Here is a 57,671-nt window from a genome sequence, read left to right on the forward strand (position 1 = left end):
TGGATGCTGTGCCGGGTATGGTTGATGCATTGGCAGATAGTGTGCTGCATAAGGGCAGGCCGTTTCTGGGTATTTGCGTTGGTATGCAATTACTCTCAACACGCGGGTTGGAAAAAACCGTGACAGATGGCCTTAACTGGGTTGAAGGCGATGTGCGTGAGATGAAACCTTCTGATCCGGCTTTGAAAATCCCGCAAATTGGCTGGAATACGATTGAACTGAAACATGATCATCCGGTTTTTAAAAATATTGTGACGGGTGAACATGGTTTGCACGCCTATTTTGTCCATTCTTATATGTTTGATGTCAAACATGGTGCTGACTTGCTGGCAACCACCAGCTATGGCGGGATTGTGACGGCGGCAATTGCACGCGATAATATTGTTGGCACACAGTTCCATCCGGAAAAAAGCCAGCGCCTCGGTCTTAAACTGATTACCAATTTCCTGAAGTGGAAGCCATGATACTTTTTCCGGCAATTGATCTGAAAGACGGTGAATGTGTGCGTCTGAAACTGGGCGATATGAACCAGTCTACAGTCTATAATACTGATCCCGCAGCACAGGCAAAAGCCTTTGAGGATCAGGGCTTTGAATGGCTTCATGTGGTTGATTTGAATGGCGCTTTTGCAGGAGAAAGCGTCAATGGCGCAGCCGTTGAGGCTATCCTCAGGGCAACCGGAAATCCGGTTCAGCTCGGCGGCGGCATCCGCACGCTTGAACATATTGAAGCCTGGCTTTCCAGGGGGCTTTCCCGCGTTATTCTCGGCACCGTTGCGGTGCGTGATCCGCAATTGGTGATTGAGGCCTGCAAAAAATTTCCGGGCAAGGTGGCCGTTGGTATTGATGCCAAGGGCGGCAAGGTTGCGGTTGAGGGCTGGGCAGAGGCTTCAGAACTTGGCGTGATTGAACTGGCGCAGAAATTTGAAGGGGCAGGGGTTGCGGCCATTATCTATACGGATATTGACCGTGACGGTATTCTTGCTGGCATAAACTGGCCTTCAACCCTGGCGCTGGCTGAGGCTGTCTCCATTCCGGTGATTGCTTCAGGCGGACTGGCTTCTATGGATGATATTCATCGCATGACAAAGCCTGATGCGCGCAAGCTGGAAGGTGCGATTTCCGGCCGCGCGCTTTATGATGGCCGTATTGATCCGGCTGAGGCGCTGGCGCTTTTACGTGCTGCAAAGGAGGGTGCGCAATGACTTTGAAAGCACGTATTATTCCCTGCCTGGATGTTAAAGACGGCAGGGTGGTAAAGGGCGTCAATTTTGTTGACCTTATTGATGCCGGTGATCCGGTGGAAGCTGCAAAAGCCTATGATGCTGCCGGAGCGGATGAATTGTGTTTTCTTGATATCACAGCATCTTCTGATAATCGTGAAACAATTTTTGATGTGGTTGCGCGAACTGCCGAACAATGTTTCATGCCGCTGACAGTTGGTGGCGGTGTGCGCAGTGTGGCTGATATTCGCAGGCTTTTGCTTGCCGGTGCCGATAAAGTCTCAATTAATACGGCAGCTGTGCAAAATCCTGATTTTATCGCTGAAGCGGCCGATAAATTTGGCAATCAATGCATTGTTGTTGCAGTGGATGCCAAAAAAATATCAGCTGCCGGCGAGGCTGAACGCTGGGAAATCTTTACACATGGCGGGCGCAATGCCACCGGATTGGATGCGATTGAATTTGCGCGCAAAATGGTTGATCTCGGCGCGGGCGAAATTCTTCTGACATCAATGGATCGTGATGGTACCAAGGCCGGCTATGATCTGGCGCTGACGCGCGCAGTGGCTGATGCTGTAAGCGTGCCGGTGATTGCGTCCGGCGGTGTTGGCTCGCTGGATGATTTGGTTGCGGGTGTCAGGCAGGGTCATGCCAGCGCGGTTCTTGCAGCCTCAATTTTCCATTTCGGAACCTATACGATTGAGGAAGCCAAACGATATATGGCAAGCCACGGTATTGCCGTGCGGCTGGAGGATGCACAAAATTAAATAGTTTAAAACGGCTATTTTACAAACAACTTTGATTTTTTGGTAAAATTAACTTGTTTTCTGTCATGAGGGGTGCTTTTCATCCCTCATTTGTTTTAAAGAGCATTATTATTTATTGCGTGAGATTCTCAAGGGCAGCCTTTTAAATCACGCATTCCATAAATTGCACTGAAACGGGAGTGCAGCATGACAGATTTCACCCTTGCCGAGCTTGAGCAGATTGTTGCAAAGCGCGCCACAGCCACAGACGGCTCTTCTTATACAGCCGCATTAATTGCCAAAGGTCAGCATAAGGCTGCCCAGAAACTGGGCGAAGAGGCGGTAGAAACTGTGATTGCTGCAATGATGAAAGACGAAAAATCTGTCATTTCTGAAAGTGCGGATTTGCTTTATCATCTTTTGGTCGTGTGGAAAATAGCAGGCGTTTCCCTGCAGTCTGTGATGCAGGAGCTGGAGCGCCGCACCGCACAGAGCGGTCTTGAAGAAAAAGCCGGACGAAAACCGCAATAAGCTGATTAAACGCCGGTTTTTACAAAGAGATCGAAATGTGTTCCATGGATCTTTTCAAGAATAAGCATTATTCGCCTTATCAGGTTTTTACCGCAGCCGAATGGGCTGAATTTCGTGCTGATACGCCCTTGACCCTGACACAGGATGAGGTCAAGCGTTTGCGTTCACTCAATGATCCGGTTGATCTGGATGAGGTGCGCCGTATTTACCTGTCTTTGTCGCGCCTGCTTTCAACCCATGTGGAAGCATTGCAAACTTTATACAGGCAGCGCAAACAATTTCTTATGAAGGACGATACCGTCAAAACGCCGTTTATTATCGGCATTGCCGGTTCTGTTGCGGTTGGCAAATCAACCACGGCACGTATTTTGAAAGAATTGATGCGCCGCTGGCCATCCAGCCCTAAGGTTGAACTGGTAACCACAGACGGTTTTCTCTATCCCAACGCGGTATTGCGTGCTGAAGGGCGGATGGAGCGCAAAGGTTTTCCGGACAGCTATGATGGCGGCGCTATTCTCGGCTTTTTGTCTTCAATAAAGGCAGGGATGAGCCATGTGCGCGCTCCGGTTTATTCGCATCTGACTTATGATGTGGTGGCTGGTGAATATGTGACGATTGACCGGCCGGATATTCTCATTTTTGAAGGTATTAATGTTTTGCAGGTGCGTGATTTGCCCGCAGATGGCAAGGCTGTGCCATTCGTATCGGATTTTTTTGATTTTTCGATTTATATTGATGCCGATCCGGTGCTGATCCACAAATGGTATATCAACCGTTTTATGAAATTGCGTGAAACGGCTTTTCGTGATCCGCAGAGCTTCTTCCACCGTTATTCACAATTGTCGGAAGAGGCGGCATTATCGATAGCTGAAGGTTTGTGGACGAATATCAATCTTAAAAATCTGTTTGAGAATATTTTGCCGACACGCCCGCGCGCTGATTTAATTTTGCGCAAAGGGGATAATCACATGATTGAAGAGGTTGCACTGCGCAAAATCTGAAGAACCTCCCCCTGCATGAAGTTTTCACGCAAGGGGAGTGTTATACTTTATGCCAGCGGCGGAATACGCAGCACCTGACCCGGATAGATTTTATCCGGTGAAGTGAGCATTGGCTTATTAGCTTCAAAAATCAGCGGATTTTTATCACCATGCCCTTTACCATAATGGGCTTCGGCGATTTTCCAGAGATTGTCGCCTTTTTTTACTGTATAAAATACAGGTGTGTCGCCTTCGGCAGCGCCATTAACTGTGAGTTCGGATGCTTCCACCTTGGAAACGCCAAGTGAATTACCTACCGCAATAATGGCTTTTTCAAATGTAGACTGATCTTTCACATTGCCGGTCAGTACAGCCTTGTCGCCCTCTACAGTAACCTTCACATCTCCTGTGCCGAGATTGTGAGAATCCAGCTCTTTTTTCAAATCTTCCGCATTAGGCTCATTATCGCCGAAACCGAGTTTGGTGCCGACAGATTTCACAAAATCAAAAATACCCATTCCGTATCTCCTTTTATCATTTCTTTCTGCTGTAATGTTGCTTCATAACAGAAAGAAGAATTTGTTTTAGATCATAGGACAGATCAGCGATAAATTCTGCGCCGGCATATCCGTAATGAAAGTATAAACAGACAAATGGATTAGAGCATTTCCAGAAAAACTGTGCAACGGTTTTACATGCCTATAATGCGGTAAAACAAATACTTAGAGCGGTCATGGCGATTTCTGTTTTAACCGAACCGCTTAAGGTAAGATTCTTGTATAAAATAACAGGTTTAATCATCCCTGACGCGCCGGCGCATTTTTTTAACATCAGAACGGCCGGATTTAGCCTTTAGGCGCCGCTCGATTGAAGCTTTGGTCGGGCGGGTCTTTTTGCGCGGCGGCGGTGGCGGTTTGGCTGCTTCGGCAATCAGCGCAAAGAGGCGGCTACGGGCATCTTCGCGGTTTTTTTCCTGTGTGCGAAAACGGCTTGCCTCAATCATGATTGTGCCGTCCTTGCTGGCACGCTGGCCGGCAAGGCTGATGAGCCTGTCATAAACATCTTCCGGTAAACCGGCCTGATTTGCCGCAAAGCGCAATTGCACCGCGGTTGATACTTTATTGACATTTTGTCCGCCCGGGCCGGATGAGCGGATAAAACTCTCTTCCAGCAAATTTTCATGAATGCTGATCCGGCCGGTAATGCGGATGAGATGTTTATTTTGCTCTGTCATGGCTCTTTATAACGAATTTATATTTATCAGCGGAAGAGCAGAAAATAAAAACGGCGCTTTTCAGCGCCGTTTAATTAAAAATATAGCCGGCTTTATTCAGCGGCAGTTGCCAGAGACGGTGCTGCCGAACGCACTTCAGCATCCACATGTTTTTCAAATTTTTCAAAATTTGTAATAAACATGCCGGCAAGTTTAGCCGCCTGTGCGTCATAGGCCTGTTTATCGGCCCAGGTAGAGCGCGGATCAAGAATCTTGCTATCGACCCCGGGAACCGCAACCGGCACTTCAAAACCAAAATTCGGATCGGTGCGGAACGCAACATTGTTAAGCGAGCCGTCAAGTGCCGCTGCAAGCAGGGCGCGGGTTGCCTTGATCGGCATACGGCTGCCTGTGCCATAGGCGCCACCTGTCCAGCCGGTATTAACCAGCCAGCAATCCACTTTATGCTCTGCAATCAGCTTGCGTAAAAGATCGCCATAAACAGAAGGGTGACGCGGCATAAACGGCGCACCAAAACAGGTGGAGAAGGTGGCTTCCGGTTCCGTCACGCCTTTTTCTGTGCCGGCAACCTTGGCAGTATAGCCGGAAAGGAAGTGATACATCGCCTGTGCCGGTGTCAGACGGGCAATCGGCGGCATAACACCAAAAGCATCAGCGGTGAGCATGATCACATTTTTAGGCTGCCTTGCAGTGCCGGTGGCACTGGCATTCGGAATAAAATTCAGCGGATAGGCGCAGCGGGTATTCTCAGTCAGCGAACCGTCATTAAAATCAGGATTACGATTGGCATCCAGTACCACATTTTCCAGAACCGTGCCAAAACGCTGGGTTGTGGCATAAATTTCCGGTTCGGCTTCCGCAGACAAACGAATGGTTTTGGCATAGCAGCCGCCTTCAAAATTGAAGACGCCGTTTTCGCTCCAGCCATGTTCATCATCACCGATCAGGGTGCGGGTCGGATCGGCAGAAAGTGTGGTCTTGCCGGTGCCCGACAAGCCGAAGAAAATGGCTGTATCACCTTCCGGCCCCTCATTGGCCGAGCAATGCATTGGCATAATACCTTTGGAAGGCAAAATATAATTAAGAGCGGTAAAGACCGATTTTTTCATTTCACCGGCATAGGAAGTACCGCCAATAAGAACGATCTTGTTGACCAGATCGCAAGCGATCACGGTTTCAGAACGGCAGCCGTATTTTTCAGGATCTGCACGGAAAGACGGCAGATCGATGATTGTCATTTCCGGCAGGAAATTTTCCAGCGCAGCCAGTTCCGGACGAATCAAAAGATTACGAATAAACAGCGAGTGCCAGGCAAATTCCGTAATAACACGTACTTTGAGATTATGGGCGCTATCTGCACCGCCGATCAGATCCTGAACAAAAAGCTCCCTGCCCTTGCAATGCGCGATAAAATCGGCATGCAGCCTGGCAAAATTTTCAGGGCTCATCGGCTTGTTATTGTCCCACCATATCTGGTCTTCGGTGGTTGCATCGCGCACAATAAATTTATCTTTAGGGCTGCGGCCGGTATGCTGCCCGGTCGTGGCCATTAATGCGCCCTGTGCAGTCAGTGTTGACTCACCACGGCGGATTGATTCCTCATAGAGCTGAGCCGGTCCTAAATTATAATAAACCGCAGCGAGGTCTTTCAGACCAGCTGTTGCAATGGAAGCGGCCGCATTGTGAATGCCAGTCTCTTTCATAATCTCTTCTCGCAGTTTTCACAGGTTGCAATTAAGCGCGTATTTTCCAGATACGCTTCAGAGATTGTCCCAATCAGATTAAGAAGGAAAATTCAAATCTTTAATCGTTTTAAAAAATTTAAAAAATTTTTAAATCGTTTAGATGGTAATTTTCCGCAGACTATCCACATATGGAAAACCGATTTTGAATATGTAAATAACAGCATCACCCTATAAAAAAGTGCCTTTGCCTTACTTTGTACTTAATTTGTGCTGCTTAAAAGACATGATATAGATAATGACCTGGCTGATACTTGAGGAGAAATGCCCTTATGCGGGAAGTTCCGGTAACACAGACCATTGCGCTTGTTGATGATGACCGCAATATCCTGACTTCTGTTTCTATCGCTCTTGAGGCGGAAGGCTATCGGGTCGAAACTTATACGGATGGCGCATCGGCGCTTGACGGTTTGATGGCCCGGCCACCTAATCTTGCAATTTTTGATATTAAAATGCCGCGTATGGACGGAATGGAGCTTTTGCGCCGCCTGCGCCAGAAATCAGATCTTCCGGTCATTTTTCTGACCTCAAAGGATGATGAGATTGACGAATTATTCGGCCTGAAAATGGGTGCGGATGATTTTATTACCAAGCCATTTTCCCAGCGATTGCTGGTTGAGCGCGTCAAGGCTGTGTTGCGCCGCGTGGCAGCACGCGAAGGCGCGTTAAAAAATCCGGGGCAGCCCTCCAAATCATTGCAGCGCGGCCAGCTGGAAATGGATCAGGAGCGCCACACCTGCACATGGAAGGGTGAGCCTGTAACATTGACGGTAACGGAATTTTTGATTTTGCATTCATTGGCACAGCGCCCCGGTGTGGTTAAAAGCCGTGATGCCTTGATGGATGCAGCCTATGATGAACAGGTCTATGTGGATGATCGCACGATTGACAGCCATATCAAGCGCCTGCGCAAAAAATTCAAGGCTGTTGACGATGAATTTGAAATGATTGAGACGCTTTATGGTGTTGGTTATCGCTTCCGTGAAGCGTAAATTGGCATTTTAGTGTTATTTTATATAGATATTATCCGGATTTTTCCGGATAATATAACAGCACAGGGCGGGTTTTATGGCTGATAAAAGCCGCTCTTTTCCCGTTTTATAAAACGGTTTTGACAGGACTGATTGTCTGGAATGGTTGCGGAAGCAGAAAACAGAGAGAGATTGCAGCGCAGGGAGCGCCTTGCACGCCGCCAGCGTTCGCTGATCTGGCGGCGCTTGTTTTCACCTATACGCAAGGCATTGGGAAACTATATGTTTTCCAGCCTGACCAAACGCATATTGTTTCTCAACCTTGCGGCATTGGCGGTTCTTGTTTCAGGTATTATGTATCTTAACCAGTTCCGTGACGGGCTGGTGGATGCCAAGATTGAAAGCCTGCTGACACAGGGTAAAATTATTGCCGCCTCCATTGCCTCTTCAGCAACGGTTGATACCAATTCGATCATGATTGATCCGGATAAGTTACTGGAATTACAGGCAGGGCAGAGCATCACCCCGTCGCCGGATTCACCCGATAACTGGGAATTTCCGATCAATCCCGAAAAAGTTGCACCTTTGTTGCGCAGCCTGATCACCCCGATCAATACCCGTGCGCGTATCTATGATAATAACGCCAATATTCTGCTGGATTCACGCCATCTTTATTCACGCGGGCAGGTGCTAAGCTATAATCTTCCGGAGCTTGATGAGGAAAATCAGGGTATTATTGAACGTATCAGCACATGGTTCAATAATCTGATCAACCGCAACAGCCTGCCGCTTTATCAGGAAGCGCCGGGTGGTAACGGTGCGGTTTATCCGGAAGTGATCAAGGCACTTACCGGCTCTGCCGGCACCGCACAGCGCCGCAATGAAGAAGGGGAGCTGGTGGTTTCCGTGGCTGTGCCCATTCAGCGCTACCGTGCCGTGCTTGGTGTGTTGCTGATGTCCACCGAAGGCGGTGATATTGACAAGATCGTTCGTGGTGAACGCAATGCGATCCTGCGCGTTTTTGTGGTTGTCTCTCTTGTTATGGTGATTTTATCGCTGTTTCTTGCATCGACAATTGCCAATCCGCTGCGCAAATTATCAGAAGCCGCAGACCGGGTGCGCCATGGCATCAAAGGCCGTGTGGAAATACCGGATTTTTCTGATCGTCAGGATGAGGTTGGCCATCTTTCCACATCCATCCGCGATATGACAAATGCGCTTTATGCACGGATTGAAGCGATTGAAAGTTTTGCCGCTGATGTCAGCCATGAATTAAAAAACCCGCTGACATCCTTGCGCAGTGCGGTAGAGACATTGCCGCTTGCCAAAACAGAAAGCGCCAAGGCGCGTCTTCTTGATGTAATTCAGCATGATGTGCGCCGCCTTGACCGGCTGATCACCGATATTTCCGATGCTTCAAGGCTTGATGCGGAACTGGCACGAGAACATACGGATCGTGTGGATATGCAAGCCCTGCTGAACAATATTGTTGCAGCGGCACGGGAAGTACGCCGCAATAAAATCGGCACGGAAATCTTGCTGGATATTGGCGCTTTGCCTGCCGGTGTAAAAGGCTTTTATTTGCCGGGGCATGATTTGCGGCTCGGGCAGGTTGTCTCCAATCTTATTGAAAATGCCCGCACTTTTGTGCCTGAGGATAAAGGCGAGATAAGAATTTATCTAAGGCACAAGGGCGCAAAAATTCAGGTTATTGTTGAGGATAACGGTCCGGGCATCGGCGCGGAAAATATTGAACGTATTTTTGAACGTTTTTATACAGATCGTCCGGCTTCCGAGGCCTTTGGCCAGAATTCCGGACTTGGCCTTTCTATCAGCCGCCAGATTATTGAAGCTCATGGCGGCACGTTAACAGCATCCAATATTCCGGATCCCAAAGATCCGGAAAAGCGTCTTGGTGCGCGTTTTGTCATTGATCTGCCGGCAGAATTACCGGAGACTACCGGCAAGCGCCAACGGGCGCAGTCATCACATAATACTGAGAGCTGATCCGCTTGCCACAGAGACATCAAAGTTATGAAAAATTCTGAGCGTTTTGTTTTTCATGCGACTTCGCTGGTAATCGGTTCTTATGGTGTATTGCTGAGCGGGCCTTCCGGTTCGGGTAAATCTTCACTGGCCTTAACGCTGATTGAGCGCGCCCTGCAATTCGGGCGCTCTGCAATTTTAATATCAGATGACCAGACATTGCTTGCAGCAGAAAAAGGCAGGCTGATGGCCTATACACCGCCTGCAATTGCGGGCGCGATTGAAATCCGCGGTGCCGGCCTGTTTGAAGTTCCCTATCAGGACAGGGCGCCGGTTCATCTTTTGGTTGAACTTGTGGAGGCGGATAAAGCGCCGCGTTATCCCCATGATAAAAAGCGGATTCTTGCCGGTATTGAGATTGCGTCCCTGATTCTGCCGGATCTGGCAAGCGCCTGCGATTCGCTGCAATGCGCCCGTGCGATTGAGGCCAGTCTGTTTATGAAACGCTGGGGCGAGACAAAAACGCCTTGAAAATATGGGTTTTTAATATCTGATTTATAATAAAATCACTTATTATAGTGCGGCATAACCGACGAAAGCAGCCCTGAGCTTTATTTTTTGCTTGCACTGATTATTCTCAGTGCCAACATAGAGCATTTCCGGCCAAAAGCGTGAAGTGGCTTTTGCGTGCGCATAATGCGAGAAATAAAGGATCAGAGCATTTCACCGCATATCACCGCATATGTGAAAACTGAAATGCTCTGGAGGCTTAAATAGTTTCATATTGCCAGAGGGCATGTGAGGCGACCGGCGGGAGCAGTTTAAGAATGATCGGACTCGTGCTTGTTACGCACGGAAGACTGGCCGAAGAGTTTCATCATGCGGTTGAGCATGTTGTCGGCCCTCAGGAAAATTTCGAAACCGTTTGTATCGGTGCCGATGATGATATGGAAAAACGCCGCGAGGATATTGTTGCGGCTGTTAAAAAGGCTGACCTGGGGCAGGGGGTTATCATACTGACAGATATGTTTGGCGGCACACCTTCCAATCTGGCAATCTCGGTGCTTGATGCCGGTAAGATTGAGGTGATTGCAGGTGTTAACCTGCCTATGCTGATCAAGCTGACAAGCATCCGTCAATCGGGCGATATGGAGGCATCTTTGCGTGAAGCACAGGATGCAGGCCGCAAATATATTAATGTTGCCAGTCAGGTACTGACGGGAAAATAGAAAAGTCAGGTACTGACGGAAGAGTAAAAAAGCCGGATATTGGCGGTTTTTAAAAATCGGGTCAAAACAGGAAAGCAAATCATGCCTCAGATTGCAGTCAGCGGATGTTATGAGCCTGATCGCGCCCATAAGCGTGAACTTACCATTATCAACAAGCGCGGTCTGCACGCGCGGGCATCTGCAAAATTTGTACAGCTTGTAGACAGTTTCAATGCGCATGTGCGGGTTGAAAAGGATGGCATGTGTGTGGGCGGCACATCAATTATGGGGCTGATGATGCTGGCGGCTTCTCCGGGCTGCTGCATTCAGGTCAGCGCCTGCGGGGTTGAGGCGCTTGCGGTGCTGGATGCACTTGAAGAACTGGTCAATGACAAATTCGGCGAGGATTGCTGATTATCCTGAACCTTGAATTTTCGGCACCGGTTTTACGGTGCTTTTTTATGACCTGAATTCAAGCAACATAAAGATATAAAGATTGCCTTATGTTTTTGTTTGAGCGCTGTTGTTTGATCTGCTACAGATAATGTCCACCTTGATTGAAACAGCAGGAAAGCGGAGCTCAAATGTCTGTAGGGCAGGAATATATCATCAAAGATATCGGTCTGGCTGACTGGGGACGCAAGGAAATTATCATTGCGGAAACGGAAATGCCGGGCTTGATGGCATCACGCGAGGAATTCGGGCCGCAGAAAATTCTCAAAGGTGCACGGATCTCCGGCTCCCTGCATATGACTATCCAGACTGCCGTGCTGATTGAGACATTGCAGGCTTTGGGGGCGCAGGTGCGCTGGGCATCATGCAATATTTTCTCCACGCAGGACCATGCGGCGGCCGCCATAGCCGCACAGGGAACACCGGTTTTTGCCGTTAAGGGAGAAACGCTGGAAGAATATTGGAGTTATACAGACAGGATATTCCAGTGGCCGGATGGGGAGCCTTCCAATCTCATTCTTGATGATGGCGGTGATGCCACCATGTATATTCTGCTTGGCGCACGGGCAGAGGCGGGTGAGGATGTTTTGTCAAATCCCGGCAATGAGGAGGAGGAAATCCTCTTTGCGCAGATTAAGAAGCGCATGGCTGAAACGCCGGGTTTCTTCACCCGTCAGCGCGATGCGCTCAAAGGTGTGACAGAAGAAACCACCACGGGCGTAAACCGCCTTTATCAGTTGCAGCGCGCAGGTCAGCTGCCTTTTCCCGCAATCAATGTCAATGATAGTGTAACCAAGTCGAAATTTGACAATAAATATGGCTGCAAGGAATCGCTGGTTGATGGCATTCGCCGCGCAACAGATGTGATGATGGCCGGTAAGGTTGCGGTTGTCTGCGGCTATGGCGATGTGGGCAAGGGCTCTGCACAATCACTGCTTGGCGCAGGCGCACGTGTCAAGGTAACAGAAGTTGACCCGATTTGTGCCCTGCAGGCGGCAATGGATGGTTTTGAGGTTGTAACGCTGGATGATGCCGCCGCGGAAGCGGATATTGTTATCACCACCACCGGCAATAAGGATGTGATCACCATCGACCATATGCGCAAGATGAAGGATATGGTGATTGTCGGCAATATCGGCCATTTTGATAATGAAATTCAGGTGCATGCCTTGCGCAACCTGAAATGGACGAATATCAAGCCGCAGGTGGATATGATCACCTTTCCGGATAATAAACGTCTTATCCTGTTGTCTGAAGGGCGTTTGCTCAATCTAGGCAATGCAACCGGCCATCCAAGCTTTGTAATGTCTGCCTCCTTCACCAATCAGGTGCTGGGTCAGATTGAACTTTTCACACGCAGTGAACATTACCAAAATCAGGTCTATGTTCTTCCGAAACATCTTGATGAGAAGGTTGCGCGGCTGCATCTGGCCAAACTTGGCGTCAAACTCACCGTGCTTTCTGAGGAACAGGCGGCCTATATTGGTGTTACGCCGCAAGGGCCGTTTAAATCAGACCACTACAGATATTAATAAAAACAGCTAAACATACTATATATTGTGGTCGGAGAGCTTGACAAATCTCCGGCCATTATTTTTGCGCAAGCAGTGCTTCAAAGTGATTTCCTGTGCTTGTATTGTGTTATGATTCGATTGGCTTACAATTATCGGAATTTGATGCAGCTTATTATAAATCAGCCTGTTTTATGCCGCTGCGGCGGGTATAAGTGAACGCCACAGCTATTCCTGAAACATTGATAAGCATATTCAGACTGCAGCGGAGATTATTCAGGCATGTCAGATGTCAGTGCATTACGAAATATCGGATCGTTCATCAGCCGCAATTTTCGCAAGGTTCTGGCCGCAACAACTTCCGTTTCTGCAGCTTTCAGCACAGGTCATGCCGCTGCGCAGGGCTATGATATCGGCCGGATACCGCTGCCAAACGGCGGCGCACTTGGCCCTAATGAAGTTGTGCAATTTGCAATTGTTGTCGGGGTAACAGGCGCAGCCTTGCTGTCGGTGAGCTGGATCATCCGCAGCCGTAACCGTGTGAGCCGTGAAAATAACGCTTTGCGCGCGCGTCTGGCTGATCTTAACCATGCTGTATTGCGCAGTGAAACACTGCTCAATCTTAAAGATCAGCGCATCATTGTCTGGGCGGGTCATGAAACGGCAAAGCGCGGTGCAGCGCGCAATACTATGCCGCACAGGCAGACAGAAGTTTTAGGACAATTGCCTGTTGCCAGCGGTGTTCCGCAGGATGTAGCGACATTTTTAAGCTTTGACCGCTGGTTGCGCAGTGATTGTGCCGCGGCACTGGAGCGTGCGGTTTTATCCTTGCGTGAAAATGGCCGCCCGTTTGATTTTCTGGTTGAGAGCAATAATGGCGCCATGCTTGAGGTGCAGGGGCAGACAACCGGCGCCTATGCCATAACCCGTTTTATTCATGTGGATGGCGTACAGGCCAGGGCAGCGCAATTACAGGCGCAGAATAATGAATTATCTGACAGGCTGACCATGCTTTATGCTTTGCTCAACCGCCTGGATCAGACCGTATGGATGCGTGATACTGACGGGCGGCTGACCTGGGCAAATAATGCCTATGTGCAGGCGGTTGGTGCCGGTGATCTGGATCAGGTTTTGCAGGAAAACCGTGAATTACTGGGAGAACAGGCGCGCCAGAAGATTGAACGCGAGCGGGTTTTGGCAAAAGAGCAGGCTGCAACAGCGCATAATTCTCAGGCAAAAGATCAGCATATTGCAGAACAGAATATGGCTGTTGCCACTTTCCGTGACCGGCTGGCTACGGTTATTGCCGGCGACCGGCATATGCTGGATGTGGCTGAGGTTTCTTGTTCTGCCGGCAGTGCGGGATTTGCTGCAAATATGAGCGATCTGGAACATGTGAAAGCTGAGTTGCAGCGCACTTTGCGCAGCCATGCGGAAACACTTGATCAGCTTTCAACCGCTGTTGCCATTTTTGATCCGGAAATGAAGCTGCAGTTCTTCAATCAGGCTTTTGCCAAATTGTGGTCACTGGATATTGCCTATCTTGAAAGCCGTCCGAGCAATGCCATGTTGCTGGATGGTTTGCGCAGTGACGGCAAATTGCCGGAACAGCCGGAATGGCGCCGCTGGAAAGAATCCATGCTGTCGGCCTATCGTGCTGTTGACCCGCAGGAACACTGGTGGCACCTGCCTGATGGCCGCATTTTGCGTGTGGTGGCCAATCCGCATCCCCAAGGCGGGGTAACATGGTTTTTCGAGAATATGACAGAGAAGTTTGATCTTGAAAGCCGTTATAACACGCTGATGAAAGTACAGGGTGAAACGCTGGATCATCTGGCGGAAGGTGTGGCGGTGTTTGGTGCCGATGGCCGCATCCGCCTGTCCAATCCGGCGTTTGCCGAGCTCTGGTCGCTGCCCCCGGCCATTGCCGTGGAAGGCACGCATATTTCTGTTATCCGCAAACAATGCGCAAAACTTGCCGATGATCACCACTGGGACGGATTTGTCTCGGCTGTTACCGGTGTTGCCGATAAGCGTGAAGCCACACAGGGGCAGGCAGAACTGAATAATGGCATAATCCTGTCTTATGCCGTGGTGCCGCTGCCAAAGGGGCAGATGATGCTGACCTTTGTGGATGTGACAGATACGGTGCATGTGGAACGGGCGCTTAAGGATAAAAACGAGGCGCTGGAACTGGCAGACCAGATCAAGAATGATTTTGTGCAGCATGTTTCCTATGAATTACGCTCGCCGCTTACCAATATTATCGGCTTTACAGAGCTTCTGCAGACACCAGGATTTGGTGAATTGAGCAGCCGTCAGCGCGAATATGTTGAACATATCAGCAGCTCATCCCTGACCCTGCTTACAATCGTCAATGATATTCTGGATCTGGCAACAGTCGATGCCGGTATTATGGAGCTTGATGTCAGCGATGTGCCGATACGTGAAGCGGTGACTGCGGCCGGTGAACGCGTGGCAGAGCGGATGCGTGAGCATAATATCCGGCTCAATGTGAATATTGACAGTGATATTGTCAGTTTCCGTGCTGATGCCGGCCGGGTGCATCAGGTTCTTTTCAATCTTTTGAGCAATGCGGTAAATTACGCGCCGGAAGGCTCTGAGATCCGTCTTGATGCGCGCCTTGATGGCGATCACATCCTGTTCAGTGTGCATGATAACGGCCCGGGAATGCCCAAAGATGTGCTGGATACTGTCTTTAAACGCTTTCAATCGCACAGCAATGGCGGGCGCCGCCGCGGTGCGGGGCTGGGCTTGTCACTGGTTAAAAGTTTTGTGGAACTGCATGGCGGCACGGTGGATATCCGCACGGCACCTTCCTCCGGCACAACAGTTCATGTGCGTTTTCCTATTGAGGCGCGTATTTATCGTGCAGCCGCAGAATAAAGATAGCTCTTGTTTTAAAAATCACTATTTTCACCATGGCAGGGTAAAACCTGACATGGTGTTTTTCAATAACGGAAGCTGGTATGGCTGACAGTCAGGACAGCAGCACGCTCTATACGATAGAGCTGGTGCTGGAAAATGAAGCGGCAATGATCCGCTTTGCAGAAGATATTGCTCTGGCGCTTGGCAAAGGCGACCTTGTAACCCTGAATGGCGATCTTGGCGCCGGCAAGTCCACTTTGGCGCGGGCAATGATTCGCACTATCGCCAATGATGATTCTTATGAGGTTCCAAGCCCGACTTTCACACTGGTTCAATCCTATCCGGAATTGCGGTTGCCTGTTACCCATGCTGATCTTTATCGTCTTTGTGCGCCGGAAGAGCTGGATGAGCTGGGGCTGGATGAGGCGCTGGAGCAGGGGGCTGTTCTGGTTGAATGGCCGCAACAAGGTGAAGGGGCTTTGCCCGCACACAATATTGCTATCGCCATTGAGCATGAAGGGGATGGCAGGCGTGTGAAAATGGAAGTAACAGCAAAAGCTGCACGCCGCATTTCCCGCTCATTGGGAATTCGTCATTTTCTGGAAAAATCCGGCCGTCACCATGCCTGCCGCCGTTATTTACTGGGAGATGCATCGCCGCGCAGCTATGAGCTGATCACAAGTGCCGGCGTCACGGAAATTCTGATGAATGCACCGGCCATGCCCTATGATCCGCCGGTTAAAAACGGCCGCCCATACCGTCAGATTGCCCATTTGGCGGAAAATATGGATGCATTTGTGGCACTTGATTATCTGCTGCGGGAAAAAGGCTTTCGCGCACCGCAAATATTGGCAGCCAATCACGCGCGCGGCTTTTTATTGATGGAGCATCTGGGCACAGAAACAATGCTGGACAGTGAGGGCAAGCCTTTGCCCCAACGCTATGAGGCAGCAGCGCGCATGTTGGCACATCTGCATCAGCATGACTGGCCGCAGCACCTGACCATTGATGAAGAGCGCACGCATTTTCTGCATTATTTTGACCGCGATGCGATGTTGATTGAGGCGGAGTTACTGCCGGTATGGTATCTGCCCTCCATCCAGAAACAGCCGGCCAGTGAAGAACAGTTACAAAGTTTTGAACAGGCATGGGACAGCGTGTTTAAGGCGCTTGAGAGGGCAGAATACAGCCTGTTGATGCGTGATTATCATTCGCCAAATATTTTGTGGCAGCAAGGTGCTGAAGGTATTGACCGTATTGGCATTATTGATTTTCAGGATGCGATGATCGGCCCGTCTGCCTATGATCTGGCATCACTGGCAACGGATGCGCGTGTAACCATCGCTGATGAATTGCAGGATCATATTGTGGCAAGTTATTGTGATGAACGCCGCAAACTGGCCAAAAGCTTTGATGAACAGGCTTTTATGAGCGCCTATGCGATTATGGCAGCACAACGCAATACAAAAATTCTCGGCATTTTTGTGCGCTTGTTCAAACGTGACGGTAAGCCGGCTTATTTGCAGCATCTGCCGCGTATCCGCGCCTATGTCAGCCGTGCCTTGCAGCATCCGGTCCTCGCACCGGTTAAAGACTGGTATCAAAAAAACGGCCTTTTGCAGGATTGATATTCATGCCGGATGAGAAAAATAAAATTGAATTTTCACCCGATACAGCGATGATTCTGGCCGGCGGGCTGGGCACAAGGATGCGCCCGCTGACATTGACCATGCCCAAACCCTTGATCAGGGTGGCAGGACGCAGCCTGATCGACCGCGGGCTGGATGCGCTGGTTGAGGCCGGTGTTACAAAAGCCGTTGTTAATGTGCATTATCTGGCTGACCAGATGGAAGAACATCTGAAAACCCGCCATGATATAAAAATCACAATATCTGATGAACGCGAGCAATTGCTTGATTCTGCAGGCGGAATTATTAAAGCCCTGCCGCAACTTGGCGATAAGGTGTTTTACATCCTCAATGCCGATACATTCTGGGTTGATCAGCAGAAATCCAATTTAAGGCGTCTTGCCGGTAACTGGGATGAAAAAAACATGGATATTCTGCTGATGTTGGCAGAGCGGCACCATGCTACCGGTTATGAAGGGCGCGGGGATTTTCACCCTGATAAGGAGGGAAGATTGCGCCGCGTCCTGACAGGGGAACATTCCGATTATATCTATGCCGGTGCGGCGCTGATTAATCCGCAGATTTTTGCGGGCAAAGAGATCAGCATCTGTTCGCTTAACAGCTATTTCGATGCGGCTATTGCCGCAGGCCGGCTTTACGGAATGGTCATGCAGGGTCACTGGATAACGGTTGGCACGCCGCAAGCTGTTGGTGAGGCAGAGGCTGCACTTTTGATGCTTGCCTAAACACGCAAAATGCTTTCAGTTTCAGGGAGACGGGTTTATGGCCAAACAGCGTTCGCGTCTTTATTCAATTGCTCCGGGAACGGCATTTTTACCGCGTTTTGTGGATGCATTGCTGAATGGCGAATTGATTGAAGGCTTCCGCGCCGAAGCGAATAATCCGCTGGCTCTGGCTGAAGCTGTGATTTATGTGCCCACACGCCGTGCAGCACGCAGCCTGCGCACCTTGCTGGTGGAGCGCAATCCCGCCAATAGCGCGTTTTTGCCATCTATCCGCCCGCTTGGTGATGTGGAAGAAAGTGCAGCACTGTTTGACAGTGCTGCAGAAGAGTTTCTGCAGCTTGCCCCGCCAATGAGCGAGCCGGAGCGGCTGTTATTATTGGCGCAACTCATCCGCCCGTGGCGGGAAAGCCTGCCTGCACATATTCGTGCCTTGTTCGGTTCCGAGGATATAGCTATTCCCTCAACCACTGCCGATGCTATCTGGCTCGCACGTGATCTGGTGCGGCTGATGGATCAGGTGGAGACGGAAGGGGCAAACTGGAGCGAGCTTGGCCTGATCGCCCCTGATGAACTGGCCGACTGGTGGCGTGTAACGCTGCAATTTCTGGAAATTGTTACCAAAATCTGGCCGGATATTCTGGCAGAGCGTAACCGCTCCAATGCATCGCAGCACCGTAACTGGCTGATTGAGTTTGAAACAGAAAGGATGCTGAAAAATCCGCCGCAGGGCCCTGTGATTGTGGCCGGCTCCACCGGCTCAATTCCGGCAACGGCCAAACTGGTGGCAACCATAGCCAGGCTGCCAAAAGGTGCGGTGGTGTTTCCGGGGCTTGATCGCGATCTGGATCATAAGGCATGGAACCTGCTTGCTGATGGTCTCAATAATCCGTCAACCTATAGCCACCCGCAATATGGTTTGCGCAAGCTTCTCGATCAGATGCAATCCATGCGTGAGGATGTGCAGCATCTGGAAGTTGCCAATCCCGCCAAGCGGATGCGTGAGCGCATTGTCAGTGAGGCGCTGCGTCCGGCAGAGACCACCGATCAATGGGGGCAGTTGCAGCTGGATATGCAGGCCGTGCACGAGGCAATGCACAATGTGGCGCTGATTGAAACTGCCAATGAACGTGAAGAGGCGCTGGCAGTGGCTCTTGCCTTGCGTGATGCAATTGAAGAGCCGGATAAAACCGCCGCTTTGGTAACCGTTGATCGTAATCTGGCGCGGCGTGTAGTGCTGGAACTGACCCGCTTTGGCATTGATGCCGATGATTCCGGCGGTAAACTTTTGCGCGATACTGAAGCGGTGATTTTACTGCGCCTGCTCATCAAATGCGTCTTTGAACCAGGAGATCCGGTGGCACTTCTGGCGCTGGCCAAACATCCGCTGGTGCGGCTGGGGCAAAAGCGCAAGGATGTGCGCCGTCAGGCAGAAATGCTGGAACTGGTTGCCTTGCGTGGCGGTACCGGCAGGGCAGATATTGCCGATCTTCCGGGCTTTTTGGAGCGCAAATTGACGGAGGTCTCTGCAAGATCCCGTGCGCCGTTCTGGCAGGAATATATTACAGCGGCAGAACTTTTAAAATTACAGGATTTTTGCGCGGCAATGACTGCAGCCGTCACGCCGCTGACCGCGCTCATCCATATGCGGATACGGCTTGAAGTGCCGCAAATTATGCGGGCTTGTGTTGAGGCGCTGGAAAATCTGGCGCGCGACATTGATGATACGGTGCATCTTCTTTATCAAGGGCAGCAGGGCGAGCAGTTCAGCGCCTTTTTGCGTCAGCTTATTGCCGCCGATACTGGCTTAGATTTTCTTTCTGAAGAATGGCCGGATATGTTTGAAGCCCTGCTTGCCAATGCAATGGTCAAGCCGCATCCGGGCGGTCATCCGCGCGTCTTTATCTGGGGGGCTCTGGAATCCCGTTTGCAATCTGTGGATACGGTGATTATTGGCGGGCTCAATGAAGGGGTCTGGCCGGCAAAAACCCGCAATGATCCATTCATGTCACGGCCGATGAAAGGTATGATCGCCCTTGATCCGCCGGAGGTGCGCACCGGCCTTGCCGCTCATGATTTTGCCATGGCAACGGGTATGGACAGGGTTATTTTCTCTCGCTCGCAACGTTCCGAAAATGCGCCCACTGTAGCCTCACGCTGGTTACAGCGGCTGGAAACAGTGGCGGGTAAAGAGGTGACAAATGCCATGCGCAAACGCGGTGACAAATATTTATACTGGGCGCGTCAGCTTGATATCAGCCCCGATGTGCCTTTTGTCTCACGCCCTGAACCAAAACCACCGGTAGCAAGCCGGCCAAAGCATTTTTCTGTCACGGAAATTGAAACCCTTCGTCGTGATCCTTATGCGATATATGCCAAAAAGATTTTGCGCCTGCATCCGCTGGAACCATTGATCCGTGATCCGGCAGCCGCAGAACGGGGAACATTGTTTCATGATATTTTAGGCGAATTCACCCGCCGCGATATTGACCCTTTCTCACCACAGGCTGAAGAAATTCTTCTGGAAATTGCACGTGGCGCTTTTAGTGATGCTGATCTTCCGCCGGAAATTGAAGCCGTATGGTGGCCGCGTTTTACCGCATTGATACCGGAATTTTTACATTGGGAGCGCGAGCGCGCACCATATATATATAAGCGTCATGCAGAGATTGCCTCTGCAAGCTGTCGTGTAGAGCCGCTGGAAGTAACATTGTCCGGCCGCGCGGATCGCATTGATGTTATGCGCGATGGCAGCACGGTGGTGATTGATTATAAAACCGGCTCCACGCCATCCGTGCGTCAGGCGCATGTGTTGCTATCGCCGCAATTGGCGCTGGAGGCTGCCTTATTGCGCCGTGGTGCTTTTAGGGAGATCGGCCAGAGCGATGCACAGGATCTTCTCTATGTGCGTTTAAAAGCCAATGGCCAGGTAAAACCTGAATCAATCCTTTCAAGTGATCGTGGTAACAGTGTCAAAACCGCTGTGGAACTGGGGGAGGAATCCTGGGCAAGGCTTGGAGAATTGCTGGCAGAATATAATCATGAGGAGCAAGGCTATCTTTCACGCGCCCTGCCATTTCGTGAGAGCGATCTGACAGGAGATTATGATCATCTGGCGCGGGTGCTTGAATGGTCTGCGGGCGGGGCGGATGCCAATGGTTCAGAAGGCGGTGATATATGACAAAACTCAAATTTATCATCCCTGCGGAAACCATTACAGCACAGGCCAAGGCTGCCAATCCTGATGATTCTGTCTGGGTATCAGCCAATGCCGGCTCCGGCAAAACCCATGTGCTGACAGAGCGGGTGATCCGGCTGCTTCTGGAGGGCACAGACCCATCGAAAATTCTTTGCCTCACCTATACAAAGGCTGCAGCAGCAGTGATGCAGAACCGTGTATTCCAGCGTTTGTCTGAATGGGCGGTTCTGGATGATGAGGGTCTGAGCAAAAAGCTTGAAACTCTGGAAAAGCGCAAGCCTGATGCGCTGCGCCTTGAAACGGCACGGCGTTTGTTTGCCCGCGCTCTGGAAACACCGGGCGGTTTGAAAATCCAGACTATTCACGCTTTTTGTGAATCTATTCTGCACCAGTTTCCGCTGGAGGCAAATATTGCCGGCCATTTTGAAATGCTTGATGACATGATGCAAACGGCATTGGTGGGAGAAGCGCGGCGGCAATTGCTGGAAGCGGCCTCCGTTTCTGCCCGTGCGGATTTGGCCGAAGCCTTTGCCACAGTGCTCGAAACCGCCGGCGAAACAGGTTTGCAAGACCTGCTTGATGAGGCTGTATCCAAGCGCCATGCCTTGCATGAATTTATCCGGCAAACCGGTATTACAGAAACGCGACAGGATGTGTTTTACCGCTATTTCGGCTTTGAAAGCCAAGAGACTGAAGCCACCATCCTTGCCAATCTCTGGCCAATTGCAGAATTTTCCGGCGCTGTGCTCAATAGGGTGATGAATCTGCGCAAACCTGCTGCCCGGGCGCAGGATTTTGCCCTGCAATTGCAGATGATCAAACCGCAGACCACACCGGCACAAATGCAGGATATTCTGCGCAAGGCATTTCTCAAATCCACAGGCGAGCCCAAAAGCGGATCATGGGTTGCAAATGCTGCGGTCAGAGCCGAATTGCCGGATTTTGAGGATGATTTCAACCGTGTTGCCGCGGCTGTTCATAAAGGCCTTGATCGGCTTAAATTGCTGAGGCTGATCCGGCTCAATCTTGCAGCATTCACACTGATTGATGATTTGCTCTCGCGCTACGAAAAGATGAAGCGCAATCGCGGCCTGCTGGATTTTGAAGATCTTATCAACCGTACGGTTTCGCTCTTGTCGCGCAATGGTGCGGGCATGTGGGTGCAATATAAGCTTGATCGCGGCATTGATCACATTCTGGTTGATGAGGCGCAGGATACCAGCCCCGAACAATGGCAGGTGATCAATATGCTCTCGGCTGAATTTTTCTCCGGTTCAGGCCAGCGTGCAGTGCGCCGCACCCTGTTTGCGGTAGGCGATGAAAAACAGTCGATCTATTCTTTTCAAGGCGCACGTCCTGAAGATTTTGCCGCCACCGGTAAAGCGGTTGAGCGTAAAGCAAAAAGTGCAGAGCTGACTTTTGAAAAAGTCAGCCTCAATTTTTCTTTCCGTTCCTCACCCGATGTCCTGTCAGCAGTTGATGCCGTATTTTCACGCGAGGAGGCTTATCGCGGGCTGGGGATTGAGCCGCAACCAACGGTTCATGCGGCAATCCGTGCCGGTGATGCCGGTGAGGTGGAAATATGGGATATGCTGACACCGGAAAAGGTGGAAGAGGTTGAAGACTGGCGCACGCCGGTTGATCAATTGCCGGCACCGGCGGTCAGGCTGGCGGAACAGATTGCCACAACTATCCGCCATTGGCTGGATAGCGCTGAGCCGATCCACGGCAAAGGGCGGCCTGTGGAGCCGCGCGATATTATGGTATTGGTGCGCAAGCGTGATATGTTTATGCCTGCGCTTTCACGCGCTTTGAAAAACCGCGGTGTTCCGGTGGCCGGTGCCGATCGTCTGCGCCTTACCAGCCATATCGGCATCAAGGATTTGATGGCTGTCGGGCGTTTTGTACTGCAACCGGCAGATGATTTATCACTGGCTAGCGTGCTGAAAAGCCCGCTCTTCGGGCTAAATGAAGAGCAGCTCTATCGTCTTGCGCAGCCACGCGGCAAAAATCAGACGCTTTATGCAGCAATAGAACAGCTGGCAATAGGTGATGCGCCCGATGCAGCTCATTGGCAGGCGCTTTATGCAAAATTACGTCGCTGGCGCAATATGGCCGATACAATGCCGGTTTTTGAGTTTTATGCCCGTATATTGGGGCAGGATGGCGGGCGGCGCAAATTATTGGCGCGGCTGGGGCCGGAAGCCGGTGATGTGATTGACGAATTCCAGAATTATGCCCTGGCGACCGAGCGCAGCGGCCTGCCCGGTCTGCAGGCTTTTCTGGAAACGCTGGATGCCGCCTCTCCCGAGATCAAGCGTGAGCTTGATCAAAACCGTGATGAAGTGCGCATTATGACAGTTCATGCTTCAAAAGGGCTTGAAGCGGCTGTTGTCTTTATGGTCGATCCTGGTAATGGCGGAGCCGCAGGCCGCACACCAAAATTATTGAGTTTTGATATGAATGAGCCGGCAGGTTATCAGGGAAAGGGCTTTCTCTGGCTGCCGAAAAGCGAGTTTGGCACCGGTTTTACGGCAGAATTGGTGGAAGAACTAAAAATGCGCTCTGAAGAAGAATATCGCCGCCTGCTTTATGTGGGGATGACCCGTGCAGAAGACCGGCTCATCCTGTGCGGTTATCGTGGTGAACGTGAGAGTGAAAATACCTGGATTAAGCTTGCCGCTGACGGACTTGGCGATGAAGCTGTCCCTTTTGATCATCCGGTTGAGGGGGTTAGTGCACGGCGTTATCGCAAAACACCGCTGACAAAGATAGCTATCTACAGTGAAACGGACACCAAAGAGGCGGATTACCCGCCGCTTCCCGATCATTATCGCAAAGTTCTGGAGCCGGAACAGGGGCTGCCACGGCCGCTGACACCATCCGGCGCATCTGCATTGATCGAGGAAGATGCCGAACAGATTATACGCAGTGGTTCGCCCGTTCTGGAACAGGCAGATGAGATGCAGGACAATATGCGCAGCTTTGCCTTGCAGCGTGGCACAATAATGCATACGCTGTTGCAGCGCCTGCCAGATCTGCCTCCGCAACAACGTGAACAGGCCGCACAACGCTATCTCAATATTGCTGCCAGCCACTGGCATCAATCGCAGCGTGAAAAAATACTGGCTTCTGTCAGCACTATTCTTGATGATCCGCAATTTGCAGCCGTATTTTCCCCCGGCTCAAAAGCAGAAATTGCGCTGATGGGCAAATTGCAGCTGCGCGGCAGGGAGCAGATTGTTTCAGGCCAGATCGACCGGCTTTGTGTGGAAAATGATCGTGTATTGATTGTGGATTACAAAAGCAATCGTCCGCCCGCCCGTACGCTGCAGGAGGTGCCAAAAGCCTATATTACCCAGCTTGCACTTTATCGCGCGCTGGTGGCTCCGCTCTATCCGGATAAATCTGTTGAGGCGGCACTCTTATTTACTGAAGGGCCGTATCTTATTGTGCTGGATGAGGATGTGATGGAACAGGCGCTGATCGCACTGGGCAAGGTTTCATGATATGGATATGAGAAATAATCTGTCCTGTGTAACTTCAGGCAATAAGCTTACCGCTTTATGCTATCCAAAAGCTTTATATTGACCTTTCATCACAATGACACCACATATGGGCTAATAGTGAATTTTATAGCAGGCTGTGCCCTGTATCTGCAAAAGAGGAAAGCCTATGGCGACCGTTAAAATTGACAATAGCAATTTCGAATCCGATGTTCTCAAATCTTCCACACCGGTGGTGGTGGATTTCTGGGCAGAATGGTGCGGCCCGTGTAAAATGATTGCACCGGCTCTGGAGGAAATCTCATCGGAACTGGCCGGTCAGGTAACGATAGCCAAGGTCAATATTGATGAAAATCCCGAACTGGCAGCTCAATATGGCGTACGCTCCATTCCGACATTGCTGATGTTTAAAAATGGTGAAATCGCTGCCAATATGGTTGGCGCAGCCCCTAAAAGCCGCTTGTCAGACTGGATCAAGGCATCCGTCTAATTAGATGAATATATAAACCCCCTTGCGTGAAACTCCATGCAGGGGGGCGTTTTTATGCTCACTTCATTGTGGCGGAGTGTTATTTGCTGCCAATACATCACCTGCCAGATAAAGCGAACCGCCAATCAGAATGCGCGGCGCTGTCACCTCATCCTTGACCAGGTCTTTTATGGCTTGCAGCCCTTCGGCAACATCTTTAACCGCAACGGCTTTCAAACCCGCCTTGCGCGCTGCGGCAGCCAGGGTTTCATGATCGATACCGGCATCACTGGAGCTGATGGCAACTGTGAAAACCTGTCGTGCCATACTGGTAAAAGCTTCAAAATAGCCAACCGGATCTTTGGTGTTGATCATACCGGTAATCAAATAAAGCGGGCGCGGATCGCGGTCTTCAAGTTCAGCCAGCGCCTCGGCAATTACCACACCGGCACCCGGATTATGCCCGCCATCAAGCCAGATCTCGGCTTTCTCCGGTGCAAAACGCATCAGGTCACCCTGTGTCAGGCGCTGCATGCGGGCTGGCCAGGATACGGATGTCATGGCTTTTTCAACCGCTTCATCGCTTAAAGTAAAACCGGCTTCACGCACAGCCCTGATCGCTGCCGCCGCATTGGCAATCTGATGGCGGCCGGGCAGGCGTGGCAGGCTCAAATCAATCAGCCCGCTTTCATCCTGATAGACCATGCGGCCATGCTCCTGATAGGCGATAAAATCCTGCCCGAATACGCTGACAGAGCAGTGCAACCGCGCAGCAATATCAATCATTACCTGTCGTGCTTCATCGCTGCTTTGATAGCCGATCACGACCGGACAATTTGGTTTGATAATGCCGGCTTTTTCTGCCGCAATAATTTCGACCTTATCACCGAGATAGGACTGATGATCGAGTGAGACCGGCATGATCAATGAAACAGCCGGTCTGGTGATGACATTGGTAGCATCAAAACGTCCGCCAAGGCCAACTTCCAGAATAACCGCATCGGCCGGCTGCTCGGCAAAGAGCAGAAAAGTCACCGCTGTCAGAAGCTCAAACACGGTGATCATATTTCCGTCATTGGCTTTCTCTGCACGGGCAACGGCATCTGCGAGCGTGGCATCATCCACAAGTTTTCCGGCTTCGCCCCTGCGCCCAAGACGATAACGCTCATGCCAGTTCACAAGATGCGGTGATGTATGCACATGCACGGCCAGCCCCTCTGCCTCCAGCAGGGCGCGGGCAAAAGCCGTGGCTGAGCCTTTGCCATTGGTGCCGGCAATATGAATAACCGGCGGCAGCCTGTCTTGCGGATTGCCAAGCGCCTCCAATAAACGGCTGATACGTTTGAGTGACAGATCAAAGCCTTTGGGGTGTTTTTGCAAAAGGCGTTCAATACGATGTGCGGCAGTGAGATCTTGTGTCATGGCAGATCCGGTATTCTAATCTTTGCAGACGGGCTGGCCGGTTTACGACCTGTCTTGCAACAGAACGCGCATATATAAGAAACGCGCCGCTTAAAGTTATTCCGGTAATGCTATTTTAACCGGAACCACCTTTGAAGCAGCGCGGTAGTCATGGCCGGCCGGCATTTTTCCCGCCGTCACGATCAGGCGGAAGCTGCAGGCGCTGCCGCCTCTTCAGAAGCTGCTTTTGGCTCTGTTGCAGGCTGATTCATCATGATTTTCAGAAGGCGGGCGATGGTTTCCTTCATCTCCAGACGGGAAACCACCATATCAATCATGCCGTGATCGAGCAGATATTCCGCACTCTGGAAGCCTTCCGGCAGTTTTTCGCGGATGGTTTGTTCAATCACACGCGCACCGGCAAAACCAATCATTGTGCCGGGTTCTGCAATGTGAATATCGCCAAGCATGGCATAGGATGCAGTAACACCGCCAAAGGTGGGATTGGTCAGCACAACAATATAAGGCAGGCCTGCTTCTTTGAGCAGTTCCACTGCAACAGTGGTGCGCGGCATTTGCATCAGAGAAAGGATGCCTTCCTGCATGCGGGCGCCGCCTGAGGCGCTGAACAGCACCAGAGGGCGCTTTTTGGCAATGGCTGTTTCCGCGGCTTTGATAATGGCATCGCCTGCAGCCATGCCAAGCGAGCCGCCCATAAAGCCGAAATCCTGCACTGTGGCAACAATCGGCAGGCCTTCAATTGTACCGAGCGCGTTAATGATGCAATCATCTTGCTGGGTGCGATTGCGATAGTCTTTCAAGCGGTCGATATATTTTTTTTCGTCACGGAACTTTAGCGGATCGGTAACCACTTTAGGGTTTTCCAGAACCTCATATTTGCCCTCATCAAAGAAGAAACGCAGCCGGTCTTTGGCCGGAATGCGCATATGATGCCCGGAAGCCGGAATAACCCACTGATTGCTTTCCAGATCTTTGTGAAACACCATTTCACCGGTTGACGGGTCCTTGATCCAGAGATTTTCCGGCATTTCCCGGCGCCCAAGCATGGAGTTGAGCTTCGGGCGGACATAATTCGTAATCCAGTTCATATGGGCTTTCCGTTGTTCTCAATCACTGAAATCTTCGCGCATGCTTTAATATAAAAGCATATAAAGCACAAAGAAGGCCGCAGATCTGCGGCGCTTGGTTATTTTCTATTTTACGCGGCTTTTCAGGCAGGAGCAAGGCGGGCATTGCGCACACCGGTTGCAAGCTCGCGCACCACAGCACTTGCCGCGGCAACAGGGTCGCCCTGCACTTTATTACCGGCATCCAACGTGCCGGCAATAGCTGCCACAATTGCCGACCCTACAACCACCCCATCGGCCGATGCGCCAATAGCCCTGGCCTGCTCAGCATTGCGCACACCAAAACCAACACATACCGGCAAGCTTGTGTGGCTTTTAATGCGGGCAACAGCCTTGCTCACCTGTGCGGCATCTGCCAGTGCCGAGCCGGTAATCCCGTTCATGGATACATAATAAACAAAGCCGGAAGTATTTTCGAGAACCTTTGGCAGGCGCTTTTCATTTGTGGTTGGTGTGGCAAGACGAATGAAATTGATGCCGGCTTTAATGGCGGGAATGCACAATTCCTCATCCATTTCCGGCGGCAGATCAACCACGATCAAACCGTCAATGCCGGCTTCCAGCGCATCTTTGATGAAACGTTCAACGCCATAAGTGTAGATAGGATTGTAATACCCCATCAGAACGATCGGTGTTGTGTCATCATCTTTTCGGAAATCGCGCACCATTTGCAGGGCTTTTGTCAAAGTCTGGCCGCCATGGAGTGCACGCAGCGCCGCGGCCTGAATGGCAGGGCCGTCAGCCATCGGATCGGAAAAGGCCATGCCGATTTCAATTACATCGGCGCCGGCTTTTGGCAGTGCTTTCATAATTTCCACAGAAGTGGCGTAATCAGGATCGCCGCCCATAAAATAGGTGACCAGCGCAGGGCGTCCTTCAGCGCGCAATTGGGCGAATTTCTCATCCATACGTCTTGTCATGATTACATTTCCATTCCGAGAATTTCGCCCACAGTGTGCACATCCTTATCACCGCGGCCGGAGAGATTAACGATGATGATCTTGTCCTGATCCATTTCCGGCGCCAGTTTCAGCGCCTGTGCAATGGCATGGGAAGATTCAAGCGCCGGAATGATACCTTCCGTGCGGGTGGTAATCTGGAAGGCTTCCAGTGCCTGCGTATCAAGAACCGGCACATAATCCACACGGCCTGTATCGCGCAGCCATGAATGCTCAGGCCCCACACCCGGATAATCCAGGCCTGCGGAAACCGAATGGCCTTCAAGAATCTGGCCATCGGCATCTTGTATGAGATAGGTGCGGTTGCCATGCAGCACACCGGGACGTCCGGCATTCATGGAAGCGCAATGTTCATTGCCTTCCAGCCCGCGGCCGCCGGCTTCCACCCCGTAGATTTTAACCGGTGTGTCATCAAGGAACGGGTGAAACAGGCCGATTGCATTGGAGCCGCCGCCGACAGCGGCAATAATCGCATCCGGCAAGCGGCCTTCGCGCTCCAGGATCTGTTCCCGCGCTTCAGTGCCGATCACGGCTTGAAAATCACGTACCATTTCCGGATATGGATGCGGGCCGGCAGCAGTGCCGATCAGGTAATAGGTGTCTTCCACATTGGTCACCCAGTCGCGTAAGGCTTCATTCATTGCATCTTTCAGCGTGCCGTTACCCGCGGTCACGGCATTGACACTGGCGCCAAGCAGTTTCATGCGGAACACATTCGGCTTTTGGCGCTCAACATCAGTAGCCCCCATATAAACCACACATGGCAGGCCAAAGCGCGCAGCAACAGTTGCCGAGGCAACACCATGCTGGCCGGCACCGGTTTCAGCGATGATGCGGGTTTTGCCCATGCGTTTGGCAAGCAGGATCTGACCAAGGCAATTATTGATTTTGTGGCTGCCGGTATGATTGAGATCCTCACGCTTGAAATAAATCTTTGCGCCGCCTTTGCCCCCTTTTGCCTGAGCCTGTTCACGCACATAACGTGTCAGGCCTTCTGCATAATAAAGTTTGGAAGGCCGGCCGGCATAATGGGTGGAAAGCACCTGTAATTCAGCCTTGAATTGCGGATCCTGCTTTGCCGTTTCATAGGCGGCCTGCAGGTCAAGGATCAGCGGCATCAGGGTTTCAGCAACAAAACGCCCGCCGTAAATACCAAACATGCCGTCTTCATTCGGCCCGGTTTTGAAAGAATTGAGCTCGCTCGACATGAGATATGCTTCCGATCTTTGATTCTGTCACATAATTTTTTTAAACCGGATCAGTTTAAGGTAAAATCATGCTCTTATTTTAAAGTGTTAGAGCAGCCTTGTGTATCGTCAATGGCGTATGGCGCTCTTGGGGGTGAATACACTCAGGCAGTCTTTGGAGTGTTTATAGCTTTGTGCACAGCTGCAAAAAACGCGTCAATCAGATGCAGGTCTTTTTTGCCGGGCTCGCTTTCAACACCGGATGAAATGTCGATAGCAAAGCTGCCTGTTTTGGCAAGAGCCACATGAATATTTTCTGCATTTAAGCCGCCGGAAAGCATGTAATTGCCGAGACCGGACTGTTCTTTAAGCAAATTCCAGTCAAAAGCAACACCATTGCCGCCCGGCAGTTCCGAGCCTTTGGGAGCCTTGGCATCAAACAGAAAACGGTCGGCAATGCCTTTATAAGGGGCAACAGCATCAAAATCACTGCGCTCGCGGATAGAAAAAGCCTTCATCACCGGCAGGCCGTAGCGTTGCTTCACATATGCAACACGTTCCGGTGTTTCATGGCCGTGTAATTGCAGGATATCCGGCTGCAAGAGCGAAACGATCTTATCAAGCTGCGCATCACCGGCATCCACCGTAACGGCAACAATTCCGGCTTTGCCACGCGCTGGTCTGGCAAGTTCTGCCGCTTGTTCAGGCTCAACATGGCGCGGGCTTTTGGGAAAAAAGATAAAACCGATATAGCTGGCGCCGTTTTTCAGCACCGCTTCCACAGCTTGCTGTGTTTTCAGGCCACAGATTTTAATTTCAACAGAATGAGAGGACATCATATTATTTTTCAGATTATTCTATCTTATAAAATAGAGTTTAGCGCGTAAAAAGTCCGAGGGACAGTCTAAACCGGCGCTGACACAAAGGAAACCGCATGCAAGGCGCTGCCATGGCGTTTCAGCCATGCGCGGCAAGCCGGTGTTTCAGGGCACAGTCTCATACATAAAGCCCAGAAATCCGGCCCGTGATTCATTTCAATCAAATGGGCAACTTCATGGGCAACCAGATAATTGATCACCTCTGACGGCGCCATCATGATGCGCCATGAAAACGAAAGATCACCCCTGGATGTGCATGATCCCCAACGGCTTGTTGTATCTTTAAAGCGCACAGAATTTGCCGGTTTGCCGATATGTTTTGTGTGCAGCAACACCAATGCGTTAATATCGGTTCTGGCTAGTTTTTTAAGATAATCTGCAATCCGCCTTCCCATATGTTGTGCATCACCATGCACAACCAATAGGGCTTGCCCGTTTTCATCATGTTCCTGCCTTGTGGTGCCGCGTTTTGCCGGCTCATGCATGATGCGGTGTTCTATGCCGCGAATCCTGACTGTGCTGCCGTGATGAAGGGGCAATATCACCGGCACTTTGGCAATTTGTGCCTCAATCCAGCCGTGATGGCGGTCAATGAAAAGATCAAGCTCGCGCTGCGGCAAATGCGGGGGAACCGTTACGCGGATTGCCTTGCCGCCGGTTTCAATGCGCAAGGTCAGCCTTTTGGCTCGCGGATTTTCCCAGATAACAAGCGGCAGGTTGCGGCCTGCAACCGCATAAATCCGCTCAGCACGCAATGCTTTCGGGCGGCTTTGCCTTTGTGCAACTTTTTTGAGCGGGGATTTGCGGAATAAAGACGAAATCATGAGAAGACTATAGGTGATTCGCCAAAAGGACTATAAGGGTTCTGTGGAAATGGCGCTTTTTAATATGCGCCTTTAATCACCATGATGTTTAAGACAAATATTATATTATGTGTCGAGATTGCAGTATCTCAGCGATTTCTTGCCACAAGTTCCAGCCCGGCAACAATCAGGCCGGCAATCAATGCCCAGAAGGCAGAGCCAATGCCGGCAATGGTAATGCCTGAGGCAGTAACCGCAAAAGTGATAATGGCTGCAAATCGCTCATCATCGCGTTTCAGCGCAAGAGCGAGCGCATTGATAAACGGGCTGATGAGCCCCAATCCGGCAATCAGCATGATCAGGGCAGGCGGCAATACGGCAAAGATTGCCACAAGGGATGCGCCGAAAATGGCAAAAATCAGATAGCACAGTGCATAAAACGGCCCTGTCATCCAACGCTGTTTCGGATCAGGATGGGCATCATGGCCGGTACAGATAGCCGCTGAAATTGCGGCCATATTGCTGGTATGGGCGCCAAAAGGAGCCGAGATCAGCGAGACAAGGCCGGTGACTTGCAGGCAGGCTGCGGTTGGCGGCTCATAACCTGCGGCACGCAGGACAGCAAAACCCGGCAGATTCTGCGAGGCCATGGTGACAAGATAAAGCGGCAGCGCCAGCCCGATCATGGCAGACAGAGAAAATACCGGCACAATCATTGTGAGTGTGGAGAGTTCAGGTGCCGGCAAATTATCGGCACGGCCAAGAAAAAGCGCAAAAATCACACCACCGATCAGCACGCTGATCACAGCCATTGCCGGATTAAACAGGCGGATAATCAGAAACAGTATGATGAGCGGCAAAACCAGCAATGGATCAAGGGAGAGGGTTTTGGCGGCATTGATGACAAAGCCCGATAAAATGCCTGCCAGCATGCCGGAAGCAATAGAAGCCGGAATACGCTCGACAAACTGAGCCACCGGCCTGATCATGCCGGTGATGATAATGGCAAGGGCGGTGACAATAAATGCACCGACGGCCTCCTGCATGGTAAAGCCGATACTGGCGCCGATTAGTGCCAGCCCCGGTGTTGACCATGCAGTGATGATGGGGATGCGGTAGCGCCAGCTTAAAAAACCGGAGGAAATGCTAAGTGCCAGCGATATAGCGGTCACCCAGCTTGCGGTTTCAGCCTGTGTTGCGCCAAGAGCTGTTGCTGCGGCAATGATCAGCGCCAATGTGCCGCCAAAACCGACAAAGGCCGCAACCGCAGCCGATGCTATGACTGAAAACCGCATATTTCCTCCTTGGGGTTGCAGCTTTATTCTTGTTATAGCTGTGCGATCATGGCTTCAACAATGCGTGTCAGCAAATCAAGATCCTGCGGGCGGGAAAGGCGATGATCACCATCGCGGATCAGGGTCAGTGTCACATTATCAGCCGGCAGATGCTCAACAAGGCGCAATGCATGGCTGTAAGGCACATCCGGATCCTGCATGCCTTGCAAAATATGCACCGGACAGCCGGTTTCAATAATGCCGGAGAGCACCTGATTGCTGCGGCCGTTCTCAATCAGTTTCTGGGTATAGATATAAGGCTGCGGTGAATATTCTGAAGGTTCTTCAAAATAACCTTTTGCTGCAAGCTGGTGTTTTTGCTCTTCTGTCAGCGCGGGTTCTATAAGGGCTTGCGTAAAATCCGGCGCCGGAGCAAGCAGGATCAGGCCGGCGGGCTTTTCACCGGCTTTCATAAGCTCCTGTGCCATGCGCAATGCAATCCAGCCACCCATGGATGAGCCGATCAGGATTTGTGGGCCGGTGGTATAAGCGCGGCAGGCCGCAAGGCTTTGTTCCAGCCAGAGCGAAATTGTGCCGTCTTTGAATTCTCCGCCGGATTCACCATGGCCGGAATAGTCAAAACGCAGCATGGGATGGTTGTTTGCCGCTGCCCACTGGTCAAGATGCTGTGCCTTGCCGCCAAGCATGTCGGAACAATAGCCGCCAAGCCAGACAAGCCCTGGTGTTTCTGTGCCTTTTCTGCAGCGTACAGCAATTTCTGTGCCATTTACATTGAAGAACTCCGGGAGGAACTCCGGCAAAGATTTTGCAATTTGATCTGTCATTATAAGCTCCGAAAACGGCATGGTCATTTCAAGGCCGGCTGGCCGGATGATAGGGTGTTTTGGCTGCAAGTGCGAAGCGGTTTACGCGCACATCATGCGACAAAACAGGGAAACAGGGCATTGTATCACTGGCGTGCAAATTAAAGGGGTTTGCCCGCAACAGGATAGATGCTTGAAATTTTATCCGGCGATACACATCTCTTTCAATAAGCAAGCAGGGCTGTTTTGTCTCGTCAGAAATAATTTTGATCGCAAAATGCCGTAAAATCCGGCTTCTTGTGATGATTTTACTGCATTGTTATTGCCCTGAGGGGGGTGATTTGCGTTTCAAAAGATGCTATTGACTTGCGCGCTGTATCATGACCGCCTGCCGGTTGTTGATAGGGCTGCGGCTTTTGCCGCTTTCACGCGGGCATAAATGCACCGCACAGGTTTAATAATTCGAGGAGAATACGACCATTCGCCGACCGTTCAGAGCGACGCCGGTCCAGAAAGACGGACCGCGCTCCAACCGAGATATCCGGGTACCCCGGGTTCAGCTTATTGATGCCGAAGGCCAGAATCATGGCACAGTGACGATTCAGGAAGCTATTGCACTCGCTGAGGAAGCGGGGCTGGATCTTGTTGAGATTGTGCCCAATGCGGAACCACCGGTCTGCAAGATCGTGGATCTTGGTAAGCTGAAATATCAAAACCAGAAAAAAGCTGCCGAAGCACGTAAAAAACAAAAGACGGTTGAGATCAAGGAACTCAAAATGCGTCCCAATATCGACGATCACGATTATGCCGTGAAGTTGAAGGCCGCAGGTCGTTTCTTTGAGGATGGCGATAAGGTCAAGGTTACTTTGCGCTTCCGCGGCCGTGAAATGGCGCACCAGGAATTGGGTATGCAGCTGTTACAGCGTGTTAAGGAAGACACGGCGGAAATCGCTAAGGTTGAGGCGGAGCCCAAACTGGAAGGCCGTCAGATGATGATGGTTCTTGCTCCGCGTTGATTGCAGCGGTTCATCACGCGGATTTTTTTAAGATCAGCATGATGGTTCCGGTTTGCTAGAATGATAAAGCCGCCCCTCGGGCGGCTTTTTATTTGGTGAGTTTGGAGTTGCTTTTTTTCTTGTTTATGCGTATTGAAACCCTGTTCAAACCGACCGGCAGGGCATGCCGTGGCGGTTTTGCATGCTTTTCAGGCTTTGGTCGGCCTGAAAGTACAATCAAGTCTCTGTTTTCTGCAGACAACACACTTTGAAGATAAAGCCCGCGATGCAACGCACAAAGGGGTTTTTAAGCAAAGCGTGGTGTATCGCAGGGATAACAGGGAACCAAACAAGAGACGTGGCGTGCTTTATGCACACAGGGATCTCAAAGAAGGAGAGTAGCAAAATGCCCAAAATGAAGACCAAATCTGCCGCCAAGAAGCGGTTTAAGATTACCGCTACCGGTAAGGTAATGGCGGCTGCCGCCGGCAAGCGCCACGGTATGATCAAACGTTCGAACAAGTTCATCCGCGATGCACGCGGCACCATGGTTCTGTCGGAACCGGATGCCAAGATCGTTAAGAACTTTCTGCCGAACGGCCTCTAAGCCTGTAGTTTAAGGAGATCATATTATGGCACGTGTAAAACGCGGCGTGACTGCACACGCAAAGCACAAAAAAGTCCTGAAACAGGCTGAAGGTTTCCGCGGCCGTCGTAAGAATACGATCCGCACTGCCAAGGCTGCTGTTGATCGTTCGAAACAGTATGCATATCGTGACCGCAAGAATCGCAAGCGCACTTTCCGCGCTCTGTGGATTCAGCGTATCAATGCTGCTGTCCGTGCGCATGGCCTGACTTATGGCCGTTTCATTGATGGTCTGGCTAAGGCTAATATTGAAATTGACCGTAAGGTCTTGTCGGACATGGCTATTCATGAGCCTGCAGCATTTGGTGCATTGGTTGCATCTGCAAAGAAGGCGCTTGAATATCTGAAAAACACAACACCAAACGCTTTTGAGTCTGCTGTTCGCTAAGCCAGCCGTCTCTGTACAAAGCTTTTGTGCCAAGGCTGTTGAGCCAAGGGTTTTGTGTTTGTATTTGGAGAGCCCGCGCTGGTGATACTGGCGCGGGCTTTTCATTTGAAATTGACGCAGGATTGCAAAAGGCGGGCGCCGGCTGCGCCGCTGTGCAGAAAAACAGGGCATTTCAATATTTCTCTGGAAAACTGAAATGCTTTGGAATTTCAGATGTTGTCGCACGGTACATTTATCAAGGATCTGAATGATGAGTGATCTCTCACTACTCGAACAGGGCATATTGGCAGAAATTGCCGCTGCCGGTGATGAACAGGCGATTGAGGCCGTGCGTGTTGCTGCTCTCGGCAAAAAGGGCTCGGTTTCTGAAAAGCTGAAATCTCTGGGCGCGATGACGCCGGAGGAGCGCCAGATACAGGGGCCGGCTATTAATGGTTTGAAAAACCGCATCACTGATGCGCTGGCTGCACGCAAGGCTCAATTGCGCACAATTGCGATAGCGCAAAAATTGGAGCGCGAAAAAGTGGATGTGACGCTGCCGGTGCGCACTTCCCCGGCTTTGCGTGGCCGTATTCATCCGATTTCTCAGGTGATTGACGAGATTACCGCAATTTTTGCCGATATGGGTTTTTCCATTGCGGAAGGATCGGATATTGAAACCGATTATTATAACTTCACGGCGCTGAATTTTCCTGAAGGCCATCCTGCGCGTGAAATGCATGATACCTTCTTCTTCAATCCGGATGAGAACGGCGAGCGCAAATTGCTGCGCACCCATACTTCACCGGTGCAGGTGCATACAATGGAGCGTTTTGCAAAATTGCGTGACGCGCAAGGCCGTGACGAGCCGATCCGCATCGTTATTCCGGGCAAGACCTATCGCATGGATTCTGATGCCACCCATTCACCGATGTTCCATCAGGTGGAGGGGCTGGTTGTGGATAAGGCTGCCAATGTGGCCAATATCAAATGGGTGCTGGAAGAGTTCTGCAAGGCATTTTTTGAAGTACCTTCGGTTAAAATGCGCCTGCGTCCGAGCTTCTTCCCGTTTACCGAGCCGTCAATGGAGGTTGATATTCAGTGCGACCGCTCCGGCGGCAATGTCAGATTTGGCGAGGGCAATGACTGGCTGGAAATTTTAGGCTGCGGCATGGTGCATCCGAATGTGTTGCGCAATGCGGGTTATGATCCTGATATTTATCAGGGCTTTGCCTGGGGCATGGGTATCGACCGTATCGCTATGCTCAAATATGGCATGCCGGATCTGCGCGCTTTCTTTGATGCTGATGTGCGCTGGCTCAATCATTACGGCTTCCGTCCTCTCGATTTGCCGACCTTGTTCGGCGGTCTGAGCGCGTAAGAGACGGAAAGGATAGATAAAATGAAATTCACACTTTCCTGGCTGAAAGAACATCTTGAAACGGATGCCTCACTGGAAGAAATCCTTGAAAAACTTACCGATATTGGTCTGGAAGTGGACGGGGTTGATGACCGTGAGGCTTTTAAAACATTTAAAATTGCCAAAGTGCTGACTGCGGTACAGCATCCCGATGCCGACAAATTACGTGTTTTGAGCGTTGATGCCGGTGATGGCAAGCCATTGCAAATTGTGTGCGGTGCACCCAATGCCCGCGCCGGCATGATCGGTGTCCTTGGGTGTCCGGGTGATTATGTGCCGGGTCTTGATATGACATTATCGGTTGGCAAAATCCGTGGTGTTGAAAGCTTCGGCATGATGTGTTCTGAGCGCGAGCTGGAATTGTCGGATGAGCATAACGGCATTATTGATCTGCCCGCTAATGCCCCTGTCGGCATGAGCTTTGCCACTTATATGGGTATTGATGATCCGGTGATTGAAATCGGCCTCACGCCAAACCGTGCCGATTGCACCGGCGTGCATGGTATTGCCCGTGATCTGGCAGCCGCCGGCCTTGGCCGGCTTAAAGGCGATGTGATTGCCCCGGTCAAAGGCGCTGGCGCAACACCGGTTAAGATTATTCTTGATCAGGATGCTGACAAGCCGTTTTGTAACGGTTTTTCCCTGCGTCTGGTAAAAGGTGTTAAAAACGGCCCGAGCCCGCAATGGATGCAGCAGCGTCTCAAGGCAATTGGCCTGCGCCCGATCAATGCGCTGGTTGATATCACCAATTATGTGACCTTTGATTATGGCCGCCCGCTGCATGTGTTTGATGCGGCAAAGGTAAAAGGCAATCTGACAGTGCGCTCCGCCAGAGAGGGAGAAACTATTCTGGCGCTTGATCAGCGGGAATATAAGCTGTCTGCACATCATTATGTGATTGCTGATGAAAACGGCGTGGAATCCATTGCCGGCATTATGGGGGGCGAACATTCCGGCTGTGATGAAAACACCACTGATGTGCTGATTGAATCGGCATTGTGGGATGCACGCATGATTGCGCGCACCGGCCGTGAATTGGGCATTATTACCGATGCCCGCTATCGTTTTGAACGTGGTGTTGATCCGCAGATGATGGAGCCGGGTGCGGAACTGGCAACAAGGCTGGTTCTTGACCTGTGCGGTGGGGAGCCGGCAGAGGTTACAACTGTTGGCTATATGCCTTACAAGCCGCGCATTATTGAATTTCCGGTTACTGAAATCAAACGTCTGACCGGCATTGATGTTGCCTCGCAGCAGGCTGCGGATATTCTGACCCGCCTCGGATTTACAGTTGAGGGCGCGGGCAGGGATGTGTTACAGGTCAAGGTGCCTTCATGGCGCGGTGATGTGGAAGGCAAGGCCGATCTCGTTGAGGAAGTGATGCGTATCTACGGTATCAACAGGATTGAGCCGCAGCCTTTGCCGCATATGGGCAGTGTCAACTCCAAGATCCTTACCACACTGCAGATCCGCTCGCGCCTTGCCAAACGCATTCTGGCAACCCGCGGTATGATGGAAGCCGTAACCTATTCCTTTATTTCAGAGGCGCAGGCCAAAGCTTTTGGTGGCGGTAAGCCGGAACTTAAACTGGCCAATCCTATTGCAGCCGATATGTCGGATATGCGCCCTTCATTGCTGCCGGGGCTTTTATCCGCTGCAAAGCGCAATGCTGACCGCGGATTTGCCGATCTGGCATTGTTTGAAGTATCCGGCACCTATGAGGGCGATAAGCCGCAGGAGCAGCGCCGCGTGGCAGGCGGCATTCGCCGTGGCACAGCCGGTGTTGAAGGTGCCGGCCGTTTCTGGTCGGGCAATGCTGAAGCCGTAGATGTGTTTGACGCCAAAGCCGATGCCTTGGCGGTTCTGGAAGCCTGCGGCGCACCGGTTGATCGTATCCAGATCGAAGCCGGTGGCCCGTCATGGTATCATCCGGGGCGTTCCGGCACCTTAAAGCTCGGGCCAAAAGTCGTGCTTGGTCATTTTGGTGAGTTTCATCCTGATGTGCTGGATCTTATGGATATCTCGGGTGCTTTGTGCGGGTTTGAGGTCTTTATTGATGCGATTCCTGAGCCAAAGCAAAAATCAAGCTGCACCAAACCGGCACTGGTATTGTCACAGTTTCAGGCAGTAAAACGCGATTTTGCTTTTGTGGTTGATCTTTCTGTTGAGGCGGCGGCCATTGTCCGCGCGGTTAATGCTGCGGAGAAAAAGCTGATTTCCGGCGTACAGGTTTTTGATATTTTCACCGGCGCTTCAGTGGGTGAGGGGAAGAAGTCTGTGGCTGTGGAAGTGGTATTACAGCCGCTTGACCGTACATTGACGGAAGAGGATCTGGAAACCGCAGCAAAGCGCATTATTGAGAGTGTCGCCAAACAAACTGGCGGTGTATTGCGCGGTTAATGCAATAAAACCCGTCTGCTGAACCGACCGTTCAACGATTGGGCGCCGTTCAGCAGGCGGGTTTCATATTGACAGAGCGTTTAAAACCAAAGCTTTGAGACGTTTTGTGTGTCTTAATAAAGCGATAAAACAATTATTTGGCGCATTTCCGGCACTTGCATCCCGACCGGAACTGCATCGGACAAAACTGTATCAGATAAAATCGCACAAGTTACAGCAAATTCCTGATTTATATTCAGGCAGCGGTTTTTGAGGGTTCCGGCATGGCGCGCATAGCCATTTCAATAATATTTTGAATGGCCTGCCGATTACCGCCGTCGCGCGCTTCATAAGACAGGCTTTGCAACATGGCATGGTAAAACTCTGCCATCTGGACAAGATCGGTTCCTTGCGGCAGGTCGCCATCTTTTAACGCCTTTTCACAGCGAGCCAGAATACGCTCAAAGGCGTCTTTTCGCACGGTTTTAAGAAATTCCTTAACGGCTTTATTCTCTGGTTTGCATTGAATGGAACTGACACTGACCATGCAGCCCCCTGCCGGGCAGGCATAGACTTTATCCGCATGGGTTTCCAGCATGGCGCGTATGCCCTGCTGAATGGTTGCAGCTTCATCCAGCGCCATTAATGATGCGCCGCCAATTGTGGCCGTGTAATATTGTACGGCTTCACGAAAAGCCTGTTCTTTTGAACCAAATGCTGCATAAAAACTTGGCGGGGTAATGCCGATGGCCGCAGTAAAGTCATTGATCTGGGCGCATTCATAGCCTTTTTCCCAGAAAACCTTCATTACTTTTTCCAGCGCGATTTCACGGTCGAAACTGCGCGGTCTGCCGCGTAAAGCCATTTCATACCTTTCTTTAGTGCGCTTTATATAATTCACTTGACTGCCGGGTTCAAGTTATCCCAGAATTTCCGGCTCCAGCTACAACACAAAACTTGTGACAAAATCATGGATGGTCATGACACATTTGCGGTTTTCCGGTCTGACTTTTCAGCAGCAACAGAAAATCTTTCTGGATATAATGCGCGGCAGTGTGCTTATCACGGATGTTTTAAACCTTAGCCGGCAGCTTGATCTGCCGGATTGGTATATTGTCTCCGGTGCGCTTTATAATTTGGTGTGGAATACGCTGACAGGCCGGCCGGAAATCCATGGTATCAAGGATATTGACCTGTTTTATTTTGACGCCTCCGATCTTTCTTATGAGGCGGAAGACCATATTATCAAAACAGGAGACAGGCTGTTCTCTGCTTTGCCCTTGCCGGTGGAAATCCGCAATCAGGCGCGGGTGCATTTGTGGTATGAAAAGCGTTTTGGCCAGAATTATGCGCCGTTACACAGTAGCGAGGAGGGTATTGATCGCTTTGCCTCCAAAACCCATGCCGTGGGGATAAGGCTTGAAGAGGGCGGTGGGTTGAAACTATATGCTCCTTTTGGTTTGAATGACCTTTTCTCATTCCGGATAACACCCAATCCCGTTCTTGATAGTCGTGCGACCTATCATGCAAAGGGTCTGCGGGCACAACAGAGCTGGCCGGAGGTGACAGTTGTTCCCTGGCCTGAGGCGGTCATATAATTTGTATTTTTGAAAGGAAACCTCATGTTCCGTTGGGGCGTTTTATCAACGGCCAATATTGGCATAACACAGGTTTTGCCGGCAATTGCAGCATCGGAAACAGGGGTTGTTCACGCTATTGCCAGCCGTGATGCGATCCGTGCCCGCGCTGTGGCAGATCGTTTCAATGCGCCTTTGAGTTTTGGCTCCTATGAGGAATTGCTGGCAAGCGATCAGATTGATGGCGTTTATATTCCGCTGCCCACATCGCAGCATATTGAATGGTCTTTTAAAGCAGCACAAGCAGGCAAGCATGTGCTGTGTGAAAAGCCGATTGCGCTGAAGGCAGAAGAGATTGACCGGCTGATTGAGGCGCGTGAGCGCCATAAAGTTGTGATTTCTGAAGCTTTTATGGTTTATTACCATCCGCAATGGGCAAAAGTGCGTGATCTTATTGCCGCCGGCAGCATCGGCAGGCTGCGCCATGTGCAGGGTTGTTTTGCCTATTTTAATAATGATCCGGCGAATATGCGCAATCAGGTGGCGCTTGGCGGTGGCGCCTTGCTGGATATTGGCGTTTATCCGACTGTGGTGACACGGATGGTGACAGGGCAGGAGCCGCAGGAAATCTTTGCCCGCCTTGAGCGGGATCCGGCCTTTGGCACAGATCGCTATGCAACTGTTCTGGCACGTTTTGCCGGTTTTGATCTGAGCTTTTATGTTGGCTCGCAACTGGCAGGCCGTCAGCATATGGTATTCCATGGCGATCAGGGCATGATTACGGTTCACGCGCCGTTTAATGCCGGCAAATATGATCATGCACGGGTGACATGGCATGATCAGGCACATAAAACAGCGCAGGAGTGGACTTATCAGAACTGCAATCAATATAGCCTTCAGGCCGATGCCTTTGTGCGTTTTGTGCGTGGTGAAAGTGACAGGCTGTTCAGCCTTGAAAACTCGAAAGCCAATCAACATGTTATTGACAGGATTTATTTTGCGGCAGAAATGCCCGGATAAATACAGGCAGCAGAATTTTCAATTATGAAAAAATCTCTGAATCTTGTCAAAAACAGCAGAAAAAGTGATCGGAAGGCGGGATTTTTGTCGCAATTACGGCTATGTGGCTTGCAGTGAAAATTCCCCCTTCTTATATACCCCTCGACTCGTGACGAACAGGCGTTTAAAAGCCGGTTCGTTTTGTCAAAAACCCGATAGGGGCTGCCACATGGAATGCTCGGCAGAGGTCCCGGCAGTTCGCTGAATGGAGAAGAATTAATATGGCTAAAGTAATTGGTATCGATCTGGGAACGACCAACTCCTGTGTCGCCGTTATGGACGGTAAGAACGCAAAGGTCATTGAGAATGCTGAAGGTGCACGTACCACGCCTTCGATTATTGCTTTTACCGATGGTGATGAACGTCTCGCTGGTCAGCCTGCGAAACGTCAGGCTGTTACCAATCCGGAAGGTACCCTGTTTGCCGTTAAGCGCCTGATCGGCCGCCGCTTTGATGATCCGATGGTCACCAAGGACAAGGATCTTGTGCCTTATAAGATCGTCAAGGGCGACAATGGCGATGCCTGGGTTGAAGTGCACGGCAAGAAATATTCTCCCTCGCAGGTTTCTGCGATGATTCTTCAGAAAATGAAGGAGACGGCCGAATCTTATCTCGGTGAAAAAGTTGAGCAGGCTGTTATCACGGTTCCTGCCTATTTTAACGATGCCCAGCGTCAGGCAACCAAGGATGCCGGTAAAATTGCCGGCCTTGAGGTGCTGCGCATTATCAACGAGCCGACAGCTGCGGCTCTGGCCTATGGCCTTGACAAGAGCGAGGCAAAAACCATTGCGGTTTACGACCTTGGCGGTGGTACATTTGACGTGTCGATCCTCGAAATCGGCGATGGTGTGTTTGAGGTGAAGTCCACCAATGGTGATACTTTCCTCGGCGGTGAAGATTTTGACATGCGTCTGGTTGAATATCTGGCAGCAGAATTCAAAAAAGAGCAGGGCATTGATCTGAAAAATGACAAGCTGGCTCTGCAGCGCCTCAAAGAAGCTGCGGAAAAAGCCAAGATCGAGCTGTCTTCCGCTCAGCAGACCGAAGTTAACCTGCCGTTTATTACTGCCGATGCAACCGGTCCTAAACATCTGGCTATCAAACTGTCCCGTGCAAAATTTGAAAGCCTGGTGGATGATCTGGTGCAGCGCACGATTGAACCATGTAAGGCAGCATTGCGCGATGCCGGCCTGAAAGCCGGTGAAATCGGTGAGGTTGTTCTGGTTGGCGGTATGACCCGTATGCCGAAGATTCAGGAAGTTGTTAAATCCTTCTTCGGCAAGGATCCGCATAAGGGTGTGAACCCTGATGAAGTGGTGGCAATGGGTGCTGCTATTCAGGCCGGTGTTTTGCAGGGTGATGTCAAGGACGTTCTGCTTCTCGACGTAACCCCGCTGTCGCTTGGTATTGAAACGCTTGGTGGTGTGTTCACCCGTCTGATCGACCGTAACACAACCATTCCGACCAAGAAGTCGCAGACCTTCTCGACCGCTGAGGATAATCAGTCGGCTGTGACGATCCGCGTCAGCCAGGGTGAGCGTGAAATGGCAGCAGATAACAAGCTGCTTGGCCAGTTTGACCTTGTCGGTATTCCGCCTGCACCACGCGGTGTGCCGCAGATTGAAGTGACCTTTGATATTGACGCGAACGGTATTGTTAACGTAACCGCCAAGGATAAGGGCACTGGCAAGGAACATCAGATCCGTATTCAGGCATCCGGCGGTCTGTCCGATGCTGATATTGAAAAGATGATCAAGGATGCGGAAGCCAATGCTGATGCCGATAAGGCACGCCGTGAAGCTGTTGAAGCTAAAAATCAGGGCGAGGCACTGATCCATTCGACTGAAAAATCGCTGAAGGAATATGGCGATAAAGTTTCAGCTGAGGACAAGACTGCAATTGAAACCGCTCTTGCCGCGCTGAAAACCGCTGTTGAAGGTGATGATGCTGAAGACATTAAGGCCAAAACGCAGGCTCTTGCCGAAGCTTCAATGAAGCTTGGTCAGGCTATGTATGAAGCAGCACAGAATGCTGAAGGCAGCGAAGATGCAGCCGAAGCCCGTGCAAATGATGATGATGATGTTGTTGACGCCGATTTTGAAGAAATCGACGAAGACAAGAAAAAATCCTGATTTTTCAGGTGAAACGGCAAAGCCCGGCATAAAGCCGGGCTTTTGTCCGTTTGTTGTGCAGGCTCTGTTACCCGGAACGGGTTTGATTGAAACAGAAACGCCGGAAATGTTTTGTTCAGGAACAGGCAGAATTTCGCACAAATTGATTATTTTCCCGTCTCTGGAAATTGCATGGCAAAATTTCCACATAATAAGGCGGAATATAAGCGGCATTTCCCTGAAAATATTCTGCGGTTTTGCCTTTAAAACACGATAAAAAATGTCAGCGCCATATCGGTGTTTTCAGAAAGACAACAGGTTGATCTTCTGTAATATTCAAGGCTGCGGCAAACTTTAATGACTGTCTGAAATGTTCTGATCCGGGCAATATTATCAGACAACAGCCATCGGGACGAATGGTTTATGAAAGTAGATTATTACGAGACGCTGGGTGTTGCCAGAACGGCGGACGATCAAATTATCAAATCCGCCTATCGTAAGCTGGCAATGAAATATCATCCGGATCGCAATCCGAATGATGAACAGGCAGCAGCCAAATTTCTGGAACTGGGTGAAGCTTATGATGTGCTGAAAGACCCGCAGAAACGTGCAGCCTATGACCGTTTTGGTCATGCCGCTTTTGAAAATGGCGGCGGTGGCGCCGGCGGCTTTGGCGGCTTTGGCGGTGGTTTCGGCGCTGGTGGCTTTGCTGATATTTTTGAGGATATTTTTGGCGATGTCATGGGGGGTGGGCGCAGCCGGCGCTCTAATGGCCGCGAGCGCGGGGCTGACCTGCGCTATAATATGGAAGTCACGCTTGAGGAAGCCTATAGTGGCAAGACGGCACAAATCAGTGTGCCGGGCTCAATCTCGTGTGAAGAATGCGCGGGCAGCGGGGCTAAAAAAGGCACGCAGCCTGTAACCTGTACCACTTGCGGCGGTGCCGGCCGTGTGCGTGTGGCGCAGGGCTTTTTCTCTGTGGAGCGCAGCTGCCATACCTGTAACGGCCGTGGCCAGATGATCAAGGATCCGTGCCCGAAATGTGACGGCACCGGCCGCATCAGTCAGGAGCGCAATCTGTCTGTCAATATTCCGGCAGGGATTGAGGATGGCACCCGTATCCGCCTGACAGGCGAGGGCGAGGCTGGTATGCGCGGCGGCCCCAATGGCGATCTTTATATTTTTCTGTCCATCAAGCCGCATGAATTTTTCCAGCGGGACGGTGCGGATCTCTATTGCAAGGTGCCGATTTCAATGGCGACGGCTGCACTTGGCGGGCAGTTTGAGGTCTCAACACTTGATGGCACGCAGACCCGCGTTAAAGTGCCCGAAGGCACCCAGAATGGCAAGCAATTCCGCCTGAAGGGTAAGGGGATGCCGATATTGCGTCAGCAGATGACCGGTGATCTTTATATTCAGATTGCTATTGAAACACCGCAAAATCTTTCCAAACGCCAGCGCGAATTGCTGGAAGAGTTTGAAAAGATTTCATCGGGAGATAACAGCCCGCAATCCAGCGGTTTTTTTGCACGGATGAAAGATTTCTTTGAGGGAATCAGTGATTAAAACCGGCAGATTTTAAGGGGCATGATGGGCGGTATTGGCAGTTTTTGCGAATACCGCTTTTATTTTTTAAGTTTTATAATTCCGTCTTTTCAAGAAAATCATAGCTACAGGTATTTTTTGTCTTGCTTCCGCCACGAAAGGCGTCAATCTTTTATCTGCTGGCGACATATGGGAGTGTTTGATGGCTGGTCTTATACCTAAAAAACTCGCGCAGAAATTTGATGAGGAGATCCGTTTTTTTAAAGGCTGGATTGATAAGCCTAAAGCTGTGGGGGCTATTTTGCCTACAAGCAGCATTACTGCGCGGCGCATGGCCAGCATTGTTAATCCCGCATCGGGTTTGCCGGTTCTTGAGCTCGGGCCGGGCACCGGTGTTATCACCAAGGCTATTCTGGAGCGTGGCATTGCACCGGAAAAATTGTTTTCAGTTGAATATTCGGCGGCATTTTTCAATCATTTGCAAAACTGCTATCCGGATGTGAATTTTTTGCATGGTGATGCGTTTGATCTCGATACAACGCTTGGCGAGCATCGTGACCAGCAATTTGACAGTGTTATCTCCGCTGTGCCGCTTCTTAATTTCCCGCTGGAAAAGCGTCTGACTTTTCTGGAAGATCTGCTTAATCGTATTCCGGCCGGCCGGCCGGTTATGCAGATTTCTTACGGGCCCGTATCGCCATTGCCGGTGGGGCGCGGCGCCTATAGCGTGGAAGGCTTTGATTTTATTTTGCGGAATTTGCCGCCCGTGCGTCTTTGGGTCTATCGCCGGATTCTGATTTGATTCTGGTCTGATTTCAGCCATTCCGGCCACGCAAAACTATTTTGTATTTATGGCACGCAAAATTTCCTGCCAAATCTTATTTTCTCTGCATCTGATTGCCTTGCCGGCAATCAGAGCTTTTCTGCAGGCCTGTCTTATGCGAAGAGAAAACAGTGCCAGACCAGAATAATGTGCGGAGATAGATGATGGATGTGAGCAATGTGCGCGACCGGCTGATCGTTGGTCTTGATGTGCCGGATGTGATTGCAGCGGAAAAAATTGTTGAAGAACTGGGCGATACGGTTTCGTTTTATAAAATCGGCTATCAACTGGTATTTTCCAATAGTTCAAAAGGTGGCGGTCTGGATTTTGCCTCACATTTGCTGGCAATGGGCAAAAAGGTTTTTCTCGATGTAAAATTGCTCGATATTGATAATACGATTGCCAAGGGCGTGGAAAATATTGCCAAACGCGGCGTGACGATGATGACACTCCATGCCTATCCAAAGGCGATGCGTGCGGCTGTGGCCGCTGCAAGGGGGTCTGATCTCTGCCTGCTTGGCGTAACGGTTCTGACATCGATGGATCAGGCCGATATGCTGGAGGCAGGTTATACGATGACGCCGCAGGATCTGGTGCTGCGCCGCGCGCAGCAGGCTTATGAAGCAGGCATGGGCGGCATTGTGGCATCAGCGGCAGAATCAGCAGCTATCCGTAAAATTATCGGGCCGGAAATGGCTGTGGTAACGCCGGGTATTCGCCCGAAGGGCAGCGCGGCAGGCGACCAGAAACGGGTGATGACACCGGCAGATGCCTTGCGTGCTGGTTCAAGCCATTTGGTGGTGGCGCGCCCGATTGTTGGTGCCGCAGACCGCAAGGCGGCCGCACAACAGATTCTGGAGGAGATGGCGGCGGTTTTATAACGGCGCTTTATATTCCGGCTTTATTTAAAAAAGGTGAGAGATAATGACAAAAGCCTATTGGATTGCCCGTGTGGATGTGCGTGATACAGAGCGGTATAAGGATTATATCAGCACCGCCAGACCGGCCTTTGAACGCTATCAGGCAAATTTTATTGCCCGTGGCGGCGTTGCACATGCGGTTGAGGGGCAGGGGCGCGCCCGCAATGTCATTATTGAATTTCCAAGCATGCAACATGCGCTCGATTGCTATAATTCACAGGAATATCAGGCTGCCGCGGCAATCCGCCAGAGTGTTGCCGATGGTGAAATTATCATTGTTGAAGGCAATATGCCCTGATATTATTTATGTAGTTACAATTATAAATACCGGCGCAGGGTTTTTTAAAAAACTGTTCAAGCCGGTATTTTTGTCAAGTGCGTGTAAGGCATAATTTCTTGATGAGGATATCATGGCTTTAAAAATTGCGGTTCAGATGGACCATATTAATTCCATTCGTATCGCGGGAGATACCAGTTTTGCGCTGTGTCTTGCAGCGGCAGCGCGCGGCCATGAGCTTTATCATTATACGCCGGATCGCCTTTCCATGCGCGATGGGGTGGTCAGTGCTGCACTGGAGCCGTTGCAGGTGCGTGATATTGAGGGCGATCATTTCACGCTTGGTCAGGCTGTGCCTACAGATTTGTCGGAAATGGATGTGATTTTGCTGCGTCAGGATCCGCCTTTTGACATGAATTATATTACCACGACCCATCTTCTGGAGCGCATTCACCCCAAGACGCTGGTGGTGAATGATCCGGCATGGGTGCGCAACAGCCCCGAGAAAATCTTTGTCACGGAATTTCCTGATCTTATGCCGGAAACACTGATTACCAAAGATATTCAGGAAGTGCTGAAGTTTCGCAGGGAGTTTGGTGATATCATTATCAAGCCGCTTTATGGCAATGGCGGTGCGGGCGTGTTTCATCTGACCAGCGATGACCGCAATCTGACTTCGTTGCTGGAAATGTTTGAGCAGATGTATCGTGAGCCGTTTATTGTGCAACGCTATCTCAAAGAGGTACGTGCCGGTGATAAGCGCATTATTTTGATTGATGGTGAACCGGTGGGTGCCATTAACCGTGTACCTGCGGCCAGCGATGCGCGCTCCAATATGCATGTTGGCGGCCGCGCTGAGGCAACGGAGCTGACTGCGCGGGAACAGGAGATTTGTGCACGTATCGGCCCGTCACTGAAAGAGCGCGGTTTTATCCTTGTCGGTATTGATGTGATTGGTGATTATATGACTGAAATCAATGTGACATCACCAACCGGCATCCGTGAAATCAAGCGTTTTGGCGGCGCGGATATTGCCGAAATCTTCTGGGATGCGGTGGAGGCAAAACGCGCCTGAATGGTTTTTTGTTTCTTTATAAGTAATTGATATAATTATTAAAACACCGGAAACTCATTTGCAGTTCCGGTGTTTTTGTTTATTGCTTGCTGCGTTTCTTCTGCTTAAATTGTTTTTATCGAGCATTTCCAGCAAAAGTGTGAAGCGGTTTTGCGTCCGGATAATGCGATAAAATAAAGACCTGAGCATTTCCAGCAAAAGTGTGAAACGGTTTTGCGTTTATGAAATGCCACGGAACAAATATTTGGCGCGGTGGCGGTGATTTATTCTGACCGGAACTGCTCTGAGGCGGGGGATTGTGATGATTGCGCGGATCAGCACGGTTGCATTTCAGGGGATTGAGGCAAAACTTGTTGATGTGCAGGTAATGGCGGCACCGGGCAAGATGGGGATGTCGATTGTTGGTCTGCCGGATAAGGCTGTGGCTGAGAGCCGTGAGCGTGTACAGGCCGCGTTGCATGCATCCGGCCTGTCAATGCCGGTTAAAAAGGTGACGATTAATCTGGCGCCTGCGGATTTGCCGAAAGAGGGTTCGCATTATGATCTGCCAATTGCCATGGGGCTGATGGTGGCGGTTGGTGCCTTGCCGGAAGATTGTTTGCAATCCTATGTGGTATTGGGCGAGCTTGCGCTGGATGGTGCCATTGCGCCTGTTGCCGGCGTTTTGCCTGCTGCTATTACTGCCAATATGCATGGGATGGGGCTGATCTGCCCGCAGGCTTGCGGTGCCGAGGCTGCCTGGGCGGATGCGGATATGGAGATACTCAATCCGCGCAGCCTGATTGCACTGGCTAATCATTTTCGCGGCTCGCAAGTGCTGACCCGCCCGCAACCGGCTTTGCAGAGCCTGCATGATTCTGAGGAAATGATCCTTGATCTTGCGGATGTTAAGGGGCAGGAAAGTGCAAAACGGGCACTGGAAGTTGCTGCGGCCGGCAATCATAATCTGTTGTTTTCAGGCCCGCCGGGCTCGGGAAAATCTATGTTGGCGCAGCGTCTGCCCGGTATTTTGCCGCCTTTATCCGCGCGGGAAATGCTCGATGTTTCCATGATTGCCTCGGTAGCCGGCACCTTATCGGGCGGGCGGCTTACGGATCGGCGGCCGTTTCGCAGTCCGCATCACTCTGCCTCCATGGCGGCAATGGTTGGCGGCGGGCACAAGGCAAAACCGGGCGAGATTTCCATGGCGCATCATGGAGTGCTGTTTCTTGATGAATTGCCGGAATTTTCCCCGCAAGTGCTGGATTCACTGCGCCAGCCGCTGGAGACGGGGGAATGTATGATTGCCCGCGCCAACCACCGTGTCAGCTATCCGGCACGGTTTCAACTGGTGGCAGCGATGAATCCGTGCAAATGCGGCATGGCCGGCGAGCCGGGTTTTACCTGTGCACGGGGGCCGCGCTGCCGCAGTGATTATCAGGCGCGGATATCAGGCCCCTTGCTGGACCGTATTGATTTGCGGGTGGAAGTGGCAGCACTCAAACCCTCTGATCTTATTCTGACCGCACAGGCAGAACCCAGCGCCTCTGTGGCACAGCGCGTGCTGCAAGCGCGCCGCATACAGGAGGCGCGTTATAAGCAGCTTGGCTGCGCGCATATTGCAACCAATGCAGCCTGTCCGGCCAGCCTTCTGGAGGAAGTGGCGGCCATGCGCGATGACGGGCGCAAACTGCTCTATGATGTGAGTGAAAAACTGCGTTTATCAGCGCGGGCCTATCACCGGGTGTTGAAGGTGGCGCGCACTCTGGCTGATCTTGAGGCGGAACAATATGTGGAGCGTCACCATCTCGCCGAGGCCGTATCCTATCGCATGGCTGCGGAGATGGTCAGCGCATAAAAGTGCTTATTTAACGGCGCCGACAACCATATTATGCGGCGGTTCAATGGAAACCCAGCGCCCGGTATGATTGGCAGCCTGACGCTTGAGATAGGTATAATCGGTTTCCTGCCAGTTTTTGACCGTGTCGGTGAGATTATCCAGCACAAAATCACCGCGATCGGTGCGCACGGTCAAAACCGCATGGCCTTCACCGTCAGGCTTGCGCAAAACGGTAATCAGCAAAGAGCTGAGCGGAAGGCCGGCTTCGGCCAGTTCACGGCGCTTGAGCAACACATAATCCTCGCAGTCACCGGCAACAGACGGGTAAGCCCAATATTCTTCCTGTCCGTAAAGTTCCATATCGGTTACCGGCTGAATACGGTTATTCACATCCGTATTAACCTGCAGGATTTTTGTCCAGGTGGCCTGATCAAGCTTTATTGGCGTGGTTCGGGCAAAGGTCAGATTGCATTCATTAGGCAGACGTTTGCAAAATTCATAATGGCCGATCGGCTGGGATGTGAGGCCGCCCGTTGTCATAAAGGGCGTATCAGCTTGTTGCGCCTGAACTGAGGATAAAGAAAATCCGACAGCCAGCGCCGTGCCTGCGGCTGACAGAGCCAGATTTTTAAAGGTTTTGAAACTGAACATACACAACGCCTCAGCTCAACGCGACTTATTAACAAAATGTTAATATCCGTAACGGCCTGGAGTCAATTGTGCGGGAAGGAACACCCCGGTATTTGTTAAAAAATGGTTAACACGCATTAAGGGTGCATCAATATATAATTGATCACCGGAACAGCGGCAGTTTTTATGCCGCTGGTGATAGAGGTAATATTACAGCTTACTATAGCAAACCCTGGTGTGTCCGGCGCCGACAAAACCCAGTTTTTGCGCAGCTCCCTTGGAGAGGTCGAGCACACGGCCTTTAATAAAAGGGCCGCGGTCATTAATGCGCACAATCAGGGATTTGCCGTTGCTTTGATTGGTTACGCGCACTTTGCTGCCAAGTGGCAGGGTGCGGTGGGCAGCGGTCATGCCTGCAGGGTTCATCCGCTCGCCGGAAGCGGTTTTGGAGGTCAGAGCATACCATGAAGCGCGGCCGCAATTGACGGAAGCTGCTTCAGCATGACTGCCCGTAAAGGCGGAGGCGATAAAAAGAGCCGCGGAAAAGGCGAATAATGCAGGCAGGTGTCTGGTGGTTCTGGTCATCATAGGTTGTACCGGTATCATCGCCTTGCGGTTGCCTGATAGGGTGCAAAACTGCAAGGCGTGAGGGTTGGGTCAGAGCGGGCAGGCCGGAGCATGACCGAGCAATCTGTGCACCGCTCTTCGGTTTATCAATAATCCGAAAAAGCAGAAGTTCCGGCGTTCAGTTGCTATGTAAATGTGGCATTGAAATGGTCAGAACCGGAATATATCCTGAATTGTGTTTTAGGTTAATGATTTGTAAAATTTCGTTATATTGAATATTTATTTGCAATAAATATTTTTTATAATTGAATTTTATTCTTATAAATTATTTATTTTTACATTTAAATTATTTTATATTAAGAAATTAATTGGAGAGAGAGTCCCGCCTTATAAGCAAAGGATATGATCATTTGCCGATTCAAAACTCAGACAGTTGGTTTGGTGGTGCAATCTGTGTTTGTATGGCAAGTGTAAAAGGCCAAAGATCAAGAATTGGAACCTTTTGAGGCAGGCTTGCAAGGCAGCTTTGCTACAATTTAAAAGCTGATTGTCACCATCATCTTTTAGGTTTAAAGCATGAACCGGCATGATTGGCGGCTATCTCTTACCAATTGTGATAAACAAGAAGGAGCGGGCAGCAAGACAATACAGGTGTTATTTTCAGGCCGCATATCTTTAAATCTGTTGGGTATTACTGATGCCTCATCCACTGTCTGACACATCTTCCGAACAAGCCGGTCATCCGGCGCAGGTAACAAGGAATCCTGAAATTACGGATGCTGTCATTGTGCAGGCTGGTGAGAAAAACGGCGCTGGCGCACCAACTGTTCTGACAGGGCCGCAGCGGATCCTGTATTTTTGCCTTGGGATATTGATGCTCATACTTGGTGTTATCGGCGCTGTTTTACCGGTAATGCCTACAACGATTTTTATCATTCTTGCGGCATGGTTTTTTGCCCGCTCTTCGCCAAGATTTGAGCAGTATATTCTTTCTCATCCCCGGTTTGGCCCGCTGGTGATCAAATGGCGTGAGCGTGGCGCAATTCCGCGTCGCGCCAAAAAACTGGCCTGCGGCGGCATGGTTGCCGGCTATGTGCTTTTTCTCGTTGGGGCAAGGCCCGGCCTGTATCTGGGGCTTGGGGTTGCGCTTTTTATGTTGGCTTCTGCTGCCTATGTGCTATCCCGGCCAGAGGAGTAATGCCGGTATGGCACGATTGTTGCGCCGGCACTGGTATTTTGAGGGAAACTGCCATGAGCAATATTGTCAGGCCGCGTATCAATCCGGTGATTTCAGCCTTGTCCTTTCCGCCCATTCCGGCGGTAAAAGCATGGGCACAGGCCTATGACGGCGCATGCGGGCCGTTGATTGATTTGTCTCAGGCGGTGCCGGGCTATCCGCCCCATGATGCGATATTGCGCTTGCTGGGCGAGGCAGCCGGCAGCAAGGATTATGCCGGCTATGGGCCTATTGAAGGTGTTGCTGCTTTGCGCGAGGCCTATGCCCGTCATGTCAGCGGCCTTTACCGGACAGGGCTTGCAGCCGCACAGGTGCAGATTACCGCCGGGTGCAATCAGGCTTTTATCGCGGCGATCATGGCACTGGCCGGCGCCGGTGATGTGGTGATGCTGAGCAATCCGCTCTATTTCAACCATGAAACTTCACTGGCTATGCTGGGCATCGGGCTGGAATTGATGCCATGCCGTGCGGAAAACGGTTTTGTGCCGGATCCGGCTGAATTAAAACAGGTGCTGCATGCGGGGGTAAAGGTGCTGGCGCTGGTCACGCCAAATAATCCGACCGGCGCAGTCTATCCGCCGCAGGTCTTGAAAGAGATCTATGAAATTTGCCGCGCCAATGGCACATGGCTTGTGCTGGATGAAACCTATCGCGATTTTCTGGAGGATGCAGAAGCAGCCCCGCATCATTTATTTGCTGAAGATGACTGGGGGGATTATCTTGTCCAGCTCTACAGTTTCTCCAAATCTTTTTGTATTCCGGGGCATCGCCTTGGCGCGATTGTTGCGGCAGAACGGGTGATTTATGAAATCGCCAAAATTATGGATAATTTGCAAATCTGCGCTCCGCGCCCGCCGCAGGCAGCCATTGCGCAGGCAATTGAGCCCTTGGCAGAATGGCGCAATGAAAACCGCCGTGAAATTGCCCGCCGTGCACAGGCACTGCGTGCTGCAATTGCCGCGATGAAGGGTTGGGAGGCTGTTTCTGTCGGCGCTTATTTTGCTTTTGTGCGTCATCCATTCAGGGGCATGGAATCGGCAGTGGTGTCTGAGAAGCTGGCAAAAACCTGTGGCGTTATCACCATTCCCGGGGCTTATTTCGGCGAAGGGCAACAGGATTTTCTGCGCTTTGCCTTTGCCAATGTGGATGCGCAAACCATAACTCTGTTGCCGGAACGTGCGCAGGGGCTGCGTTTTTGATCTGCATCCATTCTGCCATGATGAATAGTGCGGGATGGTTGCAACATAAACCGCTCTGGTATTTTCCCTGATTCTTCTCCTATAGTGGCAAATGTCAGCTGCATATCGGGGAGGAATGCATGTTTGAACTGGCAATCGCGTGGGACTGGCTTGGTTTTGCCGCCCGCTGGCTCCACGTTATCACTGCCATTGCGTGGATCGGCTCATCTTTTTATTTTATCGCTCTCGATCTGGGCTTGCGTAAGGCGGCGGATCTGCCGGCGGGCGCTTATGGCGAGGAATGGCAGGTTCATGGCGGCGGTTTCTACCATATCCAGAAATATCTGGTTGCGCCATCACGTATGCCGGAAGACCTGATCTGGTTTAAATGGGAATCCTATGCCACATGGTTGTCCGGCTTTGCCTTGCTCTGTATCGTTTATTATGGCGGCGCCGATCTTTATCTGATTGATCCGCAGGTGCTGAATATATCCCGCGCCACTGCAATTATCATTTCTCTGGCATCCATTGCCGGCGGCTGGATTATGTATGATCTTTTGTGCAGGTCGCCGCTCGGGCGCAACACCACGCAATTAATGGTTATTCTCTATTGCGTGCTGGTCTTTATGGCCTGGGGTTACACACAATTATTCACAGGCCGTGCGGCCTTTCTGCACCTTGGCGCATTTACCGCCACGATCATGTCAGCCAATGTGTTTAAGGTTATTATTCCCAATCAGAAAAAAGTTGTGGCTGATCTTATTGCGGGGCGCACACCCGATCCCAAATATGGCGTGATTGCCAAACAGCGTTCCACGCATAATAATTATCTTACCCTTCCGGTGATTTTTCTGATGTTGTCAAACCATAACCCGCTGGCTTTTGGCACCAAATATAACTGGATTATTGCCTCTCTGGTATTTTTGATGGGGGTAACAATCCGTCACTGGTTCAACACGCGCCATGCGCGCAAGGGCAGCCCTGCCTGGACATGGCTGGCAACAACCATTTTGTTTATTATGATTATGTGGTTGTCTACCGAGCCAAAACAGCCGGATCATGCCGGTGAGGCGCAAGCCGCGGCGGTTTCAGCAATCCGGCAGAATTTCATCGATGCGCCGGAGTTTGAAGCGGTGCGCGATACGGTGCTGGGGCGTTGTTCCATGTGTCATATGGCAGAACCTGTCTGGGAAGGAATTTTGGTGCCGCCCAAAGGCGTGCTGCTTGATAGCGATAGTGCCATTGCTGCGCATGCGCGTGAAATTTATCTCAATGCCGCGCGCTCTCATGCCATGCCGCCTGCAAATCTCACGGGGATGAGTGCCAAGGAACGGTTATTGCTGCGGCGCTGGTATGAAACGGCATCACTTGCCAGCCCCTGACGAAATCTCTTTATCTGTCTGTTTGTGGTAAGGATTATCCTATGGTTAACAGCTCAATGGCACAGGCGTCGCAGCATCTCATCCGCGGGCGGGTTCTCAGTTTTATCAGCGAGCCGCAGGATTCAGGTGATAGCCGGTCTTATGATTATTATGAAGATGGCGCGGTTCTTGTTGAAGGCGGGCTGATCAAAGCTATGGGCGATTATGCGGCTATAGCCGCACAGGCTATGCCTGGTATACCGCAAACAGATCACCGCCCGTATCTTATCATGCCGGGCTTTATCGATGCGCATATTCATTTTCCGCAAAGTCAGGTCATTGCATCCTATGCAGCAGAATTGCTGGACTGGCTCAATGATTATACTTTCATTGAAGAGCAGAAATATGCCGATGAGCAGTTTGGCGAGCATATAGCAGAGCGTTTTATTGATGAATTGCTGCGCCACGGCACCACAACAGTTGCAGCTTACGGCTCTGTGCACCCGCAAAGCGTGGATGCGTTTTTTCGTGCCAGCGAGCGGCGCGCAATGCGCAATATTGCCGGCAAGGTGATGATGGACCGCAACGCCCCTGCCGCATTATGCGATACAGCGCAATCATCTTATGATGACACAAAGGCACTGATTGCCCGCTGGCATGGCAAAGGGCGGCTTGATTATGCGATTACCCCGCGTTTTGCCATTACATCCACACCCGCACAGCTGGAGGCCGCACAGGCATTGGTGCGGGAATATCCGGATTGTTATGTGCAGACCCATCTGTCTGAAAATCACGCCGAGATTGAATTTACCTGTTCATTATATCCTGATGCACCGGATTATACCGGTATTTACGAGCATTATGGTTTGCTCGGGGAAAAAACACTGCTCGGCCATTGCATCCATCTTTCCGGACGCGAGGTTAGGATACTGGCTGAAAGCCGTTCTGTGGCTGTGTTCTGCCCGACATCCAATCTTTTTCTTGGCAGCGGCTTGTTTGACCGTGACGGCCTGCGTGATGCGGGTGTGCGTATCGCTGTGGCGACAGATATCGGCGGCGGCACCAGCTGGTCAATGCTGCGCACGCTGGATGAGGGTTATAAGGTGCTGCAATTGCGCGGCCAGCGGCTCAATCCGCTTGCCTCATTTTATATGATGACTCTGGGCAATGCGCGCGCGCTCTCCATGGAGGATAAAATCGGCACGCTGCAAGCGGGAACAGAGGCCGATATTGTGGTGCTCAACAGTCGCGCTACGGCTGCGATGCGGCTGCGTATGGATGCCGGTTCCAATCTGGCGCAGGAATTGTTTTTGCTGCAGACACTGGGCGATGACCGCGCCGTTGTGCAAACCTATGTGGCAGGAAAAGCGGTGAAATCCGCATAAGGATTTTCGTTTTTTACAAGATGCCGGAGCGCTTTGAAAGCGAAGTGCAAACCTGTCTGTTTCGCGTAAATTTTATGTGTAACATTATCTTAAAAAGATACAATATTATTAAATGGTTGAGAGAGATTATGCCGACACTGAATCGTGACCGGCATAGTCTGTCACAATCGTTGAAATCGCTTGCTTTCTTTATAAGAAACAGTAACGTCGCGCAGGCACAGTTTATATAAGCAGTTGCGTGCGGTGCTCTTCAGTTTCTGCGCGGGCTTTTGATATATTTCTGTTGTCACATGCAGCGTTGCGGGGAGGGCGCCTGCCTGTCTGAAGAGATCTCTGGAAATGATACTCATCGCCTATCGTGCAAAATTGTGCTGTGCTGCTGCATTGGTGACAAGCTGAATGACAAAATATCAAACAAATAATCTGCGTGCGGCTCTGATCGCTTTTATTTCCTTTTCGGCTTTTTCCGGCGCGGATACGATTGTCAAAACATTAAGTGCACGTATTGGCGTTTATGAAACAACATTTCTGTTGTCGGTTTTTGCTTTATCCTTTCTTGTTTTTCACAGTCTGGCACGCGGTCAGGCGCGGCAATTATTGCCGCTTTATCCAAAACTGGCTTTTGGCCGCGCCTTGCTGTTATCCATGAATACATTGCTGATTTATTATGCTTTTTCAGCCTTGCCCTTGGCTGAAGCCTATGTGCTTGGTTTTCTGTCGCCGATTCTTGTGGCTGTGGTTGCCTTTATTATGGTGGGAGAGCGGCTTTCACTGCGCGGCTGGGCGGGGGTGATTCTCGGTTTTGCCG

50 protein-coding genes (2 of these 50 running past the window's edge) are annotated in these 57,671 nt (G+C 51.0%); 36 read left to right on the forward strand and 14 right to left on the reverse strand.

The genetic code is table 11. The features are described from left to right. The 5 genes from hisH to coaA all read left to right on the forward strand — a co-directional run. Positions 1 to 464 carry the 3' portion of an imidazole glycerol phosphate synthase subunit HisH gene (gene hisH, locus ACSTTO_RS09660; protein ID WP_439272991.1) on the forward strand. 187 nt of this gene lie to the left of the window's left edge, so the window shows 464 of its 651 coding nt (coding positions 188-651); its start codon lies beyond the left edge, outside the window; it ends in the stop codon at positions 462 to 464. Continuing rightward, positions 461 to 1,204: a 1-(5-phosphoribosyl)-5-[(5-phosphoribosylamino)methylideneamino]imidazole-4-carboxamide isomerase gene (gene hisA, locus ACSTTO_RS09665; RefSeq protein ID WP_439272992.1), complete on the forward strand. Its 744-nt coding sequence runs from the start codon at positions 461 to 463 to the stop codon at positions 1,202 to 1,204. The genes hisH and hisA overlap by 4 nt, the downstream gene beginning before the upstream one ends. Then, positions 1,201 to 1,989 (forward strand): imidazole glycerol phosphate synthase subunit HisF, encoded by a 789-nt coding sequence (gene hisF / locus ACSTTO_RS09670; RefSeq protein ID WP_439272993.1) that lies wholly within the window; start codon positions 1,201 to 1,203, stop codon positions 1,987 to 1,989. Before hisA ends, hisF begins: the two co-directional genes overlap by 4 nt. Positions 1,990 to 2,175: 186 nt before the next feature. Further along, positions 2,176 to 2,499, forward strand: a complete 324-nt coding sequence (locus tag ACSTTO_RS09675) for a phosphoribosyl-ATP diphosphatase (RefSeq protein ID WP_439272994.1) — start codon at positions 2,176 to 2,178, stop codon at positions 2,497 to 2,499. Positions 2,500 to 2,534: 35 nt separating this feature from the next. Further along, a complete protein-coding gene (gene coaA, locus ACSTTO_RS09680) occupies positions 2,535 to 3,500 on the forward strand; it encodes a type I pantothenate kinase (protein ID WP_439272995.1) in 966 nt (321 codons plus the stop codon). 47 nt (positions 3,501 to 3,547) lie between these two features. On the opposite strand, the gene lysM is transcribed toward coaA, so the two are convergent. The 3 genes from lysM to ACSTTO_RS09695 form a co-directional block, all read right to left on the reverse strand. Beyond that, positions 3,548 to 3,997, reverse strand: a complete 450-nt coding sequence (gene lysM, locus ACSTTO_RS09685) for a peptidoglycan-binding protein LysM (protein ID WP_439272996.1) — start codon at positions 3,995 to 3,997, stop codon at positions 3,548 to 3,550. Positions 3,998 to 4,272: 275 nt separating this feature from the next. After that, positions 4,273 to 4,713: an alternative ribosome rescue aminoacyl-tRNA hydrolase ArfB gene (gene arfB / locus ACSTTO_RS09690; protein ID WP_439272997.1), complete on the reverse strand. Its 441-nt coding sequence runs from the start codon at positions 4,711 to 4,713 to the stop codon at positions 4,273 to 4,275. 92 nt (positions 4,714 to 4,805) lie between these two features. Further along, the gene (locus tag ACSTTO_RS09695; RefSeq protein WP_439272998.1) at positions 4,806 to 6,416 is read right to left on the reverse strand and encodes a phosphoenolpyruvate carboxykinase; all 1,611 of its coding nucleotides are present in this window, start codon (positions 6,414 to 6,416) and stop codon (positions 4,806 to 4,808) included. A gap of 311 nt (positions 6,417 to 6,727) precedes the next feature. Between ACSTTO_RS09695 and ACSTTO_RS09700 the strand changes: the two genes are divergently transcribed. The 12 genes from ACSTTO_RS09700 to trxA all read left to right on the forward strand — a co-directional run bounded on the left by ACSTTO_RS09700 (position 6,728) and on the right by trxA (position 25,039). Then, complete coding sequence (locus ACSTTO_RS09700; RefSeq protein ID WP_439272999.1) at positions 6,728 to 7,447, forward strand: response regulator transcription factor; 720 nt, start codon at positions 6,728 to 6,730, stop codon at positions 7,445 to 7,447. Positions 7,448 to 7,588: 141 nt separating this feature from the next. Beyond that, the gene (locus ACSTTO_RS09705) at positions 7,589 to 9,433 is read left to right on the forward strand and encodes a sensor histidine kinase (protein WP_439273259.1); all 1,845 of its coding nucleotides are present in this window, start codon (positions 7,589 to 7,591) and stop codon (positions 9,431 to 9,433) included. Between the two features lie 27 nt (positions 9,434 to 9,460). After that, positions 9,461 to 9,943 carry an HPr kinase/phosphorylase gene (locus ACSTTO_RS09710; RefSeq protein WP_439273000.1) on the forward strand — a complete coding sequence of 161 codons (483 nt, stop codon included), beginning with the start codon at positions 9,461 to 9,463 and terminating at the stop codon, positions 9,941 to 9,943. Between the two features lie 296 nt (positions 9,944 to 10,239). Further along, positions 10,240 to 10,641, forward strand: a complete 402-nt coding sequence (locus ACSTTO_RS09715; RefSeq protein ID WP_439273001.1) for a PTS sugar transporter subunit IIA — start codon at positions 10,240 to 10,242, stop codon at positions 10,639 to 10,641. An 81-nt stretch (positions 10,642 to 10,722) separates the two neighbouring features. After that, complete coding sequence (locus ACSTTO_RS09720) at positions 10,723 to 11,034, forward strand: HPr family phosphocarrier protein (RefSeq protein ID WP_439273002.1); 312 nt, start codon at positions 10,723 to 10,725, stop codon at positions 11,032 to 11,034. A gap of 170 nt (positions 11,035 to 11,204) precedes the next feature. Further along, a complete protein-coding gene (gene ahcY, locus ACSTTO_RS09725) occupies positions 11,205 to 12,605 on the forward strand; it encodes an adenosylhomocysteinase (protein ID WP_439273003.1) in 1,401 nt (466 codons plus the stop codon). Between the two features lie 261 nt (positions 12,606 to 12,866). Further along, positions 12,867 to 15,491, forward strand: a complete 2,625-nt coding sequence (locus ACSTTO_RS09730; protein ID WP_439273004.1) for a sensor histidine kinase — start codon at positions 12,867 to 12,869, stop codon at positions 15,489 to 15,491. Positions 15,492 to 15,574: 83 nt separating this feature from the next. Further along, positions 15,575 to 17,101: a tRNA (adenosine(37)-N6)-threonylcarbamoyltransferase complex ATPase subunit type 1 TsaE gene (gene tsaE / locus ACSTTO_RS09735; protein ID WP_439273005.1), complete on the forward strand. Its 1,527-nt coding sequence runs from the start codon at positions 15,575 to 15,577 to the stop codon at positions 17,099 to 17,101. A 5-nt stretch (positions 17,102 to 17,106) separates the two neighbouring features. Continuing rightward, on the forward strand, positions 17,107 to 17,847 hold the full coding sequence (locus tag ACSTTO_RS09740) for a nucleotidyltransferase family protein (protein ID WP_439273006.1): 741 nt from the start codon (positions 17,107 to 17,109) through the stop codon (positions 17,845 to 17,847). Between the two features lie 37 nt (positions 17,848 to 17,884). Then, positions 17,885 to 21,025: a double-strand break repair protein AddB gene (gene addB, locus ACSTTO_RS09745; protein ID WP_439273007.1), complete on the forward strand. Its 3,141-nt coding sequence runs from the start codon at positions 17,885 to 17,887 to the stop codon at positions 21,023 to 21,025. Then, positions 21,022 to 24,552: a double-strand break repair helicase AddA gene (gene addA, locus ACSTTO_RS09750; protein WP_439273008.1), complete on the forward strand. Its 3,531-nt coding sequence runs from the start codon at positions 21,022 to 21,024 to the stop codon at positions 24,550 to 24,552. The genes addB and addA overlap by 4 nt, the downstream gene beginning before the upstream one ends. Before the next feature lie 166 nt (positions 24,553 to 24,718). Further along, positions 24,719 to 25,039, forward strand: coding sequence for a thioredoxin (gene trxA, locus ACSTTO_RS09755; RefSeq protein ID WP_439273009.1), 321 nt, complete (start codon positions 24,719 to 24,721; stop codon positions 25,037 to 25,039). Positions 25,040 to 25,102: 63 nt separating this feature from the next. Here the strand turns inward: trxA and ACSTTO_RS09760 are convergent, their stop codons facing one another. The 8 genes from ACSTTO_RS09760 to ACSTTO_RS09795 all read right to left on the reverse strand — a co-directional run bounded on the left by ACSTTO_RS09760 (position 25,103) and on the right by ACSTTO_RS09795 (position 33,513). Beyond that, the gene (locus ACSTTO_RS09760; protein WP_439273010.1) at positions 25,103 to 26,440 is read right to left on the reverse strand and encodes a bifunctional folylpolyglutamate synthase/dihydrofolate synthase; all 1,338 of its coding nucleotides are present in this window, start codon (positions 26,438 to 26,440) and stop codon (positions 25,103 to 25,105) included. Positions 26,441 to 26,622: 182 nt separating this feature from the next. After that, positions 26,623 to 27,528, reverse strand: coding sequence for an acetyl-CoA carboxylase, carboxyltransferase subunit beta (accD, locus tag ACSTTO_RS09765; RefSeq protein WP_439273011.1), 906 nt, complete (start codon positions 27,526 to 27,528; stop codon positions 26,623 to 26,625). A 122-nt stretch (positions 27,529 to 27,650) separates the two neighbouring features. Further along, positions 27,651 to 28,487 (reverse strand): tryptophan synthase subunit alpha, encoded by an 837-nt coding sequence (trpA, locus tag ACSTTO_RS09770; RefSeq protein WP_439273012.1) that lies wholly within the window; start codon positions 28,485 to 28,487, stop codon positions 27,651 to 27,653. A 2-nt stretch (positions 28,488 to 28,489) separates the two neighbouring features. Continuing rightward, entirely contained in the window at positions 28,490 to 29,734 is a 1,245-nt protein-coding gene (trpB, locus tag ACSTTO_RS09775; protein WP_439273013.1) for a tryptophan synthase subunit beta, read from the reverse strand. Positions 29,735 to 29,877: 143 nt separating this feature from the next. After that, positions 29,878 to 30,549, reverse strand: coding sequence for a phosphoribosylanthranilate isomerase (locus tag ACSTTO_RS09780; protein ID WP_439273260.1), 672 nt, complete (start codon positions 30,547 to 30,549; stop codon positions 29,878 to 29,880). Positions 30,550 to 30,617: 68 nt separating this feature from the next. Next, positions 30,618 to 31,412, reverse strand: coding sequence for a M48 family metallopeptidase (locus ACSTTO_RS09785; protein WP_439273261.1), 795 nt, complete (start codon positions 31,410 to 31,412; stop codon positions 30,618 to 30,620). 131 nt (positions 31,413 to 31,543) lie between these two features. Next, positions 31,544 to 32,689, reverse strand: a complete 1,146-nt coding sequence (locus ACSTTO_RS09790; RefSeq protein WP_439273014.1) for a benzoate/H(+) symporter BenE family transporter — start codon at positions 32,687 to 32,689, stop codon at positions 31,544 to 31,546. A gap of 32 nt (positions 32,690 to 32,721) precedes the next feature. Continuing rightward, entirely contained in the window at positions 32,722 to 33,513 is a 792-nt protein-coding gene (locus ACSTTO_RS09795) for an alpha/beta hydrolase (RefSeq protein WP_439273015.1), read from the reverse strand. 458 nt (positions 33,514 to 33,971) lie between these two features. Here ACSTTO_RS09795 and infC point away from each other — a divergent pair, with 458 nt between their 5' ends. From infC to pheT, 5 genes are all read left to right on the forward strand, one after another. Beyond that, complete coding sequence (gene infC, locus ACSTTO_RS09800) at positions 33,972 to 34,508, forward strand: translation initiation factor IF-3 (RefSeq protein WP_439273262.1); 537 nt, start codon at positions 33,972 to 33,974, stop codon at positions 34,506 to 34,508. 385 nt (positions 34,509 to 34,893) lie between these two features. Then, positions 34,894 to 35,094, forward strand: a complete 201-nt coding sequence (gene rpmI / locus ACSTTO_RS09805; RefSeq protein ID WP_439273016.1) for a 50S ribosomal protein L35 — start codon at positions 34,894 to 34,896, stop codon at positions 35,092 to 35,094. A gap of 25 nt (positions 35,095 to 35,119) precedes the next feature. Then, a complete protein-coding gene (gene rplT, locus ACSTTO_RS09810; RefSeq protein WP_439273017.1) occupies positions 35,120 to 35,521 on the forward strand; it encodes a 50S ribosomal protein L20 in 402 nt (133 codons plus the stop codon). Positions 35,522 to 35,771: 250 nt separating this feature from the next. Beyond that, positions 35,772 to 36,881, forward strand: a complete 1,110-nt coding sequence (pheS, locus tag ACSTTO_RS09815; RefSeq protein ID WP_439273263.1) for a phenylalanine--tRNA ligase subunit alpha — start codon at positions 35,772 to 35,774, stop codon at positions 36,879 to 36,881. A gap of 21 nt (positions 36,882 to 36,902) precedes the next feature. Next, the gene (gene pheT, locus ACSTTO_RS09820; protein WP_439273018.1) at positions 36,903 to 39,320 is read left to right on the forward strand and encodes a phenylalanine--tRNA ligase subunit beta; all 2,418 of its coding nucleotides are present in this window, start codon (positions 36,903 to 36,905) and stop codon (positions 39,318 to 39,320) included. A 235-nt stretch (positions 39,321 to 39,555) separates the two neighbouring features. On the opposite strand, the gene ACSTTO_RS09825 is transcribed toward pheT, so the two are convergent. Further along, complete coding sequence (locus tag ACSTTO_RS09825; protein WP_439273019.1) at positions 39,556 to 40,164, reverse strand: TetR/AcrR family transcriptional regulator; 609 nt, start codon at positions 40,162 to 40,164, stop codon at positions 39,556 to 39,558. Between the two features lie 115 nt (positions 40,165 to 40,279). On the opposite strand from ACSTTO_RS09825, the gene ACSTTO_RS09830 reads away from it, so the two are divergent. From ACSTTO_RS09830 to ACSTTO_RS09870, 9 genes are all read left to right on the forward strand, one after another. Continuing rightward, positions 40,280 to 40,897, forward strand: a complete 618-nt coding sequence (locus tag ACSTTO_RS09830; RefSeq protein WP_439273020.1) for a nucleotidyltransferase family protein — start codon at positions 40,280 to 40,282, stop codon at positions 40,895 to 40,897. A gap of 24 nt (positions 40,898 to 40,921) precedes the next feature. Then, positions 40,922 to 41,896 carry a Gfo/Idh/MocA family protein gene (locus ACSTTO_RS09835; RefSeq protein WP_439273021.1) on the forward strand — a complete coding sequence of 325 codons (975 nt, stop codon included), beginning with the start codon at positions 40,922 to 40,924 and terminating at the stop codon, positions 41,894 to 41,896. 260 nt (positions 41,897 to 42,156) lie between these two features. Further along, positions 42,157 to 44,067, forward strand: a complete 1,911-nt coding sequence (gene dnaK, locus ACSTTO_RS09840; RefSeq protein WP_439273022.1) for a molecular chaperone DnaK — start codon at positions 42,157 to 42,159, stop codon at positions 44,065 to 44,067. 402 nt (positions 44,068 to 44,469) lie between these two features. Continuing rightward, positions 44,470 to 45,612 (forward strand): molecular chaperone DnaJ, encoded by a 1,143-nt coding sequence (dnaJ, locus tag ACSTTO_RS09845; protein WP_439273023.1) that lies wholly within the window; start codon positions 44,470 to 44,472, stop codon positions 45,610 to 45,612. Between the two features lie 181 nt (positions 45,613 to 45,793). Then, the gene (gene pmtA / locus ACSTTO_RS09850; protein WP_439273024.1) at positions 45,794 to 46,393 is read left to right on the forward strand and encodes a phospholipid N-methyltransferase PmtA; all 600 of its coding nucleotides are present in this window, start codon (positions 45,794 to 45,796) and stop codon (positions 46,391 to 46,393) included. 182 nt (positions 46,394 to 46,575) lie between these two features. Further along, the gene (gene pyrF / locus ACSTTO_RS09855; RefSeq protein ID WP_439273025.1) at positions 46,576 to 47,295 is read left to right on the forward strand and encodes an orotidine-5'-phosphate decarboxylase; all 720 of its coding nucleotides are present in this window, start codon (positions 46,576 to 46,578) and stop codon (positions 47,293 to 47,295) included. Between the two features lie 43 nt (positions 47,296 to 47,338). Beyond that, positions 47,339 to 47,632: a DUF1330 domain-containing protein gene (locus ACSTTO_RS09860; protein ID WP_439273026.1), complete on the forward strand. Its 294-nt coding sequence runs from the start codon at positions 47,339 to 47,341 to the stop codon at positions 47,630 to 47,632. A 112-nt stretch (positions 47,633 to 47,744) separates the two neighbouring features. Next, positions 47,745 to 48,686, forward strand: coding sequence for a glutathione synthase (gene gshB / locus ACSTTO_RS09865; protein WP_439273027.1), 942 nt, complete (start codon positions 47,745 to 47,747; stop codon positions 48,684 to 48,686). A gap of 301 nt (positions 48,687 to 48,987) precedes the next feature. Further along, entirely contained in the window at positions 48,988 to 50,523 is a 1,536-nt protein-coding gene (locus ACSTTO_RS09870) for a YifB family Mg chelatase-like AAA ATPase (protein ID WP_439273028.1), read from the forward strand. A 6-nt stretch (positions 50,524 to 50,529) separates the two neighbouring features. On the opposite strand, the gene ACSTTO_RS09875 is transcribed toward ACSTTO_RS09870, so the two are convergent. Beyond that, the gene (locus ACSTTO_RS09875; RefSeq protein WP_439273029.1) at positions 50,530 to 51,156 is read right to left on the reverse strand and encodes a transglutaminase-like cysteine peptidase; all 627 of its coding nucleotides are present in this window, start codon (positions 51,154 to 51,156) and stop codon (positions 50,530 to 50,532) included. Positions 51,157 to 51,345: 189 nt separating this feature from the next. Beyond that, positions 51,346 to 51,720 (reverse strand): septal ring lytic transglycosylase RlpA family protein, encoded by a 375-nt coding sequence (locus ACSTTO_RS09880; RefSeq protein WP_439273264.1) that lies wholly within the window; start codon positions 51,718 to 51,720, stop codon positions 51,346 to 51,348. 679 nt (positions 51,721 to 52,399) lie between these two features. On the opposite strand from ACSTTO_RS09880, the gene ACSTTO_RS09885 reads away from it, so the two are divergent. The 5 genes from ACSTTO_RS09885 to ACSTTO_RS09905 all read left to right on the forward strand — a co-directional run. After that, positions 52,400 to 52,900 carry a YbaN family protein gene (locus tag ACSTTO_RS09885; RefSeq protein WP_439273030.1) on the forward strand — a complete coding sequence of 167 codons (501 nt, stop codon included), beginning with the start codon at positions 52,400 to 52,402 and terminating at the stop codon, positions 52,898 to 52,900. 53 nt (positions 52,901 to 52,953) lie between these two features. Beyond that, entirely contained in the window at positions 52,954 to 54,138 is a 1,185-nt protein-coding gene (locus ACSTTO_RS09890; RefSeq protein ID WP_439273031.1) for an aminotransferase, read from the forward strand. 119 nt (positions 54,139 to 54,257) lie between these two features. Further along, positions 54,258 to 55,499: a urate hydroxylase PuuD gene (locus ACSTTO_RS09895; RefSeq protein WP_439273032.1), complete on the forward strand. Its 1,242-nt coding sequence runs from the start codon at positions 54,258 to 54,260 to the stop codon at positions 55,497 to 55,499. 41 nt (positions 55,500 to 55,540) lie between these two features. Then, entirely contained in the window at positions 55,541 to 56,863 is a 1,323-nt protein-coding gene (guaD, locus tag ACSTTO_RS09900; protein WP_439273033.1) for a guanine deaminase, read from the forward strand. 399 nt (positions 56,864 to 57,262) lie between these two features. After that, positions 57,263 to 57,671: the 5' portion of a DMT family transporter gene (locus ACSTTO_RS09905; protein ID WP_439273034.1), read on the forward strand. Its footprint extends 443 nt past the window's final position; the window shows 409 of its 852 coding nt (coding positions 1-409); it begins with the start codon at positions 57,263 to 57,265; its stop codon lies off the right edge, out of view.

The sequence above is a fragment of the Pseudochrobactrum albidum genome (assembly GCF_051851455.1).
In the GTDB taxonomy this organism is placed as follows: domain Bacteria; phylum Pseudomonadota; class Alphaproteobacteria; order Rhizobiales; family Rhizobiaceae; genus Pseudochrobactrum.

Bases quoted from the DNA above. Each gene is read 5' to 3' on its own strand.
- hisA (WP_439272992.1), top strand. From the start codon at position 461: ATGATACTTTTTCCGGCAATTGATCTGAAAGACGGTGAATGTGTGCGT.
- hisF (WP_439272993.1), top strand. From the start codon at position 1,201: ATGACTTTGAAAGCACGTATTATTCCCTGCCTGGATGTTAAAGACGGC.
- ACSTTO_RS09675 (WP_439272994.1), top strand. From the start codon at position 2,176: ATGACAGATTTCACCCTTGCCGAGCTTGAGCAGATTGTTGCAAAGCGC.
- coaA (WP_439272995.1), top strand. From the start codon at position 2,535: ATGTGTTCCATGGATCTTTTCAAGAATAAGCATTATTCGCCTTATCAG.
- lysM (WP_439272996.1), bottom strand. From the start codon at position 3,997: ATGGGTATTTTTGATTTTGTGAAATCTGTCGGCACCAAACTCGGTTTC.
- arfB (WP_439272997.1), bottom strand. From the start codon at position 4,713: ATGACAGAGCAAAATAAACATCTCATCCGCATTACCGGCCGGATCAGC.
- ACSTTO_RS09695 (WP_439272998.1), bottom strand. From the start codon at position 6,416: ATGAAAGAGACTGGCATTCACAATGCGGCCGCTTCCATTGCAACAGCT.
- ACSTTO_RS09700 (WP_439272999.1), top strand. From the start codon at position 6,728: ATGCGGGAAGTTCCGGTAACACAGACCATTGCGCTTGTTGATGATGAC.
- ACSTTO_RS09705 (WP_439273259.1), top strand. From the start codon at position 7,589: ATGGTTGCGGAAGCAGAAAACAGAGAGAGATTGCAGCGCAGGGAGCGC.
- ACSTTO_RS09710 (WP_439273000.1), top strand. From the start codon at position 9,461: ATGAAAAATTCTGAGCGTTTTGTTTTTCATGCGACTTCGCTGGTAATC.
- ACSTTO_RS09715 (WP_439273001.1), top strand. From the start codon at position 10,240: ATGATCGGACTCGTGCTTGTTACGCACGGAAGACTGGCCGAAGAGTTT.
- ACSTTO_RS09720 (WP_439273002.1), top strand. From the start codon at position 10,723: ATGCCTCAGATTGCAGTCAGCGGATGTTATGAGCCTGATCGCGCCCAT.
- ahcY (WP_439273003.1), top strand. From the start codon at position 11,205: ATGTCTGTAGGGCAGGAATATATCATCAAAGATATCGGTCTGGCTGAC.
- ACSTTO_RS09730 (WP_439273004.1), top strand. From the start codon at position 12,867: ATGTCAGATGTCAGTGCATTACGAAATATCGGATCGTTCATCAGCCGC.
- tsaE (WP_439273005.1), top strand. From the start codon at position 15,575: ATGGCTGACAGTCAGGACAGCAGCACGCTCTATACGATAGAGCTGGTG.
- ACSTTO_RS09740 (WP_439273006.1), top strand. From the start codon at position 17,107: ATGCCGGATGAGAAAAATAAAATTGAATTTTCACCCGATACAGCGATG.
- addB (WP_439273007.1), top strand. From the start codon at position 17,885: ATGGCCAAACAGCGTTCGCGTCTTTATTCAATTGCTCCGGGAACGGCA.
- addA (WP_439273008.1), top strand. From the start codon at position 21,022: ATGACAAAACTCAAATTTATCATCCCTGCGGAAACCATTACAGCACAG.
- trxA (WP_439273009.1), top strand. From the start codon at position 24,719: ATGGCGACCGTTAAAATTGACAATAGCAATTTCGAATCCGATGTTCTC.
- ACSTTO_RS09760 (WP_439273010.1), bottom strand. From the start codon at position 26,440: ATGACACAAGATCTCACTGCCGCACATCGTATTGAACGCCTTTTGCAA.
- accD (WP_439273011.1), bottom strand. From the start codon at position 27,528: ATGAACTGGATTACGAATTATGTCCGCCCGAAGCTCAACTCCATGCTT.
- trpA (WP_439273012.1), bottom strand. From the start codon at position 28,487: ATGACAAGACGTATGGATGAGAAATTCGCCCAATTGCGCGCTGAAGGA.
- trpB (WP_439273013.1), bottom strand. From the start codon at position 29,734: ATGTCGAGCGAGCTCAATTCTTTCAAAACCGGGCCGAATGAAGACGGC.
- ACSTTO_RS09780 (WP_439273260.1), bottom strand. From the start codon at position 30,549: ATGTCCTCTCATTCTGTTGAAATTAAAATCTGTGGCCTGAAAACACAG.
- ACSTTO_RS09790 (WP_439273014.1), bottom strand. From the start codon at position 32,689: ATGCGGTTTTCAGTCATAGCATCGGCTGCGGTTGCGGCCTTTGTCGGT.
- ACSTTO_RS09795 (WP_439273015.1), bottom strand. From the start codon at position 33,513: ATGACAGATCAAATTGCAAAATCTTTGCCGGAGTTCCTCCCGGAGTTC.
- rpmI (WP_439273016.1), top strand. From the start codon at position 34,894: ATGCCCAAAATGAAGACCAAATCTGCCGCCAAGAAGCGGTTTAAGATT.
- rplT (WP_439273017.1), top strand. From the start codon at position 35,120: ATGGCACGTGTAAAACGCGGCGTGACTGCACACGCAAAGCACAAAAAA.
- pheS (WP_439273263.1), top strand. From the start codon at position 35,772: ATGAGTGATCTCTCACTACTCGAACAGGGCATATTGGCAGAAATTGCC.
- pheT (WP_439273018.1), top strand. From the start codon at position 36,903: ATGAAATTCACACTTTCCTGGCTGAAAGAACATCTTGAAACGGATGCC.
- ACSTTO_RS09825 (WP_439273019.1), bottom strand. From the start codon at position 40,164: ATGGCTTTACGCGGCAGACCGCGCAGTTTCGACCGTGAAATCGCGCTG.
- ACSTTO_RS09830 (WP_439273020.1), top strand. From the start codon at position 40,280: ATGACACATTTGCGGTTTTCCGGTCTGACTTTTCAGCAGCAACAGAAA.
- ACSTTO_RS09835 (WP_439273021.1), top strand. From the start codon at position 40,922: ATGTTCCGTTGGGGCGTTTTATCAACGGCCAATATTGGCATAACACAG.
- dnaK (WP_439273022.1), top strand. From the start codon at position 42,157: ATGGCTAAAGTAATTGGTATCGATCTGGGAACGACCAACTCCTGTGTC.
- dnaJ (WP_439273023.1), top strand. From the start codon at position 44,470: ATGAAAGTAGATTATTACGAGACGCTGGGTGTTGCCAGAACGGCGGAC.
- pmtA (WP_439273024.1), top strand. From the start codon at position 45,794: ATGGCTGGTCTTATACCTAAAAAACTCGCGCAGAAATTTGATGAGGAG.
- pyrF (WP_439273025.1), top strand. From the start codon at position 46,576: ATGATGGATGTGAGCAATGTGCGCGACCGGCTGATCGTTGGTCTTGAT.
- ACSTTO_RS09860 (WP_439273026.1), top strand. From the start codon at position 47,339: ATGACAAAAGCCTATTGGATTGCCCGTGTGGATGTGCGTGATACAGAG.
- gshB (WP_439273027.1), top strand. From the start codon at position 47,745: ATGGCTTTAAAAATTGCGGTTCAGATGGACCATATTAATTCCATTCGT.
- ACSTTO_RS09870 (WP_439273028.1), top strand. From the start codon at position 48,988: ATGATTGCGCGGATCAGCACGGTTGCATTTCAGGGGATTGAGGCAAAA.
- ACSTTO_RS09875 (WP_439273029.1), bottom strand. From the start codon at position 51,156: ATGTTCAGTTTCAAAACCTTTAAAAATCTGGCTCTGTCAGCCGCAGGC.
- ACSTTO_RS09880 (WP_439273264.1), bottom strand. From the start codon at position 51,720: ATGACCAGAACCACCAGACACCTGCCTGCATTATTCGCCTTTTCCGCG.
- ACSTTO_RS09885 (WP_439273030.1), top strand. From the start codon at position 52,400: ATGCCTCATCCACTGTCTGACACATCTTCCGAACAAGCCGGTCATCCG.
- ACSTTO_RS09890 (WP_439273031.1), top strand. From the start codon at position 52,954: ATGAGCAATATTGTCAGGCCGCGTATCAATCCGGTGATTTCAGCCTTG.
- ACSTTO_RS09895 (WP_439273032.1), top strand. From the start codon at position 54,258: ATGTTTGAACTGGCAATCGCGTGGGACTGGCTTGGTTTTGCCGCCCGC.
- guaD (WP_439273033.1), top strand. From the start codon at position 55,541: ATGGTTAACAGCTCAATGGCACAGGCGTCGCAGCATCTCATCCGCGGG.